Source organism: Acaryochloris thomasi RCC1774 (assembly GCF_003231495.1).
GTDB lineage: Bacteria > Cyanobacteriota > Cyanobacteriia > Thermosynechococcales > Thermosynechococcaceae > RCC1774.
On sequence record NZ_PQWO01000022.1, the window covers coordinates 1 to 54696 of the forward strand.

General features: G+C 49.9%; 60 protein-coding genes and 2 pseudogenes (1 of these 62 only partly in view). 30 read left to right on the forward strand and 32 right to left on the reverse strand.

The window, feature by feature from the left end:
- Window positions 1–521: 521 nt before the first annotated feature.
- From C1752_RS22885 to C1752_RS22915, 6 genes and pseudogenes are all read right to left on the reverse strand, one after another.
- A pseudogene (locus C1752_RS22885) lies at window positions 522–875 on the reverse strand (TRCF domain-containing protein); the annotation flags it as partial.
- A gap of 48 nt (window positions 876–923) precedes the next feature.
- Complete coding sequence (locus C1752_RS22890; RefSeq protein ID WP_110988378.1) at window positions 924–1526, reverse strand: Uma2 family endonuclease; 603 nt, start codon at window positions 1524–1526, stop codon at window positions 924–926.
- A 65-nt stretch (window positions 1527–1591) separates the two neighbouring features.
- Window positions 1592–5059, reverse strand: coding sequence for a transcription-repair coupling factor (mfd, locus tag C1752_RS22900; RefSeq protein WP_199464493.1), 3468 nt, complete (start codon window positions 5057–5059; stop codon window positions 1592–1594).
- A gap of 87 nt (window positions 5060–5146) precedes the next feature.
- Window positions 5147–5332, reverse strand: a complete 186-nt coding sequence (locus C1752_RS22905; RefSeq protein ID WP_110988380.1) for a hypothetical protein — start codon at window positions 5330–5332, stop codon at window positions 5147–5149.
- Window positions 5332–5673, reverse strand: coding sequence for a type II toxin-antitoxin system RelE/ParE family toxin (locus C1752_RS22910; protein ID WP_110988381.1), 342 nt, complete (start codon window positions 5671–5673; stop codon window positions 5332–5334). Before C1752_RS22910 ends, C1752_RS22905 begins: the two co-directional genes overlap by 1 nt.
- Window positions 5670–5924 (reverse strand): hypothetical protein, encoded by a 255-nt coding sequence (locus C1752_RS22915; RefSeq protein WP_110988382.1) that lies wholly within the window; start codon window positions 5922–5924, stop codon window positions 5670–5672. The genes C1752_RS22910 and C1752_RS22915 overlap by 4 nt, the downstream gene beginning before the upstream one ends.
- Before the next feature lie 295 nt (window positions 5925–6219).
- Here C1752_RS22915 and C1752_RS22920 point away from each other — a divergent pair, with 295 nt between their 5' ends.
- From C1752_RS22920 to C1752_RS22930, 3 genes are read left to right on the forward strand one after another with little or no spacing between them, the layout of a single operon-like run.
- Window positions 6220–7314, forward strand: a complete 1095-nt coding sequence (locus C1752_RS22920; protein ID WP_110988383.1) for a hypothetical protein — start codon at window positions 6220–6222, stop codon at window positions 7312–7314.
- Window positions 7301–7714, forward strand: a complete 414-nt coding sequence (locus tag C1752_RS22925) for a hypothetical protein (protein WP_110988384.1) — start codon at window positions 7301–7303, stop codon at window positions 7712–7714. Before C1752_RS22920 ends, C1752_RS22925 begins: the two co-directional genes overlap by 14 nt.
- A complete protein-coding gene (locus tag C1752_RS22930; RefSeq protein WP_146242410.1) occupies window positions 7715–8374 on the forward strand; it encodes a hypothetical protein in 660 nt (219 codons plus the stop codon).
- Window positions 8375–8523: 149 nt separating this feature from the next.
- Here C1752_RS22930 and C1752_RS22935 read toward each other — a convergent pair whose 3' ends face one another.
- From C1752_RS22935 to C1752_RS22955, 5 genes and pseudogenes are all read right to left on the reverse strand, one after another.
- Window positions 8524–8856 (reverse strand): helix-turn-helix domain-containing protein, encoded by a 333-nt coding sequence (locus tag C1752_RS22935; RefSeq protein WP_110988386.1) that lies wholly within the window; start codon window positions 8854–8856, stop codon window positions 8524–8526.
- Entirely contained in the window at window positions 8831–9106 is a 276-nt protein-coding gene (locus C1752_RS22940) for a type II toxin-antitoxin system RelE/ParE family toxin (RefSeq protein ID WP_199464494.1), read from the reverse strand. The genes C1752_RS22935 and C1752_RS22940 overlap by 26 nt, the downstream gene beginning before the upstream one ends.
- A 316-nt stretch (window positions 9107–9422) precedes the next feature.
- Window positions 9423–9728: a HigA family addiction module antitoxin gene (locus C1752_RS22945; RefSeq protein WP_110988387.1), complete on the reverse strand. Its 306-nt coding sequence runs from the start codon at window positions 9726–9728 to the stop codon at window positions 9423–9425.
- Window positions 9728–9805 (reverse strand): annotated as a pseudogene (locus tag C1752_RS30365) (type II toxin-antitoxin system RelE/ParE family toxin); the annotation flags it as partial. The gene C1752_RS22945 and the pseudogene C1752_RS30365, both read right to left, overlap by 1 nt.
- Complete coding sequence (locus C1752_RS22955; protein WP_110988388.1) at window positions 9784–10512, reverse strand: helix-turn-helix transcriptional regulator; 729 nt, start codon at window positions 10510–10512, stop codon at window positions 9784–9786. The pseudogene C1752_RS30365 and the gene C1752_RS22955, both read right to left, overlap by 22 nt.
- Before the next feature lie 122 nt (window positions 10513–10634).
- Between C1752_RS22955 and C1752_RS22960 the strand changes: the two genes are divergently transcribed.
- Window positions 10635–11306: a DJ-1/PfpI family protein gene (locus tag C1752_RS22960; RefSeq protein WP_110988389.1), complete on the forward strand. Its 672-nt coding sequence runs from the start codon at window positions 10635–10637 to the stop codon at window positions 11304–11306.
- 1 nt (window position 11307) lies between these two features.
- The gene (locus C1752_RS22965; protein ID WP_110988390.1) at window positions 11308–11736 is read left to right on the forward strand and encodes a DUF6220 domain-containing protein; all 429 of its coding nucleotides are present in this window, start codon (window positions 11308–11310) and stop codon (window positions 11734–11736) included.
- A 21-nt stretch (window positions 11737–11757) separates the two neighbouring features.
- Here the strand turns inward: C1752_RS22965 and C1752_RS22970 are convergent, their stop codons facing one another.
- Window positions 11758–12459, reverse strand: a complete 702-nt coding sequence (locus tag C1752_RS22970) for a class I SAM-dependent methyltransferase (RefSeq protein ID WP_110988391.1) — start codon at window positions 12457–12459, stop codon at window positions 11758–11760.
- Between the two features lie 155 nt (window positions 12460–12614).
- On the opposite strand from C1752_RS22970, the gene C1752_RS22975 reads away from it, so the two are divergent.
- The gene (locus tag C1752_RS22975) at window positions 12615–13532 is read left to right on the forward strand and encodes a LysR family transcriptional regulator (RefSeq protein ID WP_110988392.1); all 918 of its coding nucleotides are present in this window, start codon (window positions 12615–12617) and stop codon (window positions 13530–13532) included.
- Window positions 13533–13709: 177 nt separating this feature from the next.
- Here the strand turns inward: C1752_RS22975 and yghU are convergent, their stop codons facing one another.
- On the reverse strand, window positions 13710–14591 hold the full coding sequence (gene yghU / locus C1752_RS22980) for a glutathione-dependent disulfide-bond oxidoreductase (RefSeq protein WP_110988393.1): 882 nt from the start codon (window positions 14589–14591) through the stop codon (window positions 13710–13712).
- Window positions 14592–14646: 55 nt separating this feature from the next.
- Entirely contained in the window at window positions 14647–15726 is a 1080-nt protein-coding gene (locus C1752_RS22985; protein WP_110988432.1) for an L-dopachrome tautomerase-related protein, read from the reverse strand.
- Window positions 15727–15771: 45 nt separating this feature from the next.
- Here C1752_RS22985 and C1752_RS28575 point away from each other — a divergent pair, with 45 nt between their 5' ends.
- A complete protein-coding gene (locus C1752_RS28575) occupies window positions 15772–15915 on the forward strand; it encodes a hypothetical protein (RefSeq protein WP_158535166.1) in 144 nt (47 codons plus the stop codon).
- Here C1752_RS28575 and C1752_RS22990 read toward each other — a convergent pair.
- Window positions 15901–17334, reverse strand: a complete 1434-nt coding sequence (locus tag C1752_RS22990) for a sodium:solute symporter family protein (RefSeq protein WP_233501840.1) — start codon at window positions 17332–17334, stop codon at window positions 15901–15903. The genes C1752_RS28575 and C1752_RS22990 overlap by 15 nt on opposite strands.
- Window positions 17334–17567: a hypothetical protein gene (locus C1752_RS22995; protein WP_146242411.1), complete on the reverse strand. Its 234-nt coding sequence runs from the start codon at window positions 17565–17567 to the stop codon at window positions 17334–17336. Before C1752_RS22995 ends, C1752_RS22990 begins: the two co-directional genes overlap by 1 nt.
- Window positions 17568–17956: 389 nt before the next feature.
- Between C1752_RS22995 and C1752_RS23000 the strand changes: the two genes are divergently transcribed.
- Both C1752_RS23000 and C1752_RS23005 read left to right on the forward strand, forming a co-directional pair.
- Window positions 17957–18385, forward strand: a complete 429-nt coding sequence (locus tag C1752_RS23000) for a hypothetical protein (RefSeq protein ID WP_110988396.1) — start codon at window positions 17957–17959, stop codon at window positions 18383–18385.
- 68 nt (window positions 18386–18453) lie between these two features.
- A complete protein-coding gene (locus tag C1752_RS23005; protein ID WP_110988397.1) occupies window positions 18454–18948 on the forward strand; it encodes a DUF427 domain-containing protein in 495 nt (164 codons plus the stop codon).
- Window positions 18949–18965: 17 nt separating this feature from the next.
- On the opposite strand, the gene C1752_RS23010 is transcribed toward C1752_RS23005, so the two are convergent.
- Together C1752_RS23010 and C1752_RS23015 are read right to left on the reverse strand one after the other, a co-directional pair.
- Entirely contained in the window at window positions 18966–19307 is a 342-nt protein-coding gene (locus C1752_RS23010; RefSeq protein ID WP_146242412.1) for a hypothetical protein, read from the reverse strand.
- 132 nt (window positions 19308–19439) lie between these two features.
- Window positions 19440–21071, reverse strand: a complete 1632-nt coding sequence (locus C1752_RS23015) for a cation:proton antiporter (RefSeq protein WP_110988399.1) — start codon at window positions 21069–21071, stop codon at window positions 19440–19442.
- Between the two features lie 124 nt (window positions 21072–21195).
- Here C1752_RS23015 and C1752_RS29760 point away from each other — a divergent pair, with 124 nt between their 5' ends.
- The 3 genes from C1752_RS29760 to C1752_RS23025 all read left to right on the forward strand — a co-directional run bounded on the left by C1752_RS29760 (window position 21196) and on the right by C1752_RS23025 (window position 22958).
- Complete coding sequence (locus C1752_RS29760; RefSeq protein ID WP_274704534.1) at window positions 21196–21552, forward strand: PDDEXK family nuclease; 357 nt, start codon at window positions 21196–21198, stop codon at window positions 21550–21552.
- Window positions 21468–21767, forward strand: a complete 300-nt coding sequence (locus C1752_RS29765; RefSeq protein WP_274704535.1) for a Uma2 family endonuclease — start codon at window positions 21468–21470, stop codon at window positions 21765–21767. The genes C1752_RS29760 and C1752_RS29765 overlap by 85 nt, the downstream gene beginning before the upstream one ends.
- 102 nt (window positions 21768–21869) lie before the next feature.
- The gene (locus tag C1752_RS23025) at window positions 21870–22958 is read left to right on the forward strand and encodes a hypothetical protein (RefSeq protein WP_110988400.1); all 1089 of its coding nucleotides are present in this window, start codon (window positions 21870–21872) and stop codon (window positions 22956–22958) included.
- On the opposite strand, the gene radA is transcribed toward C1752_RS23025, so the two are convergent.
- Window positions 22955–24430: a DNA repair protein RadA gene (gene radA, locus C1752_RS23030; RefSeq protein WP_110988401.1), complete on the reverse strand. Its 1476-nt coding sequence runs from the start codon at window positions 24428–24430 to the stop codon at window positions 22955–22957. The two genes, C1752_RS23025 and radA, sit on opposite strands and share 4 nt — an antisense overlap.
- A 159-nt stretch (window positions 24431–24589) precedes the next feature.
- On the opposite strand from radA, the gene rpaB reads away from it, so the two are divergent.
- From rpaB to C1752_RS23050, 4 genes are all read left to right on the forward strand, one after another.
- Window positions 24590–25321 (forward strand): response regulator transcription factor RpaB, encoded by a 732-nt coding sequence (rpaB, locus tag C1752_RS23035; protein WP_110988402.1) that lies wholly within the window; start codon window positions 24590–24592, stop codon window positions 25319–25321.
- Window positions 25322–25393: 72 nt separating this feature from the next.
- Entirely contained in the window at window positions 25394–26308 is a 915-nt protein-coding gene (locus C1752_RS23040; protein WP_110988403.1) for a glycosyltransferase family 2 protein, read from the forward strand.
- Window positions 26309–26361: 53 nt separating this feature from the next.
- Window positions 26362–26928 (forward strand): hypothetical protein, encoded by a 567-nt coding sequence (locus C1752_RS23045; protein ID WP_110988404.1) that lies wholly within the window; start codon window positions 26362–26364, stop codon window positions 26926–26928.
- Window positions 26929–27036: 108 nt separating this feature from the next.
- A complete protein-coding gene (locus C1752_RS23050; protein WP_110988433.1) occupies window positions 27037–28422 on the forward strand; it encodes a serine/threonine protein kinase in 1386 nt (461 codons plus the stop codon).
- A gap of 74 nt (window positions 28423–28496) precedes the next feature.
- Here C1752_RS23050 and C1752_RS23055 read toward each other — a convergent pair whose 3' ends face one another.
- The 5 genes from C1752_RS23055 to C1752_RS23075 all read right to left on the reverse strand — a co-directional run bounded on the left by C1752_RS23055 (window position 28497) and on the right by C1752_RS23075 (window position 32147).
- The gene (locus tag C1752_RS23055; RefSeq protein ID WP_233501841.1) at window positions 28497–29213 is read right to left on the reverse strand and encodes a PEP-CTERM sorting domain-containing protein; all 717 of its coding nucleotides are present in this window, start codon (window positions 29211–29213) and stop codon (window positions 28497–28499) included.
- A 225-nt stretch (window positions 29214–29438) separates the two neighbouring features.
- The gene (locus C1752_RS23060) at window positions 29439–29957 is read right to left on the reverse strand and encodes a pentapeptide repeat-containing protein (protein WP_110988406.1); all 519 of its coding nucleotides are present in this window, start codon (window positions 29955–29957) and stop codon (window positions 29439–29441) included.
- Window positions 29958–30077: 120 nt separating this feature from the next.
- Window positions 30078–30827 (reverse strand): SDR family NAD(P)-dependent oxidoreductase, encoded by a 750-nt coding sequence (locus tag C1752_RS23065; RefSeq protein ID WP_110988407.1) that lies wholly within the window; start codon window positions 30825–30827, stop codon window positions 30078–30080.
- Entirely contained in the window at window positions 30824–31561 is a 738-nt protein-coding gene (locus C1752_RS23070; protein ID WP_110988408.1) for a DUF4079 domain-containing protein, read from the reverse strand. Before C1752_RS23070 ends, C1752_RS23065 begins: the two co-directional genes overlap by 4 nt.
- Before the next feature lie 151 nt (window positions 31562–31712).
- Window positions 31713–32147, reverse strand: coding sequence for a DM13 domain-containing protein (locus tag C1752_RS23075; RefSeq protein ID WP_110988409.1), 435 nt, complete (start codon window positions 32145–32147; stop codon window positions 31713–31715).
- Between the two features lie 232 nt (window positions 32148–32379).
- On the opposite strand from C1752_RS23075, the gene C1752_RS23080 reads away from it, so the two are divergent.
- Window positions 32380–34635, forward strand: a complete 2256-nt coding sequence (locus C1752_RS23080; protein ID WP_110988410.1) for a glycosyltransferase — start codon at window positions 32380–32382, stop codon at window positions 34633–34635.
- Here C1752_RS23080 and C1752_RS23085 read toward each other — a convergent pair.
- From C1752_RS23085 to C1752_RS23100, 4 genes are all read right to left on the reverse strand, one after another.
- The gene (locus tag C1752_RS23085) at window positions 34632–36767 is read right to left on the reverse strand and encodes a transglycosylase SLT domain-containing protein (RefSeq protein WP_158535167.1); all 2136 of its coding nucleotides are present in this window, start codon (window positions 36765–36767) and stop codon (window positions 34632–34634) included. The genes C1752_RS23080 and C1752_RS23085 overlap by 4 nt on opposite strands.
- Window positions 36768–36904: 137 nt before the next feature.
- The gene (locus tag C1752_RS23090) at window positions 36905–37120 is read right to left on the reverse strand and encodes a hypothetical protein (RefSeq protein ID WP_146242413.1); all 216 of its coding nucleotides are present in this window, start codon (window positions 37118–37120) and stop codon (window positions 36905–36907) included.
- Between the two features lie 260 nt (window positions 37121–37380).
- Window positions 37381–38658, reverse strand: a complete 1278-nt coding sequence (gene serS / locus C1752_RS23095; protein ID WP_110988413.1) for a serine--tRNA ligase — start codon at window positions 38656–38658, stop codon at window positions 37381–37383.
- Between the two features lie 218 nt (window positions 38659–38876).
- Window positions 38877–39353, reverse strand: coding sequence for an MEKHLA domain-containing protein (locus C1752_RS23100; protein ID WP_110988414.1), 477 nt, complete (start codon window positions 39351–39353; stop codon window positions 38877–38879).
- A 203-nt stretch (window positions 39354–39556) separates the two neighbouring features.
- On the opposite strand from C1752_RS23100, the gene C1752_RS23105 reads away from it, so the two are divergent.
- The 4 genes from C1752_RS23105 (at window position 39557) to C1752_RS23120 (ending at window position 44026) form a co-directional block, all read left to right on the forward strand.
- Entirely contained in the window at window positions 39557–41494 is a 1938-nt protein-coding gene (locus C1752_RS23105) for a DICT sensory domain-containing protein (protein ID WP_110988415.1), read from the forward strand.
- Window positions 41495–41626: 132 nt separating this feature from the next.
- Window positions 41627–42046 (forward strand): photosystem I reaction center subunit II PsaD, encoded by a 420-nt coding sequence (locus C1752_RS23110; RefSeq protein WP_110988416.1) that lies wholly within the window; start codon window positions 41627–41629, stop codon window positions 42044–42046.
- Between the two features lie 103 nt (window positions 42047–42149).
- Window positions 42150–43682 carry an anthranilate synthase component I gene (gene trpE, locus C1752_RS23115; RefSeq protein WP_110988434.1) on the forward strand — a complete coding sequence of 511 codons (1533 nt, stop codon included), beginning with the start codon at window positions 42150–42152 and terminating at the stop codon, window positions 43680–43682.
- Between the two features lie 23 nt (window positions 43683–43705).
- Entirely contained in the window at window positions 43706–44026 is a 321-nt protein-coding gene (locus tag C1752_RS23120; protein ID WP_110988417.1) for a 2Fe-2S iron-sulfur cluster-binding protein, read from the forward strand.
- A 14-nt stretch (window positions 44027–44040) separates the two neighbouring features.
- On the opposite strand, the gene C1752_RS23125 is transcribed toward C1752_RS23120, so the two are convergent.
- Entirely contained in the window at window positions 44041–44469 is a 429-nt protein-coding gene (locus C1752_RS23125; protein ID WP_110988418.1) for an RNA recognition motif domain-containing protein, read from the reverse strand.
- A gap of 796 nt (window positions 44470–45265) precedes the next feature.
- Here C1752_RS23125 and C1752_RS23130 point away from each other — a divergent pair.
- The 3 genes from C1752_RS23130 (at window position 45266) to cobT (ending at window position 47910) form a co-directional block, all read left to right on the forward strand.
- Window positions 45266–45967 carry a Crp/Fnr family transcriptional regulator gene (locus C1752_RS23130; RefSeq protein ID WP_110988419.1) on the forward strand — a complete coding sequence of 234 codons (702 nt, stop codon included), beginning with the start codon at window positions 45266–45268 and terminating at the stop codon, window positions 45965–45967.
- A 126-nt stretch (window positions 45968–46093) separates the two neighbouring features.
- Entirely contained in the window at window positions 46094–46804 is a 711-nt protein-coding gene (locus C1752_RS23135) for a DUF2232 domain-containing protein (protein ID WP_110988420.1), read from the forward strand.
- 5 nt (window positions 46805–46809) lie between these two features.
- Window positions 46810–47910 carry a nicotinate mononucleotide-dependent phosphoribosyltransferase CobT gene (gene cobT, locus C1752_RS23140; protein WP_110988421.1) on the forward strand — a complete coding sequence of 367 codons (1101 nt, stop codon included), beginning with the start codon at window positions 46810–46812 and terminating at the stop codon, window positions 47908–47910.
- Here the strand turns inward: cobT and rpsU are convergent.
- Entirely contained in the window at window positions 47907–48092 is a 186-nt protein-coding gene (gene rpsU / locus C1752_RS23145) for a 30S ribosomal protein S21 (RefSeq protein WP_110988422.1), read from the reverse strand. The two genes, cobT and rpsU, sit on opposite strands and share 4 nt — an antisense overlap.
- Before the next feature lie 124 nt (window positions 48093–48216).
- Window positions 48217–48513, reverse strand: a complete 297-nt coding sequence (gene rbp / locus C1752_RS23150) for an RNA-binding regulator (protein WP_110988423.1) — start codon at window positions 48511–48513, stop codon at window positions 48217–48219.
- Window positions 48514–49000: 487 nt separating this feature from the next.
- On the opposite strand from rbp, the gene dnaG reads away from it, so the two are divergent.
- The 4 genes from dnaG to C1752_RS23170 all read left to right on the forward strand — a co-directional run bounded on the left by dnaG (window position 49001) and on the right by C1752_RS23170 (window position 53015).
- Window positions 49001–51082 (forward strand): DNA primase, encoded by a 2082-nt coding sequence (gene dnaG / locus C1752_RS23155; RefSeq protein ID WP_110988424.1) that lies wholly within the window; start codon window positions 49001–49003, stop codon window positions 51080–51082.
- Window positions 51083–51240: 158 nt separating this feature from the next.
- Entirely contained in the window at window positions 51241–51558 is a 318-nt protein-coding gene (gene trxA, locus C1752_RS23160) for a thioredoxin (RefSeq protein ID WP_110988425.1), read from the forward strand.
- 89 nt (window positions 51559–51647) lie between these two features.
- The gene (locus C1752_RS23165; protein WP_110988426.1) at window positions 51648–51959 is read left to right on the forward strand and encodes a DUF6679 family protein; all 312 of its coding nucleotides are present in this window, start codon (window positions 51648–51650) and stop codon (window positions 51957–51959) included.
- A 147-nt stretch (window positions 51960–52106) separates the two neighbouring features.
- A complete protein-coding gene (locus C1752_RS23170; protein ID WP_199464495.1) occupies window positions 52107–53015 on the forward strand; it encodes a PfkB family carbohydrate kinase in 909 nt (302 codons plus the stop codon).
- On the opposite strand, the gene C1752_RS23175 is transcribed toward C1752_RS23170, so the two are convergent.
- Window positions 53012–53746 (reverse strand): TIGR04283 family arsenosugar biosynthesis glycosyltransferase, encoded by a 735-nt coding sequence (locus C1752_RS23175; RefSeq protein WP_110988427.1) that lies wholly within the window; start codon window positions 53744–53746, stop codon window positions 53012–53014. The genes C1752_RS23170 and C1752_RS23175 overlap by 4 nt on opposite strands.
- A gap of 45 nt (window positions 53747–53791) precedes the next feature.
- On the opposite strand from C1752_RS23175, the gene C1752_RS23180 reads away from it, so the two are divergent.
- Together C1752_RS23180 and C1752_RS23185 are read left to right on the forward strand one after the other, a co-directional pair.
- Window positions 53792–54469 (forward strand): hypothetical protein, encoded by a 678-nt coding sequence (locus C1752_RS23180; RefSeq protein WP_110988428.1) that lies wholly within the window; start codon window positions 53792–53794, stop codon window positions 54467–54469.
- Window positions 54470–54494: 25 nt separating this feature from the next.
- Window positions 54495–54696, forward strand: the 5' end (the start) of a protein-coding gene (locus tag C1752_RS23185) for a Uma2 family endonuclease (protein WP_110988429.1). It continues 383 nt past the right edge of the window; the window shows 202 of its 585 coding nt (coding positions 1–202); it begins with the start codon at window positions 54495–54497; its stop codon lies off the right edge, out of view.

Sequence of the window (54696 nt, forward strand, 5' to 3'; positions counted from 1 at the left end):
TGGATGACGACGAGTCAACACTCGCATAAGCATAGGAGAACATACATCCCCTTATCGATAGAATATCCTTACCCGTTTAGGACTACCCAAAATATTAGTATCTTAAGATATATTTTTGTCTAATATTTATAAAAGTGTGTATTAAAGTTTTGAGGAAGTTCTAGATAGGCTTTGGAGTAAGTCCGAAATGCTTGAAATAAGACTATTCTCTGTGAGAGTTAATATTCCATAGATATTGACTTTATGCCTTCTAAGTGTTGAGATGTGTAATGAATGTTTTCTACTCTTTGTAAATAGTGTCTTTCTCTTGTTTAAGTTTTTTTCAAATATAAGTTGTGTCTCATGAGTTTTTTGACCCAATAATTTGAGTATTTAAATATGATGTTGAGGGCTTATTCTTGATGACTAAAGCTATTTTCTCACTACTTGCCTAGTCTACTGAATATATCTGGTACAATCGGCCAGATTATGCACAATCACAAACACGGATTGGCTTTATAGCCAAAATTGCGGTCGATCTATCATTTCTGTAGTCTGGCAAGTACTGAAGGTTCTGAATAAGCAACCGCTTCAGGCAAAGCTTCCTGCATCTTGCTAAGCCAGTCAATCAGATTTTCAAGCTGTTGGTCTGCTTTCAACATACCCAAACCCCGCACCGTCACTTTCCCAGGGGTGTAGACGAAACGAGTCTGAAGATGAGTGGGGAGTTTTTCTTGCAGTAGCTTCCAGCCCGGTTCTTCCATTGGGGTTTCTAAGATGACGTGCTGCTTACCTTCCGGTTTAATGCGAGAAAAACCCAGAGATTTTGCAACTTGCTTCAGTTCCACGATGCGGATGAGTTATTGAGCAGACATGGGAATGGGACCGTAGCGATTGTCCTCTATTCATCAACGTAGCCTAACTCCCCTGTCGCGCCAAAGAATTTAGAAGGGTTTTTGAAACAGGTCAGTAACGGGCAAAGTAAAGCCAGTGATGATATCCTCACCATCTAAGAAATCACTCAGCTTGAGTAAGCGATCAGGTTCTTGGGCCGCACGATAGACCAACACATGATGCTGGTTGGGATTAATCACCCAAACGAGTCGAGAACCATTTTCAAAGAATTCGACCAACTTATTATCAATTTCTTCAACGGTGTTATTGGGCGAGAGAATTTCGATGGCAAGATCAGGCGCTCCATCTAAAAAGCCGGTCGGCAGCTCCTCTAGTTCCTGTAAGCGCTCTTTGACGAAGAAAGAAATATCAGGCGATCGCTTGTTACCATTTTTCATTATGAAGGCAGTGCTGGAATCAAATAAAGCCCCTAATTTCTGATCCCTGACGACCGAGAATAACGCGGAGCTTAAAATGATAGCAATATAGCCATGCCTCGCGCCTGAATTCCCCATATCAATTACTTCTCCGTCCACAAGTTCATAGCGGTGTCCATCTCGGCTCAGGGCCATGAACTCTTCATCGGTCCAGATTTTTTTCTCTGGAGCTTCAATCGATGAGTTCTCTGTCGATGATTGCGTCAGAGTAGACATAGGTCAAACCTGCTCTAAGTTTGCAGTGACATATTGATACCTTAATACCATGATAGTCTCTGTTGCTATGCTGGAACCGCCTCAGGTAAAGCTCCCTGCATTTTACTAAGCCAGTCAATCAGATTCTCAAGCTGCTGGTCAGCCTTCAACATACCCAAACCGCGTACCGTAACCTTCCCAGGGGTGTAGACGAAACGAGTTTGAAGATGAGTGGGTAACTTCTCTTGCAATAGCTTCCAGCCCGGTTCTTCCATCGGGGTTTCTAGTATGACGTGCTGCTTGCCTTCCGGTTTGATGCGAGAAAAGCCCAGAGACTTAGCAACTTGCTTCAGCTCCACGATACGGATGAGCTGCTGAGCAGAGCTGGGAATGGCACCATATCTATCTGTCCAATCCACCGCAAGCTGGGTGAGTTCTTTTTTATCTTTGGCAGCAGCAACCGCCCGATAAGCGCTCATCTTCTGGTCGAGATCTTGAATATAGTCCGCTGGGATAAAGGCCGTCAGCGATAGATCCACCTGTGTTTCGTCCACCGTCGGGATTTCTTGACCGCGAATCTCGTTGATGGATTCCTCTAGCATCTCCATGTATAAATCAAAGCCGATCGCATCCATCTGACCCGATTGTTCTGCACCGAGAAGATTGCCGACGCCGCGAATTTCCATATCTCGCATGGCAAGTTGATAGCCGGAACCGAGCTGGGTGAATTCCTGGAGGGCGCGGAGGCGTTGACGGGCAGTGGCGGAGAGAGTACTTTGTTTAGGGTAAAACAGCCATGCATGGGCCTGAATTCCGGCGCGACCGACGCGACCGCGAAGCTGATAGAGCTGGGAGAGGCCAAACTTTTGCGAGTCTTCGATCAAGATGGTGTTGACGCGGGGGATATCTAAACCCGATTCGATAATGGTGGTGCAGACTAAAATCTCGGCGTCGCCATTGCTGAAGGTAAGCATGGTGGCTTCGAGTTCGCCCTCTTGCATTTGACCATGTGCGATCGCAAGTCTCGCATTCGGCGCAAGCTCCCTCAACTTAGCGGCGACCTCTTCAATCCCCTCAACCCGAGGAACCACGTAAAATATTTGACCCCCACGATCGAGTTCCTGACGAATAGCACTGCCAATCACCTCAGTCCGATAGGGCGATAGATGCGTTTTAATCGGACGCCGAGAAGGTGGCGGAGTCGTAATCAAACTCATTTCCCGGACACCGGAGAGCGACATATAGAGCGTTCGCGGTATGGGCGTAGCGCTAAGGGTCAGCACATCCACCTCAGTTTTGAGAGACTTAATTTTTTCCTTTTGGTTGACGCCGAACCGCTGCTCTTCATCGATCACAAGCATCCCTAGATCTTTATAAGTGACGCTTTTACCGAGAAGCTGATGAGTGCCGACAACAATATCGAGTTCGCCGGTCTGGAGTCTTCTTTGGATATCCTTTCGTTCTTCGGCGGTGCGGAATCGGTTGAGGAGGCCAATCTGGATCGGGTAGGGGGCAAACCGTTCCTTGATGGTGTGGTAGTGCTGCTGGGTGAGAATTGTTGTCGGCGCAAGAAAGGCCACCTGTTTGTGGGCCGTCACGGCTTTAAAGATGGCTCGTATAGCGACCTCTGTTTTGCCGAAGCCAACATCGCCGCAAACAAGGCGATCCATCGGGCGATCGCTTTCCATGTCGCGCTTCACGTCTTGAGCGGCCTTGAGCTGATCGGGGGTGGGTTGATAGGGAAACGAATCCTCCATTTCAGCCTGCCAGGGCTGATCGACCGGGAAGACATGGCCGTTTTGTTGGGCGCGCTGTGCGTAGAGCTTGAGCAGGTCCACCGCCAGCTTTTTGATCGACTTACGAACCTTGGTCTTAGTCTTCTCCCAAGCCTTGCCGGACATCTTGTGCAGCTTGGGTGGGTTCTCTTTGCTAGTCCGCAGTCGGGAGAGCGAATCAACCATGTCGGCAGCGACTCGCAACAGGCCGTCTTCATACTGAATGACCAGATAGTCGCGAGTCTCGAAATTGATGGTGAGGCTTTCTAATTTTTGGAACTTGCCGATACCGTGGGTGCGGTGAACGACGTAATCCCCCGGCTCTAGCTTATTGGGGTCTACCTGCTTCGATGCCGCCCGCCGTCGCTTGCGGATGTAGGTGGGGGTGGCGAGGGTGTGCTGGCCGAAGAATTCTCGATCCGTGACCAACACCATCCGAAAGGTCGGCAGGATAAAGCCTTCGAGTTCTGCGAGGCCGGAGTATTTGACGGCTACGGGAGTGCGCTGATCCTGGAGTTTGTCGATGGCGGGATAGTCGCGAGGGTTGGGGACAAACTGGGCAGGGCAGTCATGTTCTTGCAGCAGCGCTACGGAGCGGGACGGTTGTGCCGAGACAAGCCAGATATTGAACTTGCGATCGCGTTCTCCCCTGATCGTCTCTGCCAACTTTCCAAACTGATGCGGAATAGCAGGTACAGGCCGACTGGATACATTTAAGCCTTGACCGTCTTCCGCAATTTCAGAGAGATGAAGTCGATCAAATAACTCAAGCTGCTCTCGCACCTGATCAAACTCTAGATGCAGCTTCGGCAAAGGATGCTTGGGTTGATTAATGCCTTGCCACTGCTCTTCGGCATGTTCAACCCAGCGATCGCAATGGGGCTGGCACTGATCGGGTTCATCAATGGCGATCAGCGTGTTGTCGGGCAGGTAGTCTAAAAGTGAAGCGGGGTTATCAAAGGCAATGCCGAGAAACCGCCGACTGCCTTCGAGTTCAACAGTTTCAAGCTGCTCCTGTTCTGCTTCCGTCAGATAGTGCTTAGCGTGGGCTAGCTTGTCATCAGTGAGAGCGGCCAGCGTCATTGGGCGGAAGCTGGTGGGGGTGAGACTCAGAGCTTTGATATTGTCGAGCGATCGCTGATTGGCCGGATCAAACTCGCGCATTTTCTCTAGCTCGTCACCGAACCATTCCAGACGCACGGGTAGTTCTGAAGCAACCGGAAAAATATCGACAATATCGCCGCGACGGCTCCACTGCCCTTCGATTTCTACGAGGGAAACACGCTCATAGCCGAGGTTCGCAAGCTGGGTGCTGAGGTCGCCTAAATTGATTTCCGTTCCGACTTCCAGAGCAAGGCATTGCGGGGAGAAAACACTGGCGGGGGGCAGGTGGGGCTGAAGGGCGCGTTCGGTGGCGACAATAGCGATATTGGAGCCTTCGAGCTTGGCAAGCTCGGCTAAGGCCTGGAGCTGTCCCCAGATCATTTCTGATTCGGAGTCGAAGGGTTCGTAGGGGGATGATTCTGAGGTGGGATAAAAGTGAAGAGTGGCCCAGCCCATTGCTTCGAGTTGGGTAGCCCAGCGTCCGGCTTCTTCTAGCGTGGCGGTGACAATGAGTAGAGGCTGTTGGCGATGTTGGGCGATCGCAGAAGCTAGTAGTCCTTTCGGCAAACGGGGGAGGCCATTGAGGTCTAGGACTTGATTGCGATCAAGTTTGGTGAGGAGTTCTTGGGTGAGTTGCGATCGCCCCAGGGCGCGTACGATTGCCGAAAATGCCATGAATTAATAGTTGAGCCTTTTGTCTGTAGGTGAGGAAGCGGTTTATGCTCCTCACTTATTGTAGAGAACAAGGCTTTGAAGGTTATGTCATTTTTGAACCCAGCTTGTCATATCGATGGGGGCGTCTGTTTCATAATCTGAAGGAGAACCAAACTCAGCTTCTATGTCTGCCTGCTCTCTGTCACTCACGTATGGTACGAGAAAGTGTTGGTCTTCTCGCAATGCCCCTTTGAGGCTAGCTTTCTGTGGATCTTTGGAGTCTTGTATTTCCATCAATCTTCTTCTCCTGATTCAGGCTGCGTACCAGTTACCTGTTGAGATGCGTGGCGGATGTGAAGAATGCGAACAGCAGGCGTACTTTCGAGAACTGTGAAGATTACCCGATAGGAATTTCGACCTCGACCATAGAGCAATTGCCGAATCTCTTGACTGAAGTATTCGTTTTCTCGCGCTAACGGACATCGGTTAGGCATTGTTGATAGAGATTCGATAGCCTTGAGTAAGCCTGTATACCAACGTTTTGCGTTATCAGAGGAAGTGAACTTAGAAATCTGGAGAAAAGCGTTATCGGCTTCGGCCTCTGCGATGCTGGAAAGTTCAATCTCGTAGTTCATGCATCTGTAGGCAAGTCATACTTGCGGCGTTGTTCTTCCGCAAAGTCTTGGAAGGGACGAGAGTGACCTGCCGTAAAGTCATTCAATCCCTGCTGGATGCCTGCAATCGCTTCCTCTATATCTTGTTGTTCCCATTCGAGAAGCTGCGTTAGCAATTCTGTTGCAAGCATGTTGATATCTTGCCCTTGATCTGCTGCCTTGGCCTGGAGCTGAGCCTCAATTTCTGGTCTGAGAGAAATGGTAAGCACCATAAGGACACACTATAGAATTGAAAGAATTAACGGTACAGCCTCATTCTAACAAGCTATAAAAACTTGATACGGCATTAGCAGGATAAGCATTCCTTTCGATCTCAGCATTGCTCAAAGAATATAACCGTAGATTCAAGAGAGCAAGCTTCCAAGCATTGATAGTGCAGTGGCAAAGGTATCTTTTAAGTGGTGGCTCTCACGCCAAGATTGATTTGGTATATTATCTAGGGCTTCACAAAAGCAAGCCCTAGAAATTTGACAGAAGCCATTTATACGAACGCGCCAAGATTGATTCATGAAAATTGAAGATGTATTGAGTCAGTTTCGCGGCAGAGTCTCATGGCCGACAATGCGGGCCATTCTCAAAAAAATTGACTTACAAACATCTCAAGGCTGGGACCAGACAATTGCGAAGCTAAAAGAATATCAAAAATCCAATAGAGATGAAGCCTTGATTGCAGTTGACAATTTAAAGCGCATCTATCTCAATTACTTGCTAGCTGGAGAAAAAGCAGTAAAGCTATTTACTGTAGAAGAAAGTAAACTTAATAGATTGATGGTATTTCTACAGAAACATTCGGTTAAAGAGAACGTGTTTCAGGAGACGTATCCATTCCCGCTTTCAGAGGAAAAACTCAAAAATCTGAATTCATCCCCCAAGCTGCTTGAAGTTAGAGAGATAGATGGAGATTTAGGTCTTGTCTTCTGTACAAAACGCTTTTTTACAGAACGTTCGACAATCAACTCTAAAGACTACAGTATAGAGGTAGAAAAAGCTTTAGATGATTTTGATGAAATCGTTGGAATCAGGCGGTACACTAGACAGTTTTTTGATATTGTTTTCCTGAGAAAAGAAAGTAATATGGCTGAAATAAGAATTGATATTGGTGGGGGGATGCTAGAGGAAGATCGCAGAAGATCTTTCCTAGAGATCGGAAAAAGCTTCAACAAATTAGCTCATGACTACATAGGAGTTGCAGACTTTCTGAAAACACCTTTAAACTTCTTCCCATTAATTGAAACTTTATATAATTCAGATGAGGGGAAAGTAGGTGAGATAGCTTTCACAACGGATGAAGGATCGACAAAGTTTGAGAGGATGAGGCGTGGTGCAAAGGATTTAAGACTAGAGACATATCACAAAGCTGGGAGAGCCGAGCTAGAAAAGTTTGACCAGAAAATAAATTTATACAAGATTGCTATTTTGTGGAAATTTTCGATTTCTGATGATATTGAAACAGAACCAGAACTTTTTCTTCCTGGAAACTCTTTCTTCCTTAATCAAGAGTACCCAGTACTTGAAGAAGCTATAATAAAGAAGTGTAGTGAGCTGGAAGATTATAATTTTGTCTTTAACAAAATAAAGCATTACTTAGATGGCTGTGGTTAGCAAGCAATTGCTTATTAGTAAAATTTTTCGAGATTGGGGTGACTCACCTCAGTCAGAAATCTGTATTTCTATTCTGGAATATCTAATCAAAAACAGAAATAATGTATTGAGTCATATAACTTTTGGGAGTTTAAAGAATATTGCAAAAAATGATTTTTGCGCTGCAGAAATTTTAGAGGCAACTCAGTATCTGTGTGGAGAGCGAGTCAAGCTGCTGGAACAGAAATTTGAACTTATTCAAGATGGGGAAAATTTTGATTTATCTAATGATGAAGTAATGACTGCAAGAAAATCTGGAATCCTTATTCATCCTGAGACTGGCGAAGAAATTCATGATTTTGAAGATCAGGTTTTTATCTATTTCGTACCTAGTTTTCTGTCCAGCCGAGTAACAGTTTAGATGTCGTCTGAAGAACAGCTAAGCTTAAAAAAATTTGATTCTTTGGTATCTCAGAATCCAAGCTTAATGAGAATGCTGGAAAGGATATCAGTGTCTACCTATGAAGATTTTGTAGATTTACTTTATGATGATTTGGATTGGATAGTTCAACAAATCCAAAGAAATCCAGAGCTGCGGCAGGATGATGGTGAAGATCGTTTAACGATAGAAATTGTTCTGCTTCTAAATACTCAAGGATATAAGGCTTCCCACGATACTAAGGTGGGTGGGCATGTCGATCTGCTAGTTGAGAAAGATCGATTTATGTGGATTGGAGAAGCAAAGGTGCATAGTGGGTATGACTATTTATGGGAAGGTTTTCTTCAGCTAGCTACAAGATATTCAATCGGTAGCTCTAACCAAAGTCATGGTGGGATGCTGATCTATATCAGGCGTAGTAATACTCGAAACGTAATGGAAAAGTGGAGACAAACTCTATCTCAGAAAAGCCTAGAAGACTTCTCCTCAGAAGATTGTACAAGGAATTCGCTAGCCTTTTTCTCATCACATAAGCATGAAAGATCTGGCCTGCCTCTTCGAGTGAGGCACATGCCAGTGATGCTCTATTTTGAGCCTAAAGACAAAAGTGCCAGAAAAAGACAAAAGAACGCTTCAGCTTGAAGATAGCTCTGTCGTTCATCTCGCTAGTCAGTCCACGCTATCTGAGCAACAAAATCGAGTTTTTGAAGGTGCGATCGCACTTTGCACCTTAAGCACCACCACCTTGATAAGGCTATTGAGCGATCAAGGTGGTGGTACGAGTGAGCGTTCTAACCAAAAGCAACCTGATGGTAAGGCTCACCCTGTTGATGAGGACTAATCTCAATCGTGATCTTGTGATCCAAGCACTTCAAAAAGTCTACAAGTTTATCCATCGAGAAGCGGCTGAAATGACCATTCATCAGATGAGAGACCTCAGCCTGCTTAATACCTAGCAAGTCAGCAATTTCACGCTGCTTCAGATTCCGGGCCTTGAGAATTTGCACAACATGAAATCCAAGCATCCCTCGGGCCTGCAGCTCTTCGGCATCCTCAAAGCCAAGATCTGCAAACACATTGCCGCTGCTTTCTTCAAATTCAATCTTTGCTTTGCCCTTGCTCATACCTTGCTAGCTCCACGGCTTCCTTATAGCGCTGTTTGATCAAAGCAACATCTTTGGGAGGCGTTGCAATACCTTGCTTTGACTTCTTCTGAAAAGCATGAAGAATATAAATCTCCTTGCCAATCTGTACGGCCTGCACACAACGATAGGCTTCCTTGTTGTGCTTCAGTGCAATCTCGATGACACCACTCCCTACACCCTTGAAAGGCTTGGCATCTTTGGGTATTTCCCCAAACAAGCTGTAGCTCATCACCGATTAGCTTCTGTACCGCTCTAGGGAACCTAAGAATGTTTTTCGTGGAGCTTCCCATCCAAACAATAGGTTTCAGCGTGGGTGGTTTGCGGATATGAATGTCCTCGTATAGCGAAATACTTAAATAGTAAATTTCCTATAAATATCATTATAGAATCATTGGGTGTGCGTCAACAGGGTGCGATCGCACTTTGGCCCCAGGCACCACCACCTTGATTGGGCACAGAGGCCGTAGGTTTCTAGATAAATCTCTTAGAGAAATTTGTCTGTATAGGGTGGGTTGTGCATCAACATCAGCGATAGTCCTCTCTTTCTACCCAGCGATCGCAAGTTGATCAAAATCAATCGCCTCGATCTCCTCGTGAGTGTCAGCCTGCGAAGCTAGCCACAGATCACGATTCTTCTGCATTCCTAGCCAGGTTTCTGCACTCAGACCCACAGCTTTCTCTAATCGAAGGGCCATATCAGCAGATACTGCCGTTTGCTGCGAGACCACACGGGCAACGGTCGAATGAGAAACCCCTAGGCGCTTCGCAAAATCACGAGCGCTCAGGCCATAAGGCTCCATGTAGAACTCTTGCAGGATTTCTCCTGGATGAGCTGGGTCATGCATTCTCATTAGTGATAGTTCTCATAATCCAAAATGTAGACATCGCCGTCAATAAATTCAAACGTTAATCGCCAGTTACCACTGACCCAAAATGAGCTGACGAGTCGACCTGCCGTTGATCTGTCGCAAGTTGTACAACCATTTCTGTTCGCGAAGAAACGTCGAGCTTACGGAACATCCTTTTGAGTGCCTTTTTAACAGTATTTTCAGTAATCCAAAGTTCAGCGCCCACCTCCGCATTCGTTCGGCCCGACGCAACTAAATCTGCGATCTGTAGCTCACGAGAAGTAAGGTGATTGCGCTTCAAAGACAGACCATTTTGCTTAGCTGTCCGTTTGCTCGTTGTCCAAACAGATAAATGTAAACAAACAGCGCTCACGTCCGCTAGGTCTTGTGCATCAAAAGCAGGCATCGACTTTTCTCGGGTACAGCCCACCACGCCGACCAGTTGCCCCTCGCTGACAATCGGGCCTGCCATCACATGCCAGTGATCGGGGCGAGGACAAATCAGCCGCCAAGCCTTGGGTGAAGTGACGAGTGCCTCATGGGCCGGGGCATGGCGCTCTACTAAGTAGCGAGCGATAGGATTGCGTTCAACCGATAGCGCAACGTCTGCAATCTTTTTGAGGTTTTTGTTGCTGCTGCTAGCTGAGAGGATTTGATCAAAGAAGAATATTCCCGAGCGCTGGGCTGCAAAGTACTCGGCCAGTTTGGGAACGAGTTGCGATCGCAACTCGTACTCGTGCTCAACATGATTAATCGCCTGAAATAGGCTTTGTAATGTGCTGTTCATAATTCTAGAGAGTAGCTACCCTCAAAAAAAAGGTACCCGATCGAGGTCTAGTCGTCATCGGATGTTCTCTCTATCGTAGACGGTATAGATTTCCACCGAAACGATTGACTGGAGAAATTGGAATGAATGATTCACAAAAGCACATCATCGGTTTAGTCTTTTATCCGGGGATGACAGCCCTCGACGTGATTGGCCCGCAAACCGTATTCACTGGGTTGCCGGGAGTCCAGGTTCATCGCATCTGGAAAACGTTGGACCCTATCTCGACAGATGATGGGATGGTGATTGTGCCAGACACGACCTTTGCAGATTGTCCGGCTTTGGATGTTGTTTGTATCGGAGGCGGACGTGGGCAGGGCGCAGTGACAGACGATCCAGAATTGCTCAATTTTCTTCAACAACAGGGACGGACTGCCAAGTTCGTTACCTCTGTGTGCGGCGGGTCTGAGTTTTTGGCGAAGGCAGGACTGCTGCAAGGCTATCGCGCAGCAACACACTGGGCAGCACGGGAACAGCTTGCAGGCTTAGGCATTGACGTTGGAACTGAGCGCGTCGTCATTGATCGCAATCGCATGACAGGGGGCGGCGTCACAGCAGGCATTGATTTTGGTCTGGTGGTCGCATCAAAACTATGTGGAGAGGAAGCAGCCAAAATTGCTCAACTCATGATGGAGTATGATCCGGCCCCTCCCTTCGACGCGGGTTCTCCAGAGAAAGCAGGTACAGAGCTGGTTGAGAAAGCAATGGCACAAGTAGCTGGCGTTTTCAATCCCCCCATCAAGCAGGGAGTATGAAATGACCATCAATCTAGACGTTGAACGCGATAATACTTACGCCAAAAATTGGGTAAATATCGGCTTTTATGCGGTTTCGATTCTCTTTAACGTCTGCCTGATGGCTCAGGTATTAACGGTCGGCGTTGCCTACTTCTCCGATCCTGCTTGGTGGACTGTTCATAAGTGGCTCGTGCGGGGCTACGGCGGATTGTCATTGGTCTTACTGGGAGGAGCGTTCATGACGCCATCTTCAGCCAGGATTCGATCGCTTGCCGCCAGCCTACCCGTGCTGATGGGATTCCAGTTTTTCAGTCTCCATGTCAAGACTCCGCTGCATTTAGAGATCTTCCATCCTCTGATTGGATTTGCGTTGTTCTATGTTTCCTCAAGTCTTGTACACAATGTATCGCGTCGCTTATTTCCGACTGGCAATCCAAGCGTGCATTAGCGATGAAACAATCGCTTTCACTCAGATTGCTCGTTGAGCATACCAAGCATAAATATGGAGAGCTTGAAAAAATAAAATCGGCGTGTTGAAGCCATTGGACATCATGGTTGACTCAATTTCTGGGAGCGGTCGGAGCGCGACCTCTTGGCGGTAAAGCGTAGGAAGCTGTTCAATTTGTTCGATAGGCATCCCAGAAAACTTCAGCAGTCGGAGCCACGTTTCAAGTAGCTGATCGTACTGGACCGTAGACTGATCGGATGCAAGGGTAGCGTTAACGAAGTATCCACCTGGACGCAGCCGTGAGGCAATCTGACCAAAGAAACGACTAATGTCCTCTTGCAGCAGTAGAAAGTGGGAAACGAACAGGCAAGTTGCCGCATCGAATAAATCCATTGGGGGTAAAGAATCAAGATAGCCTTCGTGAAACGTGATGCGGGAGGCGATGTCGCTTTCTTCAGCTTTTTGCCTGCAAATCTCTAACATGGGGGCCGCAGGTTCTACTGCTGTAAACTGCCACTGCGGAAAGGCTTGAGCAAGAGAGAGCAGCTCTAACCCTGTCCCTGCACCCACACAGAGAATTCTGGCATCAGCAGGCAGCCCAGCAAGTACGGCGTGCATGAGAAAGTGCAGTGTTTCGTGAATAGGGGCGAATTTAGCATTCCCCTGATCGTAGGAAGCAGCGCGTTCTTGATCGAAAACAATCGATGTCTTTTGATTTTGCATGATGAAATCTACTGTTGAAGCCCAAAAAGTGTGGTGTAGCTCGGATCGATAGTTGAGGTACTAATCCAAGCGATAGTCTTAAACTAACCCAACTTCAAGCTCAGATTAATTCTAATATTGATATAGTATTGATACCAAAAATGCATTAATACAGCATGGAAATACAGGATTTTCGCTGCTTTGTTGTTCTGTCTGAAGAGCTAAACTTTCGGCGGGCAGCAGAGAAGCTAAATATGTCACAGCCTCCTTTAACGCGCTTGGTGAAGCGGCTTGAGCAGGACGTCGGCGTTGCGTTGTTCAATCGTACGACTCGCACGGTTGAGCTGACTGAGGCAGGCCAATATTTTTTGCAGGAAGCCAGAGCGTTCCTACTCCATGCAGATGAAACCGCCCGACGGATTCGCCATGCAACAGCAAACGCTTCAAATCATTTGAAAATTGGCTATGTTCCTATCGCGCTGCACACCGTGATGTCGCCCTTTCTAAACCGTTGTCGAAGTCAGTTTCCACAGGTCGAATTAGATTTGCGCGAGCGATCAACCGATAGGATTATCGATCAGCTCCATAGTGCAGAGATAGATATTGGGTTTCTCTACATGCCAGCGTATTCCACCTTGCTTGAGTTCAAACGTGTTTACCGAGAGCCGATGGCATTAGTTGTACCTGCTGATCATGCGATGGCAGATCGGTCTTCAGCAAGCTTAAGAGAATTCGCGAATGATATCTTCGTTCTGCATCCTCGTGATGAAAATCCGGCGATGCATGACGAGATTTTACGCTGTTGCACGATAGCAGGATTTTCGCCCCGAACGCTCAAGCAAGCTCATGACCAAACCTGTATGGCTTTATTGTTAGCAGGACAGGGCATTCATTTTGTAGCTTCGGGCCTAGACTGCCTTGGCTCTAAAGGGCTACATCGGATTGCGATTAGTGACACAGCACCTGCGCTAGAACTTGCGATCGCATGGCGAAAAGAAGATCCCTCTGCTGTCGTAAAGTCACTGGTCAGCAACCTCTCAACAGTATGTTCGCAGCTTAGAAGGCTGTCGTCGGAGGGACAATCGCTTCATTAACATCGATATCAGTTGGGTTTAGCGGGGTGAGCCGCTGAGATCTAGAACTTGACTATGCTCAAGCTTAGTGAGGAGTTATTTAGTGAGTTGCGATCGCATCAGGGCACACAGGAAAGAAGAGTCGCTCTAACAGAGGTTTCAAGCATTCTTTAATAAGGGGATTCTTGATAACTTCGGCTATAAATCCGATGCAGCCTTTACCTTATCCTGTGTGCGAGTTTCAAAGTCTTCGGCATCATGGCGCTCATGTAACTGTTCTTCCAAAGCGCCCCAGGTGCGGTTGACCATGCGCCCCCGCTTCACGGCTGGGCGTTCTGCTATTTCTTCGGCCCAACGAACCACATGGGTGTAAGACGAGGCATCAAGAAATTCCGCTGCGCTGTACAGGACATTGCGAACAACGCCGCCATACCAAGGCCAGATTGCAATATCGGCAATCGTGTATTGATCACCCGCCATAAATTGATGCGTTTCTAAATGCCGATTCATCACGTCAAGCTGGCGTTTCGTCTCCATTGTGAAACGGTCGATGCAATATTCAATTTTGGTCGGTGCATAGCTGTAGAAGTGACCAAACCCGCCGCCCAAATAGGGGGCTGAACCCATTTGCCAGAACAACCACGACAAACATTCCGTCCGGGTTTGATGATCTGTGGGGATGAGCTGACCAAATTTTTCAGCTAAGTAGAGCAGGATGGAACCCGATTCAAACACACGCGTCGGTGTAGGGGTTGATTGATCCAACAGTGCCGGGATTTTTGAATTGGGATTGACCTCAACGAAACCGCTGCCGAACTGATCGCCGTCGCCAATTTTAATTAGATAGGCGTCGTATTCGGCCCCCGTCTCACCCAACGCCAATAGCTCTTCCAGCATGATCGTGACTTTTTGACCGTTGGGGGTTGCCATCGAATAGAGCTGCAGGGGATGTTTTCCCACCGGTAAGTCTTTGTCATGGGTTGGCCCCGCAATGGGGCGATTGATGCTGGCCCACGCTCCACCATTTTCAGCGTTCCACTGCCAAACTTTGGGCGGTGTGTAGTTGTCTTGACTGCTCATCATCAGGCTCCTTGGTGGGGCAATTAAAAATTGGGATGGTTCTTAAAAGATATCGCTATCGACCGGCTTCGGCTGTTGCCAAGGGCTTAAATCGCATAATCTTAAACTCGCCTTTATTCGCGGCTTCACCTCCATTCAGAACTGGGGAGCGATGGAGTTCGTTGACGGTGAAGTAGATATCGCCATCGGCACCCACGGCAAACCCATCGGGCCAGGAAAGTGTGTCGTCTTGATGGAGAATGCGATAGTTGCCATCGACTCCGGTTACGCCAATCGCATCTTCTGTAATGGAGGTTATATAGACATTACCTGCGGTATCAACCGTTGAGCCATCGGAGATGGTTTTGTCACCATACCGTTCAACCTTTTGCGCCAGCGCTGTTTGGCTAAGGCGGGTATCGCGTAAATCTTTGGCCTGGATACGGTAGAGACTGGTGGATGACATGGGGCCAAAATAGACCCACTCATTATTGGCATCAATAGTGATCGGATTCACGCCGATACGAGCAGGCGCATCGCCAAAAATGACGGTTTCGCCATCAATGACCATATCGATGTCTTCTGGGGTCGTAGATTCTGAACCATCGAGGACGCGACGGGCTCGGCCTGTTTCGATATCCACAACGATGATAGCTCCGGCGCTGTCGGCAATATAAATGGCGTTGTGATCGCGATCGACGGCTAGGTCATTGAGAAAGCTGTCAGGGGTCGTGACGGGGGCAGCGAGATACATAATTTTGTGCAGTTGCTCTTTCCGAGTGTCCCAGGCGATGAGTCGTCCCGCTTGGCTTTTGGCCTGTCCATCAAGCATCCAGAGAATGCCGTTGCGATCGACCTGCAGACCCAGTACGTCGTTCAAACCTGGCCCGTCTCCGGTGGGTGCGCCGGACCAGGCTGGCGTTGGATAGGGTTGGGTGGAACCATCTTTCATTACTTCTAGTACATGATGGGTGGGTTCACCGTAGAAGCCATGCACGCTGATAAAGATGCGCCCGTTAGATGCGATCGCAAGATTTCCAGGTGGAGTATCTGCATCAAAAGCAACAACCGTTTCGAGCTGTGCAGAAGCAGAGAATGCGGTACTGAAGACCATTGCAGCAGCAACCAGCGTAGTACGGCCAGCACTCTTGAGCATTGCTGAAATTCCGTGGGGTCGTTTGCAGCGCATGAAATTAACCATATGAAGATCGTTGTGGATTGCTGTGCCCTCAACACGTTAGGGCATCATGCGTTTGATTCTAATCCAGCCATTCTCTTTGGAGAAACCTTTGATGCGATCGCAACTTTCAAAATCACTTTCGATGTCATGTCACAGAGCAGATGAACGACTCAACATTATTTGCGACCCGATCACGATAATTAGGGTCGACAAGGCCACTACTGGAACTACGGGTAAAAAGCCAAACGCCAACGCCTCTGGAATCCACTGCAGTTGAAAGCCAATCACAAGGGCCTCACCCACGCAGATCGACAGAATGCAGCTCAGGGCAGAGGCTCTCGGGAAGTACAGTGCCGCAATCACGGTGGGGAACAGTACCGCTAGACCTGTGAATGCTTGGGTTGCGATCGCAGCTATTGTATCCGGCGGGTTAAAAGCAATCGCCAACCCAATGATGGCTAAGATCACGATCAAGATCCGCCCCACAAAGGTTTGCTCCTGTAGCGAAGCATTCGGGCGCAGAGACGACACATAGATGTCGCGGGTGATCATCGAGCTGAGGGCCAGCAGTTGCGAATCTAGCGTGGACATAAAAGCTGCGATCGCACCCACCATCACCAGCGCCGCCAGCCAATCTGGCGTATATTCTGCCAGCATCATCGGAAAGATCTGATCGGCAGCTTTTCCCGTCAGTTCTGGGAAAGGAATGTGGCCCCACATACCAATGGAGACGGGGCATATAAACAGTGTCACCGTCACCAGCGGATACAAAATTGCAGAGGTCTGCAGCGCCTTAGGCGTCTTCGGTGTATAAAACCGCATAAAAATCTGCGGAAACATCGGCACGCTCAAAAACCACAGACACATAAAGCTAAACCATTTGCGGGGCGTGAAGAACTGATCAACGCCCTGACGCGAGAGGAGTTCAGGCTTCAAGTCGTATGCAGCCTGATTTGCAGCCGCAAAACCGCCCAGATGATGGGCAATCGTCCCCAAAGCAACAAACATGAGGACAAACATCAAACAGCCCTGCAGTACATCAGTGAAAGCTACGCTTCTCATGCCGCCGACAAACACGTAGGCAACAATGACCGCCGTTAAACCCGTTGCGCCCACGAAGTAAGGGATCTGTCCATTCGTAACGCTCTCTAGTAGATAGCCCGCGCCGATGGGCTGCAGCGTCAGATAGGGCAAAGTGAAGATCACCATCACCGCCAAAAACACCCGCTTCAAGACCGGACTGCGGAAGCGCTCGCCGATCAGTTCTGCCGGTGTGATAAATCCGTGGGTTTGCCCCAGATGCCAAACCTTATCACCAATTAAGAAGAATGCGATCGCAACCAGCGCCGTCCCAAACGCCATCATCGGGTAGAAGCTAAGCCCCACCCGATAGCCTTCGCCCGAAAACCCCAAAAAGGTAAAAGCGCTGAAGTTGGTGGCAATCAGAGTCATAAACAGAACCCAAGGGCTCACATTTCGGCCCGCCAAGAAGTAATCATCCGGCGTATCTTGTCGTTGACGATAGCCCACTAGACCCGTCAAAAGAGTGACCAACAGATAGACACCCAAGATCAAATAAGGCATCATCTTGCCCCTCCCTTAGGGCTGGGTACCTTCCAAAACGTGCGAGAGAATATCAGCAGCATGAGGGATAGCAGCACCTGCAGCCCCCCAAAATAAAAGACCCAGACTGGGAGATGTAGCACCCAAAAAGATCCACTCTGATGCCACCACCAGACGTCAAGGGATAGCAAAAACAGAACGGTAAAACCAAAGAACCAAACAGATGGCATCTCTAGAACTCTGTTCCGACTCATTGCACACCTCAATCGTGGATTGATTAGCACTCTATCTCCTTTCCAGGCGGCACTGAGCGATCGATTCATTACCCGCAAAATTTTAAGCTCGACCTTCCCTCAGAGCGAGTTTAGTTGTGCAGCGCATTTCTACAAAATTCGGAGCCGGAAATTCTTGAAATCGTCGAGTCAGCATTCAGAAATACTGGCTTAGCATCCACCACTTCTCATAGCTCCTGCAAGGGCTTTAGGCCTCTCTCATCAGATGTTTAGACTTGCCTCAGTAGAATTTAGGGCTGGCTCAACATAATCAAAGAGCCATCAACGCCAAAAAGAGTTGACAGAGTATTTCTTCATTGATACAGTACATACGTACTAGCCCAGCCGAGATCTACAGCAGAGGAATAGTAATGCACGCTAGAATCGCCCAGCCACAGACGCCTCAAGACTATGTGCTGACGAAGATCAACCATATCTATGATCGCAATCGCAAATTGCGCCTAGCGAAGCGTCATCAGGTGATTCTGCGACATCGCCGACGCTTGGTTCGGGCCAGAGCAAAGTTCAAGCAAGAACTCGATAGAGCGCTACACCCTAAAACGCAGCAGGGCTTAGGGGTCGCGGTCAGTCTCGACGAACGTTACCTAACACAGCCGGGCTTTATCGCCTATTTTGAGTTTGAAGGTCACTGCTGGATGCTGGCTCTTCAGCAGAAGTCCTGGCATAGCGAGTGGTTCTTCAAACGCGAAGATCAGTCCTCCGTGACCCGATGCAGCTCACGTACCCTTGAAGCCGCACTCTGCTATGCCCTCGGTCAGTCTCGTCATCAAGCTGCTTAGGTTTCCTCGCCAGCACCGATAAATTCCTTTAATTTGAAGACAGTGTTGTCTATACAAAGGATGGGCCTGTGCCTACAGCTCGCATTGAACCCGGTCCCGGCCAAGAATCTGTCTGGGACTATCCGCGGCCACCGCGCCTAGAAGATTCTGATAAGCATATTCAGATCAAATTTAACGGCGTCATGATTGCCGATACCCAGCGGGCAAAGCGGGTTTTAGAAACCAGTCACCCCCCGGTCTACTACATCCCATTAGAGGACATGCAGCAAGAGTATCTGCAGCAGACGAGTCGTTCAACCTTCTGTGAATGGAAGGGATCGGCATCTTACTACACGCTTGCGGTAGGCGATCAGGTTGCTGAAAACGCCGCTTGGTTCTATCCCAATCCCACAGAGAGATTTGCTTCAATCCAAAACTATGTGGCAGTCTACCCGAGCCGCATGGAAGCTTGTTATGTCGATGGTGAAACCGTACAGTCTCAACCCGGAGACTTCTATGGTGGCTGGATTACCGAAGATATTGTCGGTCCATTCAAAGGCGGAATGGGGACGTGGGGTTGGTAGCGCTTGTTTGCAACCCTTTAGCAGATCGTCTGCTTGTCGCCTGTGGTGATGGCGTGGGCAGATGCGATCGCATCCACAATATGTTCGTGGCCACGCACCTCGATCCGCTCTCCTAGCTCATACTTAGAGTTTTTAGTCTGTGCAAAGACCCGTCCTTCTGTATCAGAAGCGTAGCTCTCAACCAGGGAGGTAAGGATTCTCATTCCAGTCGGATACTTGGGATGACGACTGATGACGCCGCTAATCACGACGTGCTCAGTGACCCTAAGTTCAATCCAGTTATCAAGCTTGGGTACACTAAGTAAGTCCTGCTCAATAGGCTGTAGGGGCTGATCGAAAAAGGCAGTTGTTTCGTTCATCGCATTGCTCAAACTAAGGTGGAATTGCTCTAGCATTGATGCTTGCACCAGCAGTCAATGCTGTTCATAGACTACCCATAGCTTTTACTTGAACAGTCAGTGAAATCACGGAATCCCTTATTGAAAGGGACTCTAGGGGTCATTGGCTCCATCATTACCTTTGAGGGAAGACTCTCTCGAGCTTGCTTCAACGATCGTCACAGGGATGGGGCTAGACTCAAGGACAGCTTGAGACACAGACCCCACAATCAGATTCTCCCAGGCTTGATGCCCTCGTTTGCCGATCACGATATCGCTCACCCTGTATTGCTGGGCCGTGTGTACAATCACGTCTGGAATCGGTCCGTCGAGGATATGAAATCGATGTCGAACATCTAGTAACAATCGCTGGCTGAGGCTCTGGAGAGCTTTGAGGTCATCGGTCTCGTGGGCCTGAGCGATATGGAGAACCATCACTTCACCATCGCTACGTCGGGCCAGTTCTGCTGCCTTAGCTAAGACTTGGGGAGCCAGAGGTGAAGTATCCACAGCTGCCATCAGAAGCGGACGCGTCTGGACCGCAACCTTTGTCGGATCGACAGGGTCTTTTGAGAGAAGTTTGGGGGCAAAGGTGGGAATAGCCCAGGCTCCGAATGGGGCTGTTGTGAGGATAGAAAGGGCTGCGATCGCAAGTATCACTTCCCCACCCTCAATGCCTTGACTCAAAGGGACTGCTCCAATGGCCGCCTGCACCGTTGCCTTGGCCGAATTCCCCGGCAGCAGGAATAGCTTTTCCCGCAGCGTCCAGTTACTGCCCCACGTTGAGAGGAACCAGCCAATAGAGCGTCCTAGCAGCAAGCCAACCACAAGTATTAATAGCCCTGGCAACAGAGTATTTTCCAACGCCCGAATCTGAATGCTGGCCCCTAAAAGAACAAATAGGAGGATTTCAGCAATGCTCCATAGATTGTTGAATTCCAGGCGTAGGCGTCTTGCAAGGGGCGGGTCCAGCTCAATCAAGAAAAATCCGAGGGCCATCGCTGCTAAGTACCCTGAAAAGTAGGGCAGCTTTTGAGCCGCTAGCACCATCAGCAATGCTGTACTGGCGGTAATTAAGAGATCATGAACGGCGGTCTGGCTCCAGTTTTGACGGACCAAGATCACAATCATCAGACGAGCGGCCAAGTACCCCAGCGCGATCCCTAAGACAATCTGACCTAGTACCTGCACCGGCAGCAGCCAAGCTGAGCTAGCCGCGCTCCCTGTAATCACGGTCAGCAGCAGACTAAACACCAGCAGCACCAGCACATCAGAGAGGGCGCTCCCCGTCAAAATCGCATCGGGAATTCCTTTGGCAACCCCAAAACCGAGGCTCTTGAGCCGCAGCATCCCTGGCACAATCACGGCAGGGGATTCGGCCCCCACAACACAGCCCAGCAAGAGGCCTGTGACCCAGTCAAACTGAAACAGCACCATTGCCAGCGTCATCACAACAGTGGCTTCTGCGATCACCGGCAGCAATCCCAATCGGAGAGCGACGGTGCCCTGCTGCTGTAGTTTTTTGCGGTCTAATCCTAAACCCGCCCGCATCAAGATCACCATTACGGCAACGGTGCGTAGATCGTCAGCGCTATCAAGGACGCTGGAATCGAGGACGTTGGCTAACTCTGGTCCGAGGCCAATACCAGCTAGAATCATGCCGATTAAAGGAGGCGCTCCGATTCGGCGGGCGAGTTGCCCTGCGAAAAATCCTGCTAGGAGAATCCAGATGGCGCTGCCTAGCATAAAGAATTAATCAGGGTCACAAGATAGGTGAAAGCGTTTGGACAGGTCACATACACCACTAGGCTGTATCGGTATATTGGATAGTATCAATAGTAACCGTTTGTCCTTTTGGAGAAAGTAGCCGATGCTGATTACCTCCAAACCGAATCAAAAACTAACGCTAGAGACCTACCTTACCTATGAAGATGGCACCGATGTTCTGTATGAGTTAGTCGATGGAGCACTCATTTCAATGGGGTTAGGTAGTGGTCAGCATGGGGTCATCATCAAGTTGTTAGAGCGTCATTTTGATGCTGAAATTGAGCGATCGCAAAAAAACTGGGTCGCACTCTCTCAGGGAACCCTTGGTCTTCAATCCCCCGAGGAGGGCGGTGGGACACCTCACGGATTCCTGATGTGGCTGTTATCACGAAGGAGCAGTGGCGAGAGCTGCAGCAACGAGAGGCAGTTATTCGACTCAATGAATCACCTCCAGTCTTAGTGGTCGAAGTTGTGAGTGAATCAACCAAACGCACAGACTATCGAGCCAAGCGCGCTGAGTACAGCGTCCTAAACATTTCTGAGTACTGGATTGTTGACCCTTTAGTAAAAACGGTGACGGTCCTGACGTTGGCAGACGGATGGTATGAGGAACAGGTCTTCGTCAAGTCTGAGGCTATTATCTCAGATACTACCGACGCTTGCCCTTACGCCTGAAAGTGTTCTACAAGACGTAAGCCGGTGAACGTAGCGATACTGACTTTCTGTAGAGGAAAAATTTTTGGTTTAGGATCATCTCATTAGCAACTCTTTTCCTTGATGGCATCCCCTCTCGTCGTATACTTCAACACAACATGGGACTATACAGCACACCAACCTCTGCAAGAACTGATTGATACTGGTATTGCTACCTCGATCTATGAGTATGATCCGGCGTTCAAGGGGCAGCAGCTATATTTTTGCTATCGCTGTGGATACCCGTGCTACAGGAATCCCACAGAGGGGGTTTCTGTAAATCCGAATAAACGTCCTTTCTTTGCTCACTACAGTATTCCCAATCATCCTCCTTGTAAGCTGCGCACCAGCCAGGGAGAAGGACAAAGCTACTCCTCGGAAGTAATTAAGGGCAAAGCGGTCGAAGATCAATGTCTGACAATTATTGATAGCTGGTGTTCTCTACCTGAAGAGCAAGAGCTAGCAGAGAATGAAAGCAGTCAATATTCGGGAACGGTGGAAGATGAGTTTGGTCCTCCAGCTTGCAAACCTATTGTCCGCTACCTGGGTCTACAGGAGCTAACTGAGCGAAGAATTTATTCAGTACAATACATCGCTTGGCATCTTCACCTCTTCATTGATCGGGACATTCAGCTACCGGAGTGCTTGCATTCAAACCTGTTCCAAGATGCATTCATTCATGCATCCGCTGTATTCAGTTTGGAGACTGGAACACCAGGCTTGTATTGGGGACGTGTAAGGAGTTTGATGTGGATTGGGGAATTTTTATACATCGCCTTTGGCTATGACACTCACTGCTTCTACCTTGCTATTTCAAAAGAGAATGTCAAAGCGAGAGGCTGGAGCGTCGACTATTTGCAAGGCAGATATATTGTTGCGGCAGGTCAGCTAGCAGAGTCACTACTGCTTCAGGACAGAGAAGAGCAGTTTTATTCTTCAAGAGTCTGCCGAGTTGTGGAAGCTCAGGAGTGGGGCGCATCTGGAATTGTCAGCAGGAAAGAAGAGCGATTTCTACCCTCTATTGACGTTGAATGGGTTGATCCAGCTATTTTCCCTAACAAAACTCCTATCACAAATGAAGATGTTGCCAGAAGCCGAGAGAAACGACTGAAAACGTTTGACGTGATGATTAAGCTCGTTGAGAAGATATTCAAGCCCCCAAGCAGTTTTTAACTTTTCTGTTCTACTTGAGAGCCAGACTTCAGCGCCGCCACGATCGCATCGGCCACTCGAGACACAGGAATAATCTCAATATCAAGATCGGGAAACGATTGTCCTTTGGGAACAATCGCTTTCTTAAAGCCCAGCTTCAGCGCTTCCTTAAGGCGCAGCTCCATTTGCGAGACCGATCGCACCTGCCCCCCCAAACCCACTTCACCAATGATCACCGTCAGCGGATCGACAAGCCGATCTCTAAAGCTGGCTGCAACCGCGATCGCAACCCCTAAATCCGCTGCAGGCTCCGCCACATTCAACCCCCCGGAAGAAGCCACATAAGCGTCAAGCTTCGAGAGCGGAATGCCCAAACGCTTCTCTAGCACCGCCAAAATCTGCAGCAGCCGGTTATATTCCAAACCCGTCGTGGATCGGCGCGGAGAACTGTAGCTCGTCGGGCTTACCAATGCCTGCAGTTCCACCACAATCGGGCGCGTCCCTTCGCAGGCCACAATCGTAGCGGTGCCCGGAGCTACTTCATCACGATCGCCCAAAAATAATTCTGATGGGTTAGGGACTTCCCGCAATCCCCGATCCATCATCTCGAAAACGCCGAGTTCATGGGTGGCTCCAAAGCGATTTTTAACCGATCTCAGCAGCCGATGGTTGGCGAACCGTTCGCCTTCGAAGTATAAAACCGTATCGACGAGGTGTTCGAGCACTTTTGGACCTGCGATCGCACCTTCCTTAGTCACATGCCCCACAATAAACAGCATGATATTTTCCTGCTTCGCCAACCGCATCAGGGCCGAAGTACATTCCCGCACCTGCGCCACAGACCCCGGAGAAGAAGTCAGAGACGAAAAATAAAGCGCCTGGATACTGTCAATTACGGCAACCTGAGGCTTCAGAGAATCAAGCTCTTGCAAAATCGTTTCCAGATCCGTCTCAGGCAGCAAGTAAAGGTCAGGGTTCTCAGCAGCAGACTCACCAGCCCCTGAAGAATCATGGTTCAGCACCCCTGCTGGCTGGACGCCAAGGCGCTGAGCACGGAGCTTCACCTGCTGCCCCGACTCCTCAGCGCAGACATAGAGAACACACTGACGCTGACTCAGTTGATTCACAATTTGCAAAAGCAGCGTTGATTTTCCAATACCCGGATCGCCCCCAATCAGCACCAGGGAACCCGGCACAATTCCACCCCCCAGAACCCGATCAAGTTCTAGATAGCCTGAACTAAATCGCTGCGTTGGATTATCAGCAATTTGAGCCAGCGTTAAAGCCGATACCGCCTGCGGTGGAGCTGGAGCACGTCGCTTTTTTGAAGAGCGCTGATTAACCAAACGCGCACCGTCTGTCGTTGAAGTTATGGGTTCAACGACCTGCTCTACAAGCGTATTCCAGGCATGGCAGGCCGGACATTTACCAAAGTATTGGGGCGAAGATGCACCACATTCTTGACAAACATATTGCGATCTTGATTTAGCCATACACTTCGTAATAAAAAACGAAATCTTAAATATTCCTGAAACGATTATGCCTAAAGGAGTTTATCGTTTTCAACTGACATTAATGTCATGGTAACTTAGGGTAAGCGATCAAAAATTTAACCTTTTGACAGAACTTGAGATGAAGGAGTATTAAAAAAATTGGACTCGAATAAAGAAAGAATACTCGTTGTTGACGATGAAGCCAGCATCCGCCGGATTCTCGAAACTCGACTGTCTATGATTGGCTATGATGTCGTGACCGCCGCCGATGGTGAAGAAGCCATCGAAACCTTTCATGACGCCATCCCCGATCTAGTGGTGCTAGACGTGATGATGCCGAAGCTAGACGGCTATGGGGTCTGTCAAGAGCTGCGTAAAGAATCTGATATCCCGATCATCATGCTGACGGCACTGGGTGATGTCGCCGATCGGATTACAGGTCTGGAGCTAGGGGCCGATGATTATGTGGTTAAGCCTTTCTCTCCCAAAGAGCTAGAAGCTCGCATTCGCTCCGTGCTCCGTCGCGTGGGCAAAAACGGTGCGCCAGGAATCCCCAGCTCCGGTGTGATCGGGGTTGCCAACCTCCGCATTGATACCAACAAGCGCCAGGTTTACAAGGGCGATGAGCGCATTCGTTTAACTGGCATGGAGTTCAGCCTCTTAGAACTGTTGGTCAGTCGATCCGGCGAAGCCTTCTCTCGCTCCGAAATCCTGCAGGAAGTTTGGGGCTATACTCCTGAGCGTCATGTGGACACGCGGGTAGTGGATGTTCACATTTCACGACTGAGGGCCAAACTCGAAGAAGATCCGAGCAATCCAGAACTAATTCTCACCGCTCGGGGAACGGGCTATCTATTCCAGCGGATTATCGAAGCAGGCGAAGTGGGCTAACCTCTATCACTCTAGGCAAGATCTAAATTTTGCGGTGCGATATCCTGGGGCAAGCAGCGTTCAGTTAGGCATTTGTTTTTTAGCGTCGTTATTCCTACCTATAACCGTCTGCCCATTCTGCAGAAGTGTTTGAAGGCACTTGCTCAGCAAGATCTCGCTCCTGAGCACAGCTATGAAGTCGTGGTCGTAGATGACGGGTCAACGGATGACACCGTTGTCTGGCTCCGACAAGAAATGCCTGATATTCAGCTCTACGAACAGGCCCATAAAGGACCGGCTGCCGCTCGCAATCTTGGGGTTCAGAAGGCCGACGGCGACACTATTATTTTTATCGACAGTGATTTGGTGGTCACTGAAGCTTTCTTGTCAGCCCATGCCCTTGCTTTGACGACAGCTCAAGCAAGACTGAGACATGAGCGGATTTTTACCTACGGTCGGGTTATCAATACCTGCAACTTTGACGAGCCGACGACCGAGCCTTATACGCTGACTGATTTTTCTGCGGCCTACTTTGCGACGGGGAATGTTGCTATTGCCCGTCACTGGCTAGAAAAAGCGGGCCTTTTCGACGAACAGTTTCAGCAGTATGGCTGGGAGGATTTAGAGCTGGGCGTCCGGCTCAAAAAGTTAGACCTCAAGCTGATCAAAGTTCCTGAAGCCGTTGGCTACCACTGGCATCCACCCTTTTCGCTACAGGAAATTCCAAAGCTGATTGACCGAGAAATGCAGTCAGGCCGGATGGGGCTATTGTTTTACCAAAAGCATCCCACTTTGAACGTGCGGATGATGATTCAAATGACCTGGATTCACCAACTCCTGTGGGGAAGTTTGACCTTAGGGGGCAGATTAAACGAAAAAACCCTAGGACCGCTGCTCCAGTGGCTCATCGATCGCGGGAAATCTCAAATGGCCTTGGAAGTGGCGCGCATTTTCTTAAACTGGTACAACCTCAAAGGGCTCTACGCCGCAAAGGCCAAGCTAGAGTAGATTTTATCGTGATAGCATATGGGCCTTGCCGAATATACGTTTTCAAGAGAATAATGGAGATCACGTTTAAGCCTGCACCTCTGCGTTCAGCCCAGAGCTGGCTTCTATCTGGGAAAATATTAAGGACGCCGAGTGGTCAGCAGATTGATCTTTCGCAGTTGATTGGGGGGCACTTCACCGATCTACCCTCCAAAAGATTCTGGATTTCGGAGTTTCAGTTATCGACCGAATCAGACAAAGTTTCGATCAAGTGCAACGACGTGAAAACGGGCATTCAGCGCCACAACTATTACACATTGGTTTTTGAGGTTGTTGAGTGTCTTAAGCTCCATAACCCAAATGTAAGAATCAGACGAGGCACCAGCCGCCTGTTCAACATCATGTTTGCAGCTATTGGCCTCATTCCCTTGGGCTTTGGCCTCAGCTTTATCATTAGTGCATTACAGAATGGTAACGATGGGTTTGGGATCGGCTTCGGCGTCTTTTTCCTGTTGCTCGCGGCTTTTATTGTCTGGTGCGCCTCACCGTGGCAAAAGCCACCTGTTTCTACACCTACTGAGCTTCAAGAATGGCTCCGCAGCTGGGTTGGGGGGCGACCAGACGGTCTGCCTCCGGGCTGAGTCATAAATACAAACTCTCGTGTGCATCCTATATGCAGAAGCATGGGCGGCTTGTCTAATGATCAAAGCAGTCTCTTGCATCGGTGCCGTTGAGAGTTGGAAACCACCGTGTTTGACCACATACACACCACAAACGATGTTGTTGCTGGACGCTACCGTATTGTTAGCTCCCTCGGCCAAGGCAGTTCTGGAACGACCTATGAAGCAGAGGACGTGCAAACCTATCAGAGAGTCGCTCTCAAAGTCATGTCTTTTCGGGGAATGCAGGGCTGGAAGCAGTTAGAACTATTTGAGCGTGAAGCTCAAGTTCTTTCCCATCTTGAGCATCCGGGAATTCCGCAGTATCTGGACTACTTCCAGGTTGATAGTGACCGCGATCGCCTCTTTTATCTCGTACAGGCTTTAGCACCGGGTCGATCGTTGGCTGCGTTAGTCGAGAGAGGTTGGCAGTCAACAGAGGCTGAGACGAAACGGATTGCCTCTGAGGTGCTAAATATCTTGATCTATCTACATGGCCTGACGCCACCCATCATTCATCGAGATATCAAGCCCCATAATATTATTCGTGGTCAAGATGGCTGCATTTATTTAGTGGACTTTGGCTCAGTACAGGCCGTGCTAAGTCATGCGACGGCCCACGGCAGTACGATTGTGGGTACCTACGGCTATATGGCACCCGAACAATTTCGTAGTCAAGCCTATGGTGCAACTGATCTACATGGGCTAGGGGCAACACTAATTTTTCTGCTGACCGGCTGTCACCCAGGAGACTTACCGCAAAAGCGTCTCAAGCTTATGTTTCGAGACAATTTGCAGATTGAGATCAAACCTCACTTTGCCAGTTGGCTTGAACAAATGACTGAGCCCATTGCTGAGGAGCGATTTATCACAGCACAGAGAGCCCTCGCAGCCCTCAAAAGTGTTCACCTTGAAAAAAAATCTCACGATACCTCCAGCGCTGTAGAGCCGTCTGATAAACCTCCAGGTAGTCGCATTCAACTTAAAAGGACTCAAACAAAATTTGCTCTTAATATTCCACCCATTGGTCTGCAAACAGAAACTTTTTTTATTGGAGCGACAATATCTGTACTGCTTTGGAATGTTCTTGTGCTGCTCAAAGCCAACAGTGCTCCACCGGGTGGGGGAATGAATTCGTCTATTTTGATCTTATGTGCAGTTCTGCTCTCGGTCTTGGGGCTAAGGTTCTCGGCAGTGGCAATCTTCGAGCTGACGGGGCGCACTCGTGTCGAGATGAACGAGCAACAGTTTCGAATTAAATGGCAGACCCTATGGTCCGGAAGACAAGTGTTGGGCAAGGTTTCCAATCTAAGCAAAGCTGTACTGCAAGCTTCATACACCAGAGGGTGGCGTCAGGTTGATGCCTGTGTCTTGCCAGCAACGCCCCTGCCTCACAAGTTCGGTGAGATGCTTACGAATCCAGAGAAGAAGTGGATTGTTCAGGAACTCAATGCTTTTTTAGAGGAGCATCACTAGCTTGCATTCCTGAAGTTAGCCTAAAGATAGGCTGCTGCCATAAGCAGCAGCCTTCATCAAAGCATTGTCTGTTACTAGGCTTCTTGTGTAGCGGCCTTCTGAGACCGTCGCGCCCTGCGCTTCAGAAAAGCTCCAGCGCCGAGCAGCAAAGCGGAACCTAAGATGGTTGTTGGCTCCGGTACTGCTGCTGTGGCTAGCAAAGCCTGTGAGTTTCCATCTGTGGGATCGATTCCAAAGGAAGAGTCAGCAATCGTAGCATTTCCGACGGTTTCCCAGCCTGAGAACTCACCCGTTTCAAAGCTACCGTTTGTGCCTAAATTCAGGTTATCCACCAACAAAGCGGAATCAACAACCGTGTCGCCGACATCTACGACACCGAGGCCCAGCGTGTAGTCCCCATCTGCAGGCAGAATGAAAGAGAAGGCATTGAAGCCTGTTTCGCTATTAAAGCTAACATTGTTTCCCAGCAACGGAAAACGCGAGTTGGTGTCTGCAAGGGTTGAGTTGCCATCGGGGAAAAGTGAAATGAAAGCAAAGTCGTTGAAGGACGAAGGCGTGCTTTCGTTCGTAAGGAAGTTCCAGTCAAATGTTAAGGTTTGTCCGGTAGTCCCTGAAAAAGTCTGTTTAATAGCGGAGCCTTCGGTTGCATCACCATTCCCCAGACCATCGATCGTTCCTGAAGTGAGTCCCAAAAAAGATTCAATATCGGTGTCTGAGACAGCTTGAGCGGTGGCCGATGTTGCGGCTAAACCGATCAGTGATAGGGTTGCGATCGCAACTTTAAAGCTCATAAAACTCACACCAAGATTAGCCATTATAAATTTCAACTCTGAACGCAACAAACACTCAAGTACATCACCGATGCACCACTAAAAATGCAGGTCTATGACCAACAACAAAACATGCTTACTTCAGCCTGAATTTTACAGAACAGCAGTGCCGCAGTTATGTATTTTTAGATACAAGCAAGATTGTCTTAAGATTGCTTTTGCGCATCCTTCTGGCTTTTTGAGAGCCTAACGACACCCTAGACTTTCTCTGGTATCCATACCTGTTGAAGGATTGACACCATCCGCCGTTTCACAGAGCATTGTGACCTGCATCCGATCAATCAGGGCATCAGTGAAATCGGCCCCTGTAATATCCGTGTTGTAGAAAATACTGGAGGTGAGCAAGGCATTTACAAACAGAGCATTGCTCAAATCAGCATCATTGAAAATGACGCGATCGCCAAACGCCTCCGACAGATCTGCACCACTCAAATTTGCCCGCTGGAAGACGGCCTGGGTCAAAATCGTAGCCGACAGATTCGCTCCATGAAAATCAGCATTCCGCATATCGGCCCCAGCAAAAGAAGTGCCCGAAACATCCTTATTCGAGAAATCGGTCGCCTTTAAATCGGCCAGCGTATAGTTGACGTTGCGTTCATTTGCCGCCCATCCAGGCTGGGGCTGGAGCCAGCCAAAGCTAACTAACCCTACTAAAAGTACGGTCCAAACGAGAGGTGTCAATCGAAACTTACGCTGGGGAATCATCTATCACTGCCGGAGTTGCTTCCTTCGTAACTTACCATTCTGAAGGAATGGGTATAGCCGTTCTTGAGAGAGAACCAGAGGAATAGAGAGGCATGAGATTTATAATTGGTGCTGAATGGCTCACCAGGGAAGAGGGGTACCGTCCCAGGAGAAAAACTGGCCGCTATTATCGATGTCTAAGCTGTCTAATACAGTCAGCAGTTGCGTAACGGTGCGATCGATAGAAAATAGTTTCTCGGGAGGTACGCTGCGCTGAAAAGGTTCTGATAGCTTGGTATCCGTTGTTCCTGGATGGAGCGTCACGATAATGGTGTGGGGACTCCGGCGTCGGTATTCAATCGCCGCCGTTCGCATAAACATATTGAGAGCCGCCTTCGAGGCTCGATACCCATACCAGCCCCCCAAACGGTTATCGCCAATGCTGCCAATTTTGGCCGAAATCGTGGCAAAGGTGCTGCGATCGCGATGCTTCAGCAACGGCAGCAAATGCTTTGCCAGCAGGGCTGCTCCAATGCTGTTGACTTGAAAATAGCGCGTTAACTTTTCTGCATTAAGCTGTCTAAGCCCCTTCTCTGGCGCTAGCTCTCCCTCATGAAGAATGCCCACACAGTTAATAACCCAGTGCAGATAGGTGCTCTCCATCTGAATTTGTTCGCAGCACTGGGCAATTTGTTCTTCCTGGGTGATGTCAACGGACAGGCAGTGTATCCTCGGCTCCTGCTCTGCCAGCGTCAGCAGTCCTGCAGCGGACGCGGGTGATCGATAGGTCGCATAGATCTTTGTAATCTGTGGCTTTTGCAGCAGATGGTGGACAAAGCCTAGACCAATACCCTGGCTAGCACCGACCACTAAAGCATTGGACTCACTCATACTAGAGGCGGACTCGTGAGCGGAAGCTGGCTGTTGGCATCAGGGCAGGTTTGCTGTTCAAAATCACAGCGATAGATATGAGGCTTCTGCCAGCTCAGTGGAATTTCTAATAGATCACGGGTGCCCGTCAGCCCCTGCCCGAGGAAGAGCAGTGTGGCAAAGCAATTGAGGGCAATATGAATCCGTCGCCATGTTTGAGAGCGATCGCGGTAAATCTCTGGCACAATTGCCAGCGAGATAATCATCAATACAGTGGCTGCAATGCCGTAATAGAAGTGCGATATGAACCACTCATTATCGCGGCGAAAAATACCGTCCTGAGCGCCCAAAATAATGATACCTAGACTACTGAGCGTGGCAAAGATAGCTCGCCAGTACCAGGGCTTAGCACGGTACAAAAGCACCAGCGTGGCAATAGTTGCAGCAAACATCAAGCCAATAAAAGCAACTTTGAACGGCTCCTTTGTCCAGAGCGTTTGATTAATGATATTGCTGCTGATCGGGTGAGCCATGCCGATCAGAGAGAGGCCCGTCACTAGACCCGTGAGCCAGCGGCCAAGCTGAAGATGCTCTGGACCGACGACCGGAGCAATCTTGCTTTTGCCCCCCGCAGCAGACTGCAAGCGACGCGTTCGCGTGAGCCAAGCTCGATTCAGAACCATCCCAATCAGCGGGAAAACTACGGCCACAGCAAGGGCTGGATGCAGCAGCAGAATTATGTCGTCTATCGCCATCGATTTTTCAGTCTCCTTGCCCGTTGCAATATAGCCATACTAAAGGCATTCTCCCCTTGCCTGCCTGGACTCGCAAGTCTAGCGGCGTCTAGGCAACCTCAACTTCAGCGGGCAACCGTCGATCGATTGATTTCAGCGGTCTCTAGTCCCACTAATTTTGGAAAGGCGCATAGCCAAAAGTGACGTTGAATTCACGGCACCAGACGACGGCAGATTTAAAGGTCGAGGGATCAACATCAGCGGGAATTTCGTACACCTGCATTCCGTTAACCTTTTGGAGATCTCCTAGATTGACATAGTCTGTTTCGGCATAGCTTTCGGGAACCTCGGATCGATGGAGAAGTACAAATAGATCAGGCCCCTCATGGGACTGGAATGCGTCATCAAAGACAAGATAATTTTTACCCTCGTTGGTCACAATGTGAGCCTTCCCCTCTGCTGGATGATCGACGCCCACGAAGGTTCCAGCCTGTTGGGCTTGGCCCTGGTTGGCAGTGGCAGGTTGCGAGAGGGTAATGGCTCCAACACCACCAAAGGTAAGAATAGACACTAAACCGATGGCCGCAACATGATTAGCTGAACGCATTTAATATTCTCCGAATGAATGCATATTGCTACCTTAACGGCCGCTTCCCAAGTTTTTCCTGGGTTTCATCTAAGGTTTTACTGAAATCTTTCCTGGGAAGTTGTTGATTCTACCCTCATCTCATTCTCAGTTCATTGCATGATACTGAGCTTAAACTCAGAAATATCCGGTCATTCACCAAATGACAGCAAAACCAGACATTTCAAGGCACATTCAGAGGCATTTTACGTCGATGGCTCCGTCCCAGCCCCCTCAAGAGAAGCGGATGATTGATGGCCGTCGTTTTAAAAAGCCCCATGCCACAACCCTCGTTCTCCTGGGATCTGCCATTGGCTTTGTGATGCTGATGATTGCCTGGTTCACGGAGGGGGGGCTAACACACAGTTTCTTTCAGGCTATGGCTGCTTGGCAGCAGCATCCACCAGCCTGGCTAGATGTTTCCACTGTACCTGCGGAGCAATTATGGTGGCCCACAGTTAGCTTGATGCTGGTGGTTTTAGGCGTAATGCGCTGCTCTCCGCAGCCCCGGCCCTGGTCTCGGACCATTGTGGTAGGCATTATTCTGGCGCTGACAGTTCGCTATATTCTTTGGCGGCTACTGGCAACGCTCAATGTGACGGATCCGATTAACGGTATTTTCAGCTTAGGACTGCTGGGGGCCGAGCTAATGTTGCTGGGGGCCACGAGCATTCAGCTTTTGCTGGTACTGCGCCACAAAGATCAGAGTCGACGCGCGGATCAGATGGCGGTAGCGGTTCACAACGGCACCTATACGCCCTCGGTTGATGTGTTGATTCCGACCTATAACGAGCCGCTGTTCATTCTGGAGCGAACTTTGGTGGGCTGTCAGGCGATGGCCTATCCCCATAAGACGATTTATCTTTTGGACGATACTGCCCGCCCTGAGGTGGCGGCATTAGCTGAGACATTCGGTTGCCGGTACATTGCTCGATCGGAAAGTGACCATGCTAAGGCGGGGAATCTTAATCATGCAATCGCAACTACCTCAGGTGAGCTACTCCTAGTATTTGACGCTGATTTTATCCCCACAGAAAACTTTCTCCACCGCACGGTTGGATTTTTCCAGACTGATAATATTTGCCTGGTCCAGACCCCTCAGAGCTACTACAACCCTGACCCCGTCTCCCGTAATCTCGGCTGGGCAGACGTGATGAACCCAGACGAAGAAATCTTTTATCGCTACATTCAGCCGATTCGCGGCAGTTCGGGCAGCATGGTCTGTTGTGGCACCTCGTTTGTGATGCGCCGCAGCGCCCTAGAGTCGGTCGGAGGCTTCGTGACCAACTCTTTAAGTGAGGATTATTTCACGGGGATTCGTCTGTCAGCCCAGGGATATGAGCTGGTGTATCTGAGCGAGAAGCTGAGTGCAGGGCTCGCTGCCGAGAATATGGAAACCTTCGCAGGGCAGCGTGCGCGCTGGGCACGTGGAACGCTGCAGGCCTTTTTTATTGACAGCAACCCCCTGACCATACCGGGCCTGACTTGGCTCCAGAGACTAAGTCATTTTGAAGGATTGCTCAATACTCTGAATGCCTTTACGAGACTGTTCTTTTTAATCATTCCGATTATCTATGCGTTTTGGGATTTGGTGCCAATCCGGTTCACTTATCCAGACCTGCTGTATTTTTTCGTGCCTCTTTATCTAGTTCAGCTCTCAGCCTATGCATGGCTCAATGAGCGTTCCCGTTCGGCTCTACTTTCAGATGTGTACTGGCTATCGGTTGCCATACCTCTCAGTGCCACCGTTGTAGCCTCTCTTCTGAGTCCCTTTAGCAAGGGTTTTACAGTGAGTCCAAAGGGTCTTGTTAAAGATCAGGCGTCGTTTAACTGGCGCTTGGCTTGGCCGCTGCTGCTGCTGTTAGCGATCACGCTAATTTCATTTGTCTTGAATCTGAAAGGGCTGATCACGAGGGAGTTACTGCTGGATGTCGCCAGCACCTATCGAGGTTCTAGCATCGGCCTCTTCTGGAGCAGCTATAACCTATTCATGATTGGCGTTGCGCTGCGCAGTTTAGTGGAACGACCCAAAACAGATCCTTACCACTGGTTTAAGTTGCGATGGCCGGTCCAGATTCATTGCGGTGATAACTCTTCTCTCACAGGCGTGACCACACTGGTGTCTGAGCAAGGGGCTGACTTGATGATTGCCAAAACGGATCAGCCTCCGATTGAGCTGCAGACGTCCATGACCCTCAAGATTCCAGATGAGAATCTCGTACTGCAGGGGACCGTCATCAGTAACGAAGTTGAGGGTCAGCAGCAGCACCTACGGCTTGCCTTTGACCTCAGCCAGAGCCAACGGCGTCAGCTTATCCAAGCGCTCTTTTGCCGTCCGGGACGATGGCACTATCGACAAATTCCTGGCGAAATACGGGCAACATGGATTCTGCTGCGGTGTTTAGTCTGGCCGCGTCGATCTCTATTGAAGGAGAATAAAGGGCGAGATCTCGTGGTCGCCCAAAGTTAAGTCTGCTGCTTCTGCAGTTGCTCTGCAATCGCAGGATTGTACAGCCGTAGATAATTCCAGTAATTCTCTAAAACGACTTTGACGTAGGTGTTGGTCTCTGGGAACGGAATCGCTTCGATAAACTCATCTGCGCTGGTGTTAGGGCGCTCTCGTAGCCATTTGGCGACATTGCCGGGGCCAGCGTTGTAACTTGCGATCGCAAGCATCGAATTTTGGTCATAGAGCTGATGGGTATAGTCAAAATAGGCCGTTCCCAGGTTGATATTGTCATCAACATCGGTGATTTCATAGTTCTGCAGCCCAATCTGCTGAGCAGTCTGCTCTGCCGTTGAAGGCAGCACCTGCATCAGCCCCATCGCTCCCGCCACCGACCGGATCTCTGGCTGAAAGCGAGATTCTTGGCGAATGAGTCCCAAAACCATGAGCGAATTAAGGTTGCGTTGTTTCGCCCACTTAGAGACTTCAGGGAAGTAAGCCAGGGGATAGAGCGCCTGCCAAAACCTCGAATCCTGCCGCCATTGTTGATAGAGATCGTTCTGCTCCGGTTCTTCCTGCGCCCGATAGTACAGATTGAGGATCATAAACATGCCCCTCAGATAGTCCCCCGCTTCCACCCGCAGGATCCCGTCAGTGAGCTGTGCTTCAAAAGAACGCTGATCGCGATCTTTAAATTCCCACTGCCAGCGTTCGTAGGCCGTCTGCGATTGGCCCAGCTGATATAGCTCCTGCAGAGCTGGGGAACCATTCGGGAGCGGGAGTTTAGAGGGCGGTCGATTGACCCTCGGCTGCACAGACCGAACCGTGCTGAAATCTCCCACCTTCCAGCCTGCTAGCGATGCGGTACGCCACGTGTAATAGGATTCAGGATGATTTTTCCAAAGGGACTGTGACGCCTCTTTCATAGCATCGGGCTGCTGCAGCCGTTCGCCCCATTTCCCCGCCCAGAAGGTTGCCGGGGCCGCAAGTTCGCTTTCAGAATTCTCCTTTTGCACCTGCAGTGCCCAGTTACGAGCGGCCTTGAGATTCTTCGCCTCAGCCAGTTTTTGAGCCGCGTCCCACCGGAATTCTGCGGCGGCTTCGGTCTGACCATAATCTTTGAGTAACTGCTCCTGGACCTTCGCAGCCTTAGGACTCTGCTGCTCTTTCAACACTCGATGTTTGGCGAGCAAGATTTGGCCAACTCGGTGCGTCTCTTTATTCGCGGTTGCCAGCTTCAAGGCTTGATCAAGCTGAGGCAGACCCGCAAATCCCCTCAACTCCCCTAGCTTGAGCAGGGCTGTTGCGGTTTCTTCGGCATCAGGGTAGTCAGCGATCATCTGTTTATAAGATGCGATCGCACCTTCTTTTCCCCCCGACAACTGCAGGCTTCGCGCCGCTCGAAAAGCCGTTAGAGAATTTTGGGGCGACTGCTCGTAAGCTAAGGCTGCCTGCTTATAGACCTGTCGATCCCAGTAGCCAAAGGCAACCGCCTGCCAATCTTCTGGCTGGAGCTGGTCCTCAAACTCTGTGATCAGTCGCTGTAGATAGCGACCATAGTCAGGGTGCCAGTGACCATATTTTACGATCAGTACCCGCATCTTCACATCTGCAGGGTTAGCCTTGAGCCGCTCCACTGCAGTATCAATAGCCCGAGGATGACTGGGGAATTGCTCAATGATCTGATCTAAAAATTGTGGATCTTGCTGCCCTAAGGCAAACAGAGCCTCCGCTGCCGCCGGCTCCTCCGGCTGTTTGTCTAGAATCTTTTCCCAGATCTCCTGGGCTTTTTCGGTTTCATTAGCAAGGGTATGGGCCTTGGCCTGCAGAACACGCACCTCCCCCCTGAGTACCGAATATTTTTTGTCTAATCCGTCCAGATATTCTAAGGCGGCTTCACCCTGCTGCTGCTCAATCAGATCGGTGGCGAGCAGGTACTTTGCCTGTCTCTTCTCTTTCTTAGATCCCCCTCGGGCAAGCTGCTTAAGCTGGTCGGCTCTAATTTCTGAGGGGAGAGAGGTGAGAGGCGAGATCGCATCACTAACGATCTGGCTAGTTTCCGATATCTGGCTAGGCGATTTTGCGGTGTCTTGGGTGCCACACCCAAGCAATAGAGACGTCCCTAGAACCAAGGAAAGGGTAAGGCGTTTAGACATAGGAAGCTTCGAGTGGGACATAACTGCCGTTGATCTTTTGACTACATAGGCAGCAAGGTTCTGCAGTTTTACCACATTGAGGTGCCTGCCCCGTGATCATTGATGCATGACCCATCACATTCGAGGCAATCTCTTACCTAATCATTCTCACTAGCCGACTCAAATTCACCCGCCGAATCAAAGGTCTCGTGGCAAGACTCCCATGCTTGATGCATCGCCTGCAGTGCCACCGCTAAAGGAACTTGCTGAAGCGTCTGGCCATAGCTCTGATTCAATTCAGAGACCAGCCCCTGAAAAATATCTGAATCTAGGTAGAGCCCCAGACACAACTGACTCCTAGGATCCATCCCCATATACCCCCCTCATCAACTTGTTCTGACAACCTAAGCGATCCTTGATATAAGGATTGAAGGTCACCTACAACTGCCTTTCACTCACCACGGCTAACGCAGCTTAACCAACTGATAAGCCAACTTAGTTTGACATTTTAACTGATTTTAGCGAGAAAAACGCCATTTCTCATTTATAACAACCAGATGCGCTCACCATTGTTTTTTCTCTGAGTAAGGCATCAGAATCCGGTGACAATTGAGGGCTGACGACGGTGAAAAGACTAGAGTTGCTGACGCCCCAGATATGGCTGCAGAACATCTGGAATCTTAACGGTACCGTCGGGCTGCTGATAGTTTTCAAGGATCGCCGCCATCGTTCTCCCCACAGCAAGTCCTGAGCCGTTCAGCGTGTGGATAAACTGAGTTCCCTTCTGCCCCGGTTCCTTGAACCGAATATTCCCGCGTCGAGCCTGAAAATCCAAGAAATTAGAGCAGCTAGAAATTTCACGATAGGTCTCTGCTGAGGGTAGCCAGACTTCTAGGTCGTAGCACTTGGCTGCTGAGAACCCAAGATCCCCAGTGCATAGTTCTAAAACACGATAGGGCAGCTTGAGGGCTTCCAAAATTGCGGCCGCGTCCTGCAGCAGCTTTTCATGTTCCTCAGCAGAGGTCGCTGGATGCACAAACTTCACCAGCTCCACCTTATTAAACTGATGCAGGCGAATCAGACCGCGCGTATCGCGTCCGTAGCTGCCGGCCTCTCGACGAAAACAGGGGGTGTAGGCGCAGTGAGCGATCGGTAGCTGATCCGTCGTCAAGATCTCATCTCGGTAGAGATTCGTGACCGGAACTTCGGCAGTGGGGGTTAGCCAGAGGTCATCGTCTTCACACTTGAAGCTATCCTCGGCAAACTTGGGGAGCTGCCCTGTCGCGGTTAGGGACGCACTATTAACCAAAAACGGCGGAATAACCTCGGTGTAGCCTGCCTCGATCTGCCGGTCGAGCATGAACTGGATTAGCGCTCGCTCTAAAGCTGCACCTGATCCCACCAGCGTTACAAAGCGGCTTTGGGCCACCTTTACCGAGCGTCCAAAGTTTAAAATGCCAAGCTGCTCACCAATTTCCCAGTGGGGCAGCAGTTCTTGGGTCGCTGGAATATATTCGTCGCCCCAGCGTTTGATCTCAACGTTCTCGGTTTCATTCTCACCGACGGGCGTGCTGTCGCTGGGCAGGTTCGGAATCGTGAGGATGAACTGTTCGATCTTTTCTTTAAGATCGCGCTCTTGCGGCTCTAGGTCATTGAGCGTGTTTTTGACCTGACTTCCTTCATCTCTGAGTGCTTTAATTTCAGAGCCTTTGGGATCTGCTCCCCCCTTGATCTGCTGACCGATGGCTTTGCCGATTTCATTGCTGCGGGCCTGGAGTTGCGATCGCTCTGTTTCTAACCCTCTCTGCTTCTGATCTAGATCGAGCAAAGACTGCAGATCGTAGTCTCCACGGCGGCTAAGACGCGCCTTGAATGCTTCTGGATTTTCCCGTAGCTGTTTAAGATCAATCACGCTTCTAAATCAGGACCAACAATGAATCTTTTACATGCGACCCTATGCTTCAATCTTCAGTCTTCAGCTTTGAGGGAAAACTAAAGATCTTGAAGTCCCCCAAATTGGGGGATTTAGGGGGCTAGCGCAAAATCTAAGCCATTCATGCAGAAAGTCTAGTGTACTAGGATATCTCGGATGATCCGTCTCAGACAGAATCTCACTTATAAATCCGGGGTTCAGTCAGACTCAAGCCACATCCAGTCAGAGAACTTAGCCGCCTGCCCACAGCGATCGCCCGCTTCATCTAGCACATCCCAAATCGTGGCGTTCTCAATCAAGAAACGTCGACCGGTGCGAGTGATTCGAATCCCTCGATAATTTTCAATGCAGCCAGCGGCGGTGGCCTGCGTCAATTGCTGAGCCCGAGCCTGACGCTCCGTGGGTTCTGCCGTTAATCGAGAAGGCATCCGTGTGAGCTGCTCCCAGTCCGTCTGCCAAAGGTCCAGCGCGGCTTGATTGCCGTAGTTCAAAATCGGATCGGCCTCCAGGCCGTGAGAAAGCAAAACAAAAGGAGCTACAAACATTTGGTGGGCCATTGCTGTAGCCTCTGCCGCTGGCACCAGTTGGCCTCCAGTCCAGTGATGAAAACTATGGGCCAAGCGCTGACTGTGGTAAACGACAGATGGTCGTTGCCAAGGTGGGTGGATATCCATGGATGCGAGTTATAACATACCGTTACAAACTATCCCCCCCTAAGGGATTTAGATTACGTCGGAGGGTGGGGAATCTAGTACGCTAGGAGAAAGACCTCTGAGCATTTATGCCACTCCGCTGGGATAGGGGGTTATTTCTGAGAGTGAAACAATGCAGACGCGGCATCGATGGCGGCGGCTGTATTGGATAAAAGGGCACATTCATGATTATTGCCACTTCCGTACTCCAAATGCTGCTGGATGCTCAGCCCCAGCTTCGGCCACAAATTTACTTTAAATCTTCTTTGACCGCCTTGTCTCACGCCATGGAAGACCAGGTGCTTGCCAGTACCGATGACTTCCCTCTAGTGATTGCTTGTTTTCAGCGGGAGCGGTACTACCGTCAAGAAGCCCATCGCTACCTACGAATTGCTCAACGTTCGAAGCAGGTGTACGTGCTGGCGGCTCCAGATACGGAGTTCAAGAATGCTTCTGGCCCTTATGAGTCCATCGCTTTTGAGCCTGAGGATGGCTTAAGCCAAGAATGGCATTTGGTGGTAGTTGGTCAGCAATATGCAATTTCTCTGCTGTGTCGAGAATTGCCAACGGTCGATGATCCGAAGCTCTCTTCCATGGATCAGGCGCGTCGCTTTGAGGGAATCTGGACGTTCGATCGCCAAGTAACCTGTCAGGCAGCTCAACTGATGCTGGAGCGCATTAGCCACTATCGGCCCAAGTTAAAGTCCAAAATCAAGCAGGCTCTTGCTCAGTTAGATGGAGAGACTGACAACGGCTTCAATAACATTGATCCGGCTCCCTTTGCCGATCGGCTCGTCACCTATTTACAGGCAGGGCAGTATCGACAGCAAAAGGCCTATCGCCAAATTGCGACTCAAGAACGCAAAGAGCGGTTGGTGAACTCCATGACCACAACGATTCGCCGCTCCCTAAACTCTGAGCAGGTCTTGCAGGCGGCGGTACAGGAGTTAGGAACTGCACTCAACAGTCACCGCTGCATTATCTATCAGTGTCAAGAGCAGGATGAGGAAGCCCAGGTTCAGTATGAGTTCACGGGGCCAAAGCAGGTGTCTTTGCTGTCCCAGGCTTGGTCTCTGCAACATAACCCGTGGTTTCAGACGGTGGCTGAGCGTCAAGAGCGGGTCTACGTTGAAGATGTGCCCTCTCATTTATCTAAGAATAAGTTCCTCAAGGCTCAGATGAAGCAGGCTCAGCTGCGATCTTTATTGATGGTGCCGGTGCTCTATCAAGGACATTTGCTGGGTATGGTGGAACTCCATCATGCAGAGATCTATACCTGGAGTGAGTCGGAAATCTCGATGGTAGATGCGATCGCATCTCAAGTCGGCGTTGCCCTAATTCAGTCCCAATCCTTCACCGACCTCGAGACCCTCAACCAGCAGCTAGAGGGACTCGAACGCACACGCAGCAACCTAATCGCCATTACCGGCCATGAACTAAGGACACCGCTTTCTACCATTCAAGTGTGTTTAGAGAGCCTTGCCAACGAACCCGACATGCCGGACGAGCTGCAGCAGGTGATGCTGAGTACAGCCCTGTCCGACGCCGAACGGATGCGCAAGCTGATCCAAGACTTTCTGACCCTATCTCGCCTAGAGAGTGGCCGCGTCAACTCGAACCCCGAACCTCTAGCACTGCAAGAGTGCATCGACTTAGCCCTCAGCCGTGTGCGGACGCATCCTACAGAGACAAGGTCCCCTACCATTGCAGTCGAACTCCCTACCGACTTGCCCCTCGTGAAGGCCGACGGCGAATGGCTCGTAGAAGTGCTCGCCAAGCTCCTAGACAACGCTCGCAAGTTCACCCCTGCCGAGGGACAGATCACTCTGGCTGCTGAGCCACTCACGGAGCAAATGTTAGAGGTAAGCGTTACCGATACCGGACGAGGGATAGAAGCTGACCGATTGGAAACCGTATTTGATCGTTTTTACCAAGAAGAAGGTGCATTGAGGCGCACGACTGGTGGAACAGGCTTAGGGCTGGCAATTTGTCGGCAAATTGTTCAGAATCTAGGCGGCGAGATTCGTGCCACATCTCCAGGCAAAGATCTGGGCAGCACCTTCTATTTCACACTCCCGATTGCATTGGGAGCGCCATCGAAGGTCACCAAACGTCGTCGTTGACCCAAAGACCACCTGAAGAACTGTTACAGTTCCTCACAAACTTGATAAAACTGCACATTGGCGATGATACGATCCCCGTAGTTATCAAGACTTTGGTACCCCGAACAAGACCATAATTGGGAGAAAAAATTAATGGCAGAAACACTGACTGGACAAACGCCTTTGTTCGGTGGCAGCACAGGTGGCTTGCTGTCGATGGCTGACACAGAAGAGAAATATGCCATCACTTGGACAAGCCCTGAGGAGAACGTTTTCGAGATGCCCACTGGCGGATCGGCAACCATGCACTCCGGTGAGAATTTGCTGTATTTAGCCCGCAAAGAGCAGTGCCTTGCCCTTGCCTATCGTCAGCTCCGCGCCCAAAAGATCAAGGACTATAAGATTTACCGGGTGCTACCCGGCGGCGAGACCTCTCTTCTCCATCCCTCAGATGGTACTGCCCCTGAGAAGTCTACCGAAGGCCGAGCGCAGGTTGGCAAGGTTGACCGCAAGATTGGCGACAATCCTAACCCGGCTTCCATTAAGTGGTCAGACAAAGAAGCCTACGATTAATTCGAGTCGGCTACTGCCGCATCTTCACTTAGCCATTCGCTAAGCTTTTAACTTGAGCCTCCTTGGGGCTCAAGTTTTTTCAGTACCTATGGGGGTCGAGTTCATGATTTTCCCTGACTTTTCACAGTTTGAGACCCTGGCTCAGCAGGGTAATTTTGTTCCCGTTTATCGAGAGTGGGTCGCAGATTTAGACACCCCCGTCTCTGCCTGGTACCGTGTTTGTGCCGATGCACCCTACAGCTTTTTGCTAGAGTCCGTAGAGGGCGGAGAGCATTTAGCCCGCTACAGTTTTTTAGGCTGCGATCCTCTATGGGTACTTGAGACCCGCGGCGATCAAAGTACGCAGCTCCATCGTCAGGGCACTCAGGAGACCTTCGCCGGCAACCCTCTAGACGTCCTTGCCAATTGTCTAGCTCCCTACAAACCTGTAACGCTGCCTGAGCTACCGCCGGGGATTGGTGGACTGTTTGGGTTCTGGGGCTATGAGATGATCCGCTGGATGGAGCCGCGCGTGCCGATCCACCCGGCTCAGGAGACCGATCTTCCAGACGGCGTCTGGATGCAGGTGGACCAGCTCCTAATTTTTGATCAGGTGAAGCGCAAGATCTGGGCAGTCGCCTATGCCGACCTGCGAGGCGCAGAAAATCTCAAGGAAGCGTATTCGAAGGCTTGCGATCGCGTCAATCAACTCGTCAAAAAGCTACAAACCCCTCTAGACCGTCAATCTATAGAGCTGCTGCATAAAACACCCCAGAACCTAACAGCGCCCCACTACACCAGTAATGTCACCCGAGATCAATTCTGCCAGCAGGTCGAGCGGGCGAAGGACTACATCAAAGCTGGCGATATCTTTCAGGTGGTTCTATCTCAGCGCCTCACCATTGACTATGCAGGCGATCCCTTCAACCTCTATCGCTCGCTGCGATTAGTTAATCCATCCCCCTATATGTCTTACTTTCAGTTCAAAGACTGGCAAATCATTGGCTCCAGTCCTGAAGTGATGGTTAAGGCCGAACATTTAGGCGACTCGGATGGATCGTTGCAGGCCACCGTGCGGCCCATTGCAGGCACCCGACCTCGGGGCAAAACAGTGCAGCAAGATCGGGCTTTTGAACAAGATCTGCTGCAGGATCCAAAAGAAATTGCTGAACATGTCATGCTTGTAGACCTAGGGCGTAATGATCTGGGGCGCGTCTGCGTCAAGGGCAGTGTTCGCGTCAGCGACCAGCAAATGATGGTAATCGAGCGTTATTCTCACGTCATGCACATTGTCAGCAATGTCATAGGCCAGCTCGACCCATCCAAAACAGCCTGGGAACTGCTTAAGGCATGCTTTCCCGCAGGCACCGTCAGCGGAGCACCCAAAATTCGAGCAATGGAGATTATTCACGAACTCGAAGGCTGTCGTCGCGGACCCTACTCCGGCATCTATGGATATTACGACTTTGAAGGGCAATTAAATACTGCGATCGCGATTCGGACCATGGTTGTGAGAGGAAACAATCCCCATCACGTTACCGTACAGGCAGGCGCAGGACTGGTTGCCGACTCAGACCCCAATCGTGAGTATGAAGAAACCCTCAACAAAGCAAATGGCCTGCTAGAGGCCATCAATATCCTGAGTTCTCAAAGATAAACAGCATCACCTCGGACAAAATAATGACCCACTATCAGGTTCGATTCCTAAATCCCGAACAAGGGATTGATCAGACCCTCACCATCCCCGAAGATCAGTACATTCTAGACATTGCCGAAGACGCCAATCTGAGACTGCCCTCTGGGTGCCGCCAAGGAGACTGCTCCGCCTGCATTGCCAAGCTCATCAGCGGCAAAGTTAATCAAAGCGAACAAAAGTTTTTGAGCATTGAGGAGCAAGAGGCAGGATATACCGTAACCTGTGTGGCCTACCCCCAATCAGACTGCACCCTCGAAACCCACCAGGAGAAAGGACTGTATAGCTCAGCCCTCTACCAGTCATAGACTGATTCGTTAACCTATGACTGAGTCTGCGCGACCAGCAGCTCCTTTAGCTTTTCTAGCTCGTCGGCCCAACGTGGATCAGGCTGAACGGACTTGGGCTGGGCATTAGAATTCGCGTTCCGCGCCTTGCCCTTGCCGCCACGCTGACTATTGCTTGGACGACCAGAGCCACCAGCGTCTTCAGCAGGGCTGGCCTTGGGCAAAGCTTTCTCAATCTTGAGAGCACTATCATTAAAAACATGACCGTTGAACTTTTCGATCAGCTGGTCAGCCTGCTCCTCAGTCTCAACAGTGACAAATCCAAAGCCTCGGCATTTGCCTGTCTTGCGATCAGTCACAACCTTCGTTGAAGTCGAATCGCCACCTTCTTGAGCAAACAGAGCCTCCAGCTCTTGGCGGTCTAGCTCTTTGGGCAAATTACCGACGTAAAGACGGATGGACATGAAAACTACCTCCAAAATAAGATATCAACAAACTTTATTTCAAACCAGCGGGTCAAAACTTAAAAATTCCAGCAACAGTCAAAAAATGCATAGCCCAAGCAGCGACAACAGACGATGAGTATTCCTGACCGCCACTGTCGAACATGCATCCCGGCATGCTCCCCGGAAAAGGCCAACAAACCTGTATCAATCTAACGGAAAAAGCTTTGGAACACCCTTCCTCCAAAGCTTGAGCACAGAACCCTAAGCTATACATCCGTGCTCAATGACAGCGACAACAAACCAAACATGCTAGCGCTAACCCATGACTTCATGACACAAGACAACTTAAATGCCCCAACCCTGGCAATAGTACTAGTGAAATTCTGATATCAAGTATTTCGCCGATCAATTAATGCTGCCGTACAGAGATAAGCGCCAATAGCAATTTCCAAGTCACTTTTAACGGTAACATGGTCCCTGCTGATCAAACACAAATCTTCCTACAAGACTTTTGCAAACTTGCGCGACTAATCTTCGATATCAACAAGCTCTCAAAAAAAGCAGCCACAAGACTGTGGCCGCTTAAGATTGCTGTGTCGAAAAAAGATAGACGCTGATTTTGGAGACAAAAGGCTACAAAGAAGAACTAGTCTTTCCTTGTAAAGGAATGTAACATACCTTGTTTAACGACTGCAACTTTTCTTAGTATTCGCATTGCTGGAGGAACTTTGTTTGCTATGGTTGCCACATCGACTGCTGACGCCATCCTATAGCTGGGCGAGCATTGAGCTTATCTCAAGAGTGACACGTTGACATGGAAGATCGGCAAAGTTCCCGCGATGTAAACCTTAAGGCCCTACTGCGCTCAACTCCTTTTTTTGCAGACTTGCCTGATGCAGTGGTAGATCAGGCTGTAGCTCACGTCGTAACTCGAGAGCATCCGGCCAACCGCGTCATTCTTCTCGAGAATGACTGGGGTAGCTCGGTCTATTTTATTCTCAGTGGCTGGGTAAAAATCCGCACTTACAATATTGACGGCAAAGAAGTCACGCTCAATATTGTGGGCAAAGGAGAGGTTTTTGGCGAAATGGCGCCTTTAGATGAAGTACCGCGCTCCACAGATGTCATTACCCTCACCCCTGCCATGGTCGCGAATTTACCCGCTAACGACTTCGTGACGCTCGTGCAAACTCAGCCACAGGCAGGCATTCGTCTAGCGAAGCTCATGGCCCGTCGTCTGCGCCAGCTTAACCGACGCCTAAGGCTACGCGAATCGGACAGCACTTCACGAGTTGCCGATATTCTGCTGTTTCTAGCTGAAGGCCAAGGTAAAGAAAGTCAGGGCGGCATTGAAATTCCTAATTTGCCCCATCGGGAGCTCAGTAGCCTGAGCGGCATGGCTCGAGAGACGGTGACCCGCGTTTTAGGTAAACTCGAAAAGAAAGGACTAATTCTGCGTGATAATGATACCCTCTGTATCGTGGACGTTGATGCCTTAGAAAACTTACTGCTGTGATCGCGCTCGCAGACGTTCTATTCCTTTCAGGGTCGGGCCTGTGACACCACCGTTCTCAATAAGTCCAGCAAAAGCTCTACACTCGGTCATCAATATTATTTTCGTTTTTTTTGCTAACGGTTAATCATGCCTGAGCCTTTGTCATCTTCTGAGCTAGATGAATTCACCGTTGGTCCACCTGCCGAGAAGAACGTGCCGTCCTCTCGGCATTTAATTGCAGGTCCACTAATGATGGTGGAGACTGCTTTCTTGGCGAGTACCACGGCCTTAATTTGGCTGATTAACTACTACATCCCCACGGGGCCATTGCTGCGGATGTTTTTTCCGATTCCGGTGGCGTTGGCTTACCTACGCTGGGGCAAACGAGCCGCCTGGATGACGGCTTTTGTGACCTCTTTATTGGTTTCTGTACTCATGGGACCACCCCGGAGTATTCAATTCCTGATGCCTTACGGCGTGGTTGGAGTCCTGCTGGGGGGGCTATGGCGACGACGAGCACCGTGGTCTATCTCAATGGGTTGGGGTGTTTTGACCATGGCTGCTGGCCTCTTCTTTCAGGTAGGCGTGGTCTCACTGCTAGTCGGCACAAACCTGTGGCTCTACCTTAACCGCCAAGTTTTGGGGTTTCTAGATTGGCTGTTTATTAAGCTAGGGCTTTTAATTCAGCCTGATATTATCGTTGTGCAAATAGGTGCTGTAGGGCTTGTCTTTTTAAATGCAACCCTTTATTTGCTGCTGGTACATTTAGTTGCCTGGCTACTTTTAGAGCGCTTGGGCAACTCAATTCCAGATCCGCCCAAGTGGCTGCAGATTCTGCTGGACTATCAAGAAGAGTAGTATCAATGATTCGGGTCTATACCCAACAGCAGCAGGGAGAGCGGTGGCTTCAGCGCTATCGGGGCTGTGCCCCGGTATTTGTCTGTGTACTAGGATTCACTGAGACTGCCTTGCTGCCGGGCATTTCGGCAGCAGGCACGACACCCCAGGCTCGGCAGTATACGGCAATCGCAGATGCTGAGTTTCTAGTGAACGGGCCTTGTCCAGATGTCCAGTATCCACTTCCACCACTGGAACAGGGGGCTTCACCGGTATTTATCTCTCGGGCTGTGCTCAATGGTCAGCAGATTAAACCGCAGATTTTCAATGCTGGACTACCCATTCCCCCTAGCGTTAAGCATGTTGATCTGCAGGGCCAGCCCGCTCGTTGTCTATCAACAGGCACAGCATTACCCCTCAATATCGTAGAAGCACTCTGGCAACAGGGACTGCAGTGGGGGCAAAAACTCGCGGTTCCGGGCCGCTACATTATTTGTGCTGAGTGCGTGGTGGGAGGGACGACGACAGCGCAGGCGGTTGTGACAGGATTGGGGTTTCTGGTTTCGGGGAAGATCAACAGCAGTCATCCAGTCTGTAACCACGCTCAAAAGCAGAAGCTCGTTCAAGCTGGGCTGCAGGTTGCCGATCTTTCCTCCAGTGACCCCATAGGTCTAGTCGCAGCAGTAGGAGACCCAATGCAAATTGTAGTGGCTGGCATGATGATTGCAGCTAGCCAGACATGTGGGGTACTGCTAGCAGGCGGAACGCAGATGCTAGCGGTTTATGCTCTAGCTCGCTCGATCGCTAGCTCCCAACGCATAGCCTGGAATCCTGAGCAGGTCGTAGTGGGCACAACACGCTGGGTTGCGGAAGACCCCTCTGGAGACACGGTAGGGTTGGCCAATTTGATTGGTGCAGTTCCCTTGCTGGCGGGTCAGCTTGACTTCTCCAAATCAAAGTACCCCCAACTTCGAGCCTATGAACAAGGCTATGTCAAGGAAGGTGTGGGGGCTGGGGGCTGTGCCGCTGTCTCACACCTCTACAAGGGCTGGCACTCAACTGAGCTACTCAGCGAGATCGAAGCTCTACTGGCACAGCAAAATATGATGAGGCCGTCGTTGGCCTAGTTTCTGCGCATTCTGCGCTTTCTGCGCTTTGCGATCGCTTTACGCTTTTTCTTCTCTAGGGGTGTTTCAAAGTGGCGATGCTTTCGCATATCGGGAAAGATACCGGCCTTAGACACAGTGCGCTTAAAACGCCGTAGTGCCGATTCAATTCCTTCGCTTTCACCAACAATAATTTGGGCCATCCGGTCACCTATCTTGTAGTAAATGAATAGCGTTACCTAGCCTTAGTTCTCTGGGTAACGCTAAAAAAGAGCAGACTCGCTGTCTGCTCTAGAGACTTTATAAAAAATCTGGCTTTACATCGCCTTAGTAGGAGCGATTGTTGCCACCCCAACCACCGCCAGCAGCAGGCTTGCGATCTTGGCGGGGACGCGCTTTATTGACCTTGAGGTCACGCCCCATCCACTCTGCACCATCTAGAGCCTCAATGGCAGCATCTTCCTCTGCTTCAGACTCCATCTCAACAAAGGCAAACCCACGGGGCCGACCCGTTTCACGGTCTGTAGGAACCTTAACATTTTTAACTGTCCCATACTCTTGAAAGACCTGATTTAGGTCGTCCTGAGTAGCATCGTAGGACAGATTCCCAACATAAACTGACATCAAACAAACTCCAGAATCGGAAAAAGGTAGAGGGTTAGATTCGGAGAGACGTCTATTCAACGAGCTTCAAAACCGAAAATAATTCCTTATTAGTTAGAACCTAGCATAATACAAGCTAGAGAAGACATATTACCGTGTTCTGCTTCCCTGTTCAACTGCCTTTCTTCTGAAGGTTTGCAAGTAACCGTGTCTACCAAGTTTTTCCAAGCGAGATTTGGCGCTCTGAGCTTAGACTCTAAGTGCCATGAGGTTAGGCTTTGCAGTCGTTGTTGATCCGATATCTTTTTGCATCATCTGGTGCGACTTGATTAACGATAAAGATCATTTACACTGGGACAAATATTAAGAGTGACGTCGGCGACAAATGGCAATCAGTCCATCCCCTGTGATGTCTCAAAGCGCTACATCGTTTTTGGTGCTGATCTTAGCCTGGTATTCGCTGGTTGCTTCTGCTCTAGGACGACGACAGGAACGGTATCCTTGAGCTATGGATATTCCCCGCATACATCCTGACACGATTGAGCAGGTTCGCCAGTCTGCTGACATCACTGATGTGGTTTCAGAGCATGTGGTTTTGCGTAAACAGGGCCGCAATCTCGTCGGATGCTGTCCCTTTCATGACGAAAAAACACCTAGCTTTAGCGTTAGTCCTGAAAAGCAGTTTTACTACTGTTTTGGTTGTGGCGCTGGGGGCAATGCCTTTAAGTTCCTAATGGAGTTGGAGAAGCGCTCCTTTGCCGAAGTGGTATTGGGGTTAGCCCAGCGCTACGATGTCCCAGTTCAGACCCTGGCGAAAGCTGAAAAGCAGCAGCTCGACCGCAAGCTATCGCTACGGGAGCAGCTTTACGAGATTTTGGCGATTGCCTGTAGCTTCTATGAACACACGCTACGTCAGCCCCAGGGGCAGTTTGCACTCAGCTATGCCCGCCAGACGCGGCAGTTAAGTGAAGAGACAATCCAGCAGTTTCAGATGGGCTACGCCCCAGCGGAGTGGCAGGGCCTTTACCAGCATCTTGTCGGAGACAAGAAGTTTCCAGAGGCTTTGGTAGAGCAGGCGGGCCTGATCGTACCCCGCAAGTCAGGGGAGGGATATTACGATCGATTCCGAGATCGCTTGATGATTCCGATTCACGATCATCAAAGTCGCGTGGTGGGGTTTGGAAGTCGGACGCTAACAGGAGAAGAGCCCAAATATCTCAACTCTCCAGAGACGGAGCTATTTAATAAGGGTAAGCTGCTGTTTGGGCTTGATAAGGCTCGTAAAACAATTGTCAAAGACGATCGGGCCATTGTCGTTGAGGGCTACTTTGATGTGATTGCCCTCCATGCGGCAGGGATTACGAATGCGGTGGCCTCTATGGGGACGGCGATCAGCGAGCATCAGGTAAAGCAGTTGCTGCGCTATACCGACTCCAAGCGGATTGTTCTTAACTTTGATGCGGATGCTGCCGGGGGAAAGGCTGCTGAACGTGCCATCTCTGAGGTTGAGGCTTTGGCCTATCGTGGTGATGTTCAGCTCAGGGTTCTCAATCTACCCAACGGTAAAGATGCCGATGAGTTTCTGCTGCAGGCAAGTCGGGAGGATTATAACCAGCTGGTAGAGGCCGCTCCGCTGTGGCTAGATTGGCAGATTCAGCGGGCAATTGCAGGTCAAGATCTGCAGCAAGCTGATCAGTTCCAGGCTGCAATCCAAATCATTGTTGAACTGTTGGGCAAACTTCCCAACGCGGCGCTGCGGACTCACTACATTCACAATTGTGCTGAACTCCTCAGTCAGGGGGAGTCTCGACTGGCACTGCAGCTGGAAGAGGCCCTACGGCAGCAGGTACGAGGGCAGCGGTGGCTGGGACGTTCAGAAAAGTGGCAAAGACCTGCAGACTACACGCTGCGGGAGGCTGCAGAGGCCCAGCTACTAAGAATTTATCTTCACCGGCCCCAGCAGCGCGCCACCGTGCGTGAAGCGATGAAAGATCGAGATGTAGAGTTTAGTTTTTCCCATCATCGATTTCTCTGGCGACAGATTTTGGCATTAGAGGAGGAGGCCATCCAAGCTAATCCTGAGCACTATGCGTCTCATCCTGGAGTGACACCGATCCCCGAGTCGTTGGATCTAATTGCGGCGGTGCAAGATCTCTGTACAACCTTTACGGATGAGCTGAAGCAGATCTATCACCTGATTCAACTCAATGAAAAAACGGAGTTAGATTTGCTAAGGCCAAACCTCTCGATTCGGGCGGCGTCTGCTGGGCTAGAGCGCATTGCCTGTGAAAAGCGATGTCGCCATTTGCTGCAAATGTGGGAGTCAGCCCTCAAGTCTGCTAAACGAGAGCTAAAGGGAAAACAAATTCTAAATGCTTATCTGCAGCACATTCAGCAGATGATTGATGATGAGTCTGAACATGCTCAGACACTACTAGATGAAGAAAGCTACTGTTTGCAAGAGCTAGAAGATATTCGGCAACTGTATTATCAAGAGAAACGCTACTTAGACAAGCTGGATCAGCAACGATGCATCACCATGAATGATCTAACAGAGGTGGTCATTGAGCACAATCTCCATCTCAATTGAGGATTCTGGTGCTGATTGACTCAAAAATCTGAATTTAGATAACAATCGGGGCGCTGTAGTCTTAAGAAATCACGAATCAATTCTATATTTGCGGTGAAGTTGATTTTCTGCGCCTAGAATTAGAGTTAAAGGTATACCTAACGCCACCGGGAGAGTTCATGGCTACTCAGAAACAGTTTAAGAGCTTTGAGGAGATGCTGTCTGCATCCGAGACACCGCTACTGGTTGATTTCTATGCAGATTGGTGCGGTCCTTGCCGGATGCTAGCGCCGATTTTAGATCAGGTGCAGTCAATGATGAAGCACCAAGTGCAGGTGGTGAAGATTGATACGGAGCGGTATCCCAATTTAGCAAGCAAGTATAGCGTCCATGCGCTGCCAACTCTGGTACTCTTCAAGCAAGGTGATCCGGTGGAGCGTTTGGAGGGCGTGATGCCCGCTGAAGATATCGTGAATCGGCTACAGGCTTTTGTGTAAAGGTTATGCTGGTGGGTAGAATTTGCGGATTATTGACTCTTTGCAGATCCTTTGATGGCTACAGACTCTATGTTTAGGAGAGGCTACCGATGCTAAGTCGCAAGATCTATCAACTCCATACTGATGGCCAAGACGTTTGGATCTTCTTGCGAGACCAGCAACGATGGTTAGAACGCGCGCGCATTATCGATGTTGAGGGGGATTTGCTGACGCTGCGCTACGAGACTGAAGAGGAGGATGAGATTTGCTCTTGGGAAGAAATCATCCGGATTGAAAGTGTAGGGGCCATTACCCGTAAGCTTGCGTCAGTGCCGAAGGGTGAAGCTGACCTCTTGGTCTCGGAGGACTGTCCTGAGGCTGAGCAAATCAGAGAATCACATCCAGACTCAAATACTGATTAAAGGGTTTTAGACCCATTCGAAGTCTTTTGAAGATTGTCAGCCTGAGATTTCTGAAAGGTTGGAGTCTGGCGTGATTCATTTATCAATTGCGCAGACAATGTCTGCGCAATTTGTTTGGCACCTCTCAATTTTGGCGAAGGGGTTTAGATGAGCGTTGTAGGTGACAAAATCTTAGGGTTATTTATTGGCCTCTCAACGTTGGATTTCATATATTTAGCTGAGGGACCGCCCCAGGCAAACCAAAAGGTTGTGGCGCGAGAAAGCGCGATCTCATCTGGTGGTCCGGCAACCAATGCTGCCGTCACCTTTGCTCACCTCGGTAATCAAGCCCAGCTCCTCACCGCAATGGGAACTCATCCAATGACCCAGTTAATGCGGTCTGACTTGGAAGAGGTAGGGGTTGCGATGGCCGAAGGCCGGTCATTGACCATCGCAAATCTAACGCCATCCCAAGTCCAATCCCCTGCTATTTCTTCGATCATCGTTACTGAATCTACTGGGGAGCGAGCCATCATCTCTCTCAACGCCCAACGTCAGCAGGCTCAGCCAGAGCAAATTCCACCGGAGGTTTGGGAACGGCTCGACGCCACTAAGATTATTTTGATTGATGGCCACCAGATTGATATTAGTGTTGCAATCTCAGCTCAAGCAACCAACATCCCCATTGTTTTAGATGGTGGAAGCTGGAAGCCAGGGCTAGAGAACGTGCTGCCCTACGTTCACTACGCCATTTGCTCAGCCAACTTCTATCCACCCGGCTGCTCAAAGACCGAAGCCACCATCAAGTATCTACAGGATCGATTGCCCCAACCTACTCGGATTGCCATCACGCAAGGCGACCAGCCGATTCTCTACCGGGACGGAAAAATAGAGGGCACCATTCCCGTACCGGACATCACTCCAGTGGATACTCTAGGAGCCGGAGACGTTTTCCACGGTGCCTTTTGTCACTTTATTTTGTCCCATGCTTTCCCTGAGGCACTCGCGCAGGCAGCGCAGGTGGCCGCCACCGCCTGCCAGTCTTTCGGCACCCGTGCTTGGCTTCAGGAACACTAGCGAATCTCAGCATATAGCCTCTTCAGTCTCGTTGCCGAGACGCCAAAGGCCCAGAGAAGCCCCACAGTCAGATAGATGGCATTGGCCTTGAGTGCCCCCAGATGGGCAACACGCCGATCAGAAGCCTGTACAACTCGATTGACCAAGCGCATCCGCCCGTAATGGGTAATCCGCTGGCAAAAGTCTGACTCTTCCATAATGGGCATGTCGGCATCGAAGCCGCCGCAGTCCCAGAAGGGCTGCTGTCGACAGAAAATAACCTGGTCACCAAAAAACAGGCGCATCCCTTTGCCAAAGAAAAGGTGGGGGCGAAAGAAAAGAGGCCCCCAATAGGTTTTGAGAAAATTTTGCAGCGTTACCCCCCAGCAAATTGTTTTTAGCCCTGTCATCACTGAAATAAAAGCACCACAAATGACCTGAGAGTTGCTCAGTACCGCTTGAATCACAGCAATGAGATCATCAGGCACCAACGTATCGGCATGGAGGAAGCAAAGCACCTCTCCACTTGCGGCCTGGGCTCCCAAGTTCATCTGCATCGATCGTCTCGCCTGGGGAGCAGAGAGAACAGTCACCTCAGGAACCTGCGCGATGGCTAAAGTGTCATCTACGCTACCGCCATCGACAATAATGATGTCAGCGGCAGGGGGATCTAGTTGCTCTAAACAGCGCAACGTTCGAGCGAGGTAATCCGCTTCATTCAGAGTGGGAATGATGATAGAAACGCTGAGCATAGAGCCAGTAACTAAATTGAAAGCTGAGTAAGAGAACACGTTCGAATGATAAAGCCATCTGTGAGGGTTACGCCCTTAATATTGCTGCTGAGCGCAGCTCTGCTCGGGGCATGTAGCCCTGTCACTGAGTCCCGCTCTGATGGAACAGCCCAAGCTTCTGATAAAGAAGAAAAGCCAGGCAAGGTTCTACAGCCCTTTGAATCAATTTCGGGCACTCCTTACTTAGTCGCCAACATTACTCAAGCCGACTGGGGTGGATCTCGCTCAGGCTCTTCGGGGTCTTATAAGCGCAGGGCTGGGGACATTCATAATCTTGTATTTCTCGATTCTGGCTCTCTAGCGTCCCACCGTTTATTTGAGACCAATCAGTACAACATTCTTGAGGCCAAGCAGTATTCATTGAGCAATCCAAATCCTCCGGCGAAAAAGAATGAGAAGATCGCTCGGTTTGTCTATCAAGTCTTCAAGCAAGATACAAATGAAGATGATTATCTCGGCGGCGTAGACCATCGCACCATTGGTATTTCGGATGCTTTTGGCAAGCAGTATGTTGAAGTGCTGACCGATATCAGTCAGCTTCTGAATCTAAAGCCGCTCAGCTCTAATCGGCTGCTGGCGGTCTACGTCAAGGCGGGGCAGAAAACGGCTAGCATTATTGATCTTGAGCAAAGGGTTGTCGTGAAGACAGATGCGATCGCAACTCTAGGCCCTGACGTACAGTAACGATTAGATCCAGTACCATCGTTATATGGTTAGCTCCCCCCCCATCCGTCTCCCTAAAACGCTGCGAGTCACAGACGAGCAGTTCTCTGACTTCGTTGTGGCCAACCCTGACCTGCGACTAGAGCGCACCGCGACTGGAGAACTGATTGTTATGCCGCCCACCGGTAGCGAAAGTGGAAACTACAACTTTGAGCTAAATACCGATCTAGGAATTTGGAACCGTCAGG

Excerpts from the sequence above, each read along its gene's own strand:
- C1752_RS22890 (WP_110988378.1), bottom strand. The coding sequence starts at position 1,526 with ATGTCTACTCTGACGCAATCATCGACAGAGAACTCATCGATTGAAGCT.
- mfd (WP_199464493.1), bottom strand. The coding sequence starts at position 5,059 with ATGGCATTTTCGGCAATCGTACGCGCCCTGGGGCGATCGCAACTCACC.
- C1752_RS22905 (WP_110988380.1), bottom strand. The coding sequence starts at position 5,332 with ATGGAAATACAAGACTCCAAAGATCCACAGAAAGCTAGCCTCAAAGGG.
- C1752_RS22910 (WP_110988381.1), bottom strand. The coding sequence starts at position 5,673 with ATGAACTACGAGATTGAACTTTCCAGCATCGCAGAGGCCGAAGCCGAT.
- C1752_RS22915 (WP_110988382.1), bottom strand. The coding sequence starts at position 5,924 with ATGGTGCTTACCATTTCTCTCAGACCAGAAATTGAGGCTCAGCTCCAG.
- C1752_RS22920 (WP_110988383.1), top strand. The coding sequence starts at position 6,220 with ATGAAAATTGAAGATGTATTGAGTCAGTTTCGCGGCAGAGTCTCATGG.
- C1752_RS22925 (WP_110988384.1), top strand. The coding sequence starts at position 7,301 with ATGGCTGTGGTTAGCAAGCAATTGCTTATTAGTAAAATTTTTCGAGAT.
- C1752_RS22930 (WP_146242410.1), top strand. The coding sequence starts at position 7,715 with ATGTCGTCTGAAGAACAGCTAAGCTTAAAAAAATTTGATTCTTTGGTA.
- C1752_RS22935 (WP_110988386.1), bottom strand. The coding sequence starts at position 8,856 with ATGAGCAAGGGCAAAGCAAAGATTGAATTTGAAGAAAGCAGCGGCAAT.
- C1752_RS22940 (WP_199464494.1), bottom strand. The coding sequence starts at position 9,106 with ATGAGCTACAGCTTGTTTGGGGAAATACCCAAAGATGCCAAGCCTTTC.
- C1752_RS22945 (WP_110988387.1), bottom strand. The coding sequence starts at position 9,728 with ATGAGAATGCATGACCCAGCTCATCCAGGAGAAATCCTGCAAGAGTTC.
- C1752_RS22955 (WP_110988388.1), bottom strand. The coding sequence starts at position 10,512 with ATGAACAGCACATTACAAAGCCTATTTCAGGCGATTAATCATGTTGAG.
- C1752_RS22960 (WP_110988389.1), top strand. The coding sequence starts at position 10,635 with ATGAATGATTCACAAAAGCACATCATCGGTTTAGTCTTTTATCCGGGG.
- C1752_RS22965 (WP_110988390.1), top strand. The coding sequence starts at position 11,308 with ATGACCATCAATCTAGACGTTGAACGCGATAATACTTACGCCAAAAAT.
- C1752_RS22970 (WP_110988391.1), bottom strand. The coding sequence starts at position 12,459 with ATGCAAAATCAAAAGACATCGATTGTTTTCGATCAAGAACGCGCTGCT.
- C1752_RS22975 (WP_110988392.1), top strand. The coding sequence starts at position 12,615 with ATGGAAATACAGGATTTTCGCTGCTTTGTTGTTCTGTCTGAAGAGCTA.
- yghU (WP_110988393.1), bottom strand. The coding sequence starts at position 14,591 with ATGAGCAGTCAAGACAACTACACACCGCCCAAAGTTTGGCAGTGGAAC.
- C1752_RS22985 (WP_110988432.1), bottom strand. The coding sequence starts at position 15,726 with ATGCTCAAGAGTGCTGGCCGTACTACGCTGGTTGCTGCTGCAATGGTC.
- C1752_RS28575 (WP_158535166.1), top strand. The coding sequence starts at position 15,772 with ATGAAGATCGTTGTGGATTGCTGTGCCCTCAACACGTTAGGGCATCAT.
- C1752_RS22990 (WP_233501840.1), bottom strand. The coding sequence starts at position 17,334 with ATGCCTTATTTGATCTTGGGTGTCTATCTGTTGGTCACTCTTTTGACG.
- C1752_RS22995 (WP_146242411.1), bottom strand. The coding sequence starts at position 17,567 with ATGAGTCGGAACAGAGTTCTAGAGATGCCATCTGTTTGGTTCTTTGGT.
- C1752_RS23000 (WP_110988396.1), top strand. The coding sequence starts at position 17,957 with ATGCACGCTAGAATCGCCCAGCCACAGACGCCTCAAGACTATGTGCTG.
- C1752_RS23010 (WP_146242412.1), bottom strand. The coding sequence starts at position 19,307 with ATGAACGAAACAACTGCCTTTTTCGATCAGCCCCTACAGCCTATTGAG.
- C1752_RS23015 (WP_110988399.1), bottom strand. The coding sequence starts at position 21,071 with ATGCTAGGCAGCGCCATCTGGATTCTCCTAGCAGGATTTTTCGCAGGG.
- C1752_RS29760 (WP_274704534.1), top strand. The coding sequence starts at position 21,196 with ATGCTGATTACCTCCAAACCGAATCAAAAACTAACGCTAGAGACCTAC.
- C1752_RS23025 (WP_110988400.1), top strand. The coding sequence starts at position 21,870 with ATGGCATCCCCTCTCGTCGTATACTTCAACACAACATGGGACTATACA.
- radA (WP_110988401.1), bottom strand. The coding sequence starts at position 24,430 with ATGGCTAAATCAAGATCGCAATATGTTTGTCAAGAATGTGGTGCATCT.
- C1752_RS23045 (WP_110988404.1), top strand. The coding sequence starts at position 26,362 with ATGGAGATCACGTTTAAGCCTGCACCTCTGCGTTCAGCCCAGAGCTGG.
- C1752_RS23055 (WP_233501841.1), bottom strand. The coding sequence starts at position 29,213 with ATGAGCTTTAAAGTTGCGATCGCAACCCTATCACTGATCGGTTTAGCC.
- C1752_RS23060 (WP_110988406.1), bottom strand. The coding sequence starts at position 29,957 with ATGATTCCCCAGCGTAAGTTTCGATTGACACCTCTCGTTTGGACCGTA.
- C1752_RS23065 (WP_110988407.1), bottom strand. The coding sequence starts at position 30,827 with ATGAGTGAGTCCAATGCTTTAGTGGTCGGTGCTAGCCAGGGTATTGGT.
- C1752_RS23070 (WP_110988408.1), bottom strand. The coding sequence starts at position 31,561 with ATGGCGATAGACGACATAATTCTGCTGCTGCATCCAGCCCTTGCTGTG.
- C1752_RS23075 (WP_110988409.1), bottom strand. The coding sequence starts at position 32,147 with ATGCGTTCAGCTAATCATGTTGCGGCCATCGGTTTAGTGTCTATTCTT.
- C1752_RS23080 (WP_110988410.1), top strand. The coding sequence starts at position 32,380 with ATGGCTCCGTCCCAGCCCCCTCAAGAGAAGCGGATGATTGATGGCCGT.
- C1752_RS23085 (WP_158535167.1), bottom strand. The coding sequence starts at position 36,767 with ATGTCTAAACGCCTTACCCTTTCCTTGGTTCTAGGGACGTCTCTATTG.
- C1752_RS23090 (WP_146242413.1), bottom strand. The coding sequence starts at position 37,120 with ATGGGGATGGATCCTAGGAGTCAGTTGTGTCTGGGGCTCTACCTAGAT.
- C1752_RS23100 (WP_110988414.1), bottom strand. The coding sequence starts at position 39,353 with ATGGATATCCACCCACCTTGGCAACGACCATCTGTCGTTTACCACAGT.
- C1752_RS23105 (WP_110988415.1), top strand. The coding sequence starts at position 39,557 with ATGATTATTGCCACTTCCGTACTCCAAATGCTGCTGGATGCTCAGCCC.
- C1752_RS23110 (WP_110988416.1), top strand. The coding sequence starts at position 41,627 with ATGGCAGAAACACTGACTGGACAAACGCCTTTGTTCGGTGGCAGCACA.
- trpE (WP_110988434.1), top strand. The coding sequence starts at position 42,150 with ATGATTTTCCCTGACTTTTCACAGTTTGAGACCCTGGCTCAGCAGGGT.
- C1752_RS23120 (WP_110988417.1), top strand. The coding sequence starts at position 43,706 with ATGACCCACTATCAGGTTCGATTCCTAAATCCCGAACAAGGGATTGAT.
- C1752_RS23125 (WP_110988418.1), bottom strand. The coding sequence starts at position 44,469 with ATGTCCATCCGTCTTTACGTCGGTAATTTGCCCAAAGAGCTAGACCGC.
- C1752_RS23130 (WP_110988419.1), top strand. The coding sequence starts at position 45,266 with ATGGAAGATCGGCAAAGTTCCCGCGATGTAAACCTTAAGGCCCTACTG.
- C1752_RS23135 (WP_110988420.1), top strand. The coding sequence starts at position 46,094 with ATGCCTGAGCCTTTGTCATCTTCTGAGCTAGATGAATTCACCGTTGGT.
- cobT (WP_110988421.1), top strand. The coding sequence starts at position 46,810 with ATGATTCGGGTCTATACCCAACAGCAGCAGGGAGAGCGGTGGCTTCAG.
- rpsU (WP_110988422.1), bottom strand. The coding sequence starts at position 48,092 with ATGGCCCAAATTATTGTTGGTGAAAGCGAAGGAATTGAATCGGCACTA.
- rbp (WP_110988423.1), bottom strand. The coding sequence starts at position 48,513 with ATGTCAGTTTATGTTGGGAATCTGTCCTACGATGCTACTCAGGACGAC.
- dnaG (WP_110988424.1), top strand. The coding sequence starts at position 49,001 with ATGGATATTCCCCGCATACATCCTGACACGATTGAGCAGGTTCGCCAG.
- trxA (WP_110988425.1), top strand. The coding sequence starts at position 51,241 with ATGGCTACTCAGAAACAGTTTAAGAGCTTTGAGGAGATGCTGTCTGCA.
- C1752_RS23165 (WP_110988426.1), top strand. The coding sequence starts at position 51,648 with ATGCTAAGTCGCAAGATCTATCAACTCCATACTGATGGCCAAGACGTT.
- C1752_RS23170 (WP_199464495.1), top strand. The coding sequence starts at position 52,107 with ATGAGCGTTGTAGGTGACAAAATCTTAGGGTTATTTATTGGCCTCTCA.
- C1752_RS23175 (WP_110988427.1), bottom strand. The coding sequence starts at position 53,746 with ATGCTCAGCGTTTCTATCATCATTCCCACTCTGAATGAAGCGGATTAC.
- C1752_RS23180 (WP_110988428.1), top strand. The coding sequence starts at position 53,792 with ATGATAAAGCCATCTGTGAGGGTTACGCCCTTAATATTGCTGCTGAGC.